The organism is Jejubacter calystegiae, assembly GCF_005671395.1.
Classification (GTDB): Bacteria; Pseudomonadota; Gammaproteobacteria; order Enterobacterales; family Enterobacteriaceae; genus Jejubacter; species Jejubacter calystegiae.
Window position 1 is genome coordinate 5,047,572 of record NZ_CP040428.1, and the last position, 57,325, is coordinate 5,104,896.

The following is a 57,325-nucleotide window of genomic DNA, read 5'->3' on the forward strand; positions in this document are numbered from 1 at the left end:
CGAGGCCCATGGATGGGCCGAATAGCTGAGCGCAGCCAACACACCTGCAGCTCGAAGAATGACGGGTATTAGTTTTCGATAATCACCGTCGCACAGGCATAACGACGCTCATCCGCCAGCGAAACGTGCACCGCCGTCACGCCCATCTGAATAGCCAGCGCCTGGGCCGCGCCGTGAAAGCGCAGCTGCGGTTTGCCCATCTCATCGTTAAAGACTTCGAACTGGGCAAAAGCCAGACCGTTGCGGATGCCGGTACCGAACGCCTTGGCCGCCGCCTCTTTTACCGCGAAGCGTTTGGCAAGATAGCGCACCGGCTGCTGATGGGCCTGATACTGCGCCCACTCGCCATCGCTGAGCACCCTTCTCGCCAGACGTTCGCCGGAACGCTCGATCACCGCCTCGATACGCGCGATTTCGACGATATCGGTACCAAGCCCCAGCACCGCCATTAGCCGCGTGCTTCCAGCATCAGGCGTTTCATTTCAGCCACCGCTTCGTTCAGGCCGCTCATGACCGCCCGCCCGATTATCGAATGACCGATATTCAGCTCGTGCATTTCCGGCAGCGCCGCAATGGGCTTCACGTTGTGATAGGTCAGACCGTGACCGGCGTTGACCCGGATGCCCTTGTGCGCCGCGTAGCGCGCGGCCTGAGCGATACGCGCCAGCTCCCGTTCCCGGGCAGCGTCATCCGGCGCATCGGCATAAGCGCCGGTGTGGATTTCAATGTAAGGGGCGCCCGCCGCAACGGCCGCATCAATCTGCTGCTCTTCGGGGTCGATAAACAGGGAAACCTGAATACCGGCATCCGCCAGACGCTTGCAGGCCGCACCCACTTTTTCCGCCTGACCGGCAACGTCCAGACCGCCTTCGGTGGTCACCTCCTGACGCTTTTCCGGCACCAGACAGCAGAAGTGGGGACGCAGTTCACAGGCGATAGCCACCATTTCATCGGTGACCGCCATCTCCAGATTCATACGGGTTTGAAGGGTTTGGCGCAGCAGACGCACGTCACGGTCGGTGATGTGGCGACGATCTTCACGCAGATGTACGGTGATCCCATCCGCCCCCGCCTGCTCAGCGATAAACGCCGCCTGAACCGGATCCGGATAGCAGGTACCACGTGCGTTACGCAGCGTGGCGATATGGTCGATATTGACCCCTAACAGTAATTCAGCCATGAACTTGCCTTACGTAGTCGCCTGACGGGACAGGCGTAAAATCGATTTTCAGTATCAGCAGTTTACACCGCGATATCGCCGCGGGCTACTGCGCCGCCGGAGTGCGCTTTTTCGGCACAAACTGGCGGAACAGCTCACGACTCTTGAGCGGGCGCCCGCCCAGATAGGGCTTCAGCGCGATGCGGGTAAAGCGTTTGGCGGCCCTGAGGCTGTCAAGGTCAGGAAATTCCCGGGTCGCCAGCGCCCGCAGATCCCGGCCAGTAAAGCTGCTGTTGTCGATAACCAGGCTGGCGATAAAGCCTTTCTCTTCGCGATAGCGGTAGGTCATGGTATCGCTGACCTCTTCACCACTGCCCGCACAGTGCATAAAATCCACGCCATAGCCCAGGTGGCCAAGCAGCGCCAGCTCGAAGCGGCGCAGCGCTGGCTCCGGTGAACCGCTACCCGCCGCCAGAGTCTGTATACAGTTAAGGTAGTCGAAGAAAAGTCCGGAGAAACGCGTCTCCTGCTCCAGCACGCGGGAGACCAGCTCATTGACGTAGAGCGCGCTGTAGAGATGAATTCCGGAGAGCGGCAGCGCCAGGGAGACCGCTTCGGCGTTGCGCAGGGTTTTGACATCCCCACGGCCGCCCCAGCGGACCAGCAGTGGGGTAAAGGGCTGAAGCGCCCCTTTCAGATTGGAACGGCGGGAGCGGGCGCCTTTGGCGATGGCCTTTACCCGCCCGGACTCTTCAGAGAAGAGATCGAGCATCAGGCTGGTTTCGCTCCAGGGGCGACTGTGCAAAACGAAAGCCCGCTGCCAGCCTTCCATCGCGATTTGCCTCAGAGATCGTCGATATAACCGAGACTGCGCAACGCGCGCTCGTCATCGGCCCAGCCGGATTTCACCTTCACCCAAAGTTCAAGGTGCACTTTGGCTTCGAACATCTCTTCCATATCTTTACGGGCTTCGATACCGATAGTTTTGATCTTGCTGCCTTTATTGCCGATCACCATCTTCTTCTGCCCTTCGCGTTCCACCAGGATCAGGCCGTTGATATCGTAGCCGCCGCGCTCATTGGTGATGAAGCGTTCGATCTCCACGGTCACCGAATATGGCAGTTCGGCCCCCAGGAAGCGCATCAGCTTCTCGCGGATAATCTCCGAAGCCATAAAACGCTGGGAACGGTCGGTGATGTAATCTTCCGGGAAGTGGTGAATCGCTTCCGGCAGATGTTTACGCACGATGCCGGCGATGGTATCCACGTTCATGCCGGTCTCTGCCGAGATAGGCACGATATCCAGGAAGTTCATCTGGCTGCCCAGGAACTGCAGGTGCGGCAGAAGCTCTGATTTCTCGGCAACGTTATCCACCTTATTGACCGCCAGGATCACCGGTGCCTTGCCGTCGCGCAGCTTATTCAGCACCATTTCGTCATCTGCGGTCCAGCGGGTGCCCTCCACCACGAAGATCACCAGTTCAACATCACCGATGGAGCTACTGGCGGCGCGGTTCATCAGCCGGTTGATAGCACGCTTCTCTTCCATATGCAGGCCCGGGGTATCAACGTAGATCGCCTGATACTCCCCTTCCGTATGGATGCCGACAATACGGTGACGGGTGGTCTGCGCCTTGCGTGAAGTGATGGAGATTTTCTGCCCCAGCAGCTTATTCAGCAGCGTCGATTTTCCCACATTGGGTCGACCGACGATGGCGACAAACCCACAATAACTTTTTTCGCTCATTCAAGCTCCAGCTTCTTCAGCGCCTGCTCAGCGGCTGCCTGCTCCGCTTTGCGGCGGCTGGAGCCGGTTCCGACAACCGGCTCGCTCAGGCCACTCACCTGACAATGGATGGTAAATTCCTGGTCGTGCGCTTCACCGCGCACCTGAACCACCAGGTAGGTGGGCAGCGGCAGATGGCGCCCCTGCAGGAACTCCTGCAGCCGCGTCTTGGGATCTTTCTGCTTATCCCCCGGGCTAATCTCGTCAAGGCGTTGACGGTACCACTCGAGGATCAGCCGCTCTACGGTCTGAATATCGCTATCCAGGAACACGCCGCCAATCAGCGCTTCCACGGTGTCCGCCAGGATCGATTCACGGCGGAAACCGCCGCTCTTCAGCTCACCCGGCCCCAGGCGCAGACACTCGCCCAGTTCGAATTCCCGGGCGATCTCGGCCAGCGTGTTACCGCGCACCAGAGTGGCGCGCATACGGCTCATATCACCTTCGTCAACGCGCGGAAAACGATGATACAGCGCATTGGCGATAACGAAACTCAGAATGGAGTCACCCAGAAACTCCAGACGTTCATTATGCTTGCTGCTGGCACTACGGTGGGTCAGCGCCTGCTGCAACAGCTCATAATGTTGAAAAGTGTAGCCCAGTTTACGCTGGAGCCTGTTTATTACGATGGGGTTCATGTGATACCAGTTTATGGATGCGTCAACAATTCAGCACACCAAACCGCGCTGAAGGAAACAGAACGTTTTGGTGTGCCGCGGCCCCCTTTCGGGGGCCGCACCTGAAAATCCGGGGAAATATTCTATACGTAACGATTGGGGATGTCGTTATTTGATTTTAATGAATTCCGCCAATACGGCTTAAGCGGACACCGGTTGGCCATTCGCCCTGCTGTTTTTCAAAGCTCATCCAGATAGCGACGGCTTTACCCACCAGATTCTTCTCGGGAACGAAACCCCAGTAACGGCTGTCTTCGCTGTTATCACGGTTGTCACCCATCATGAAGTACTGTCCCGGCGGAACGATCCAGGTCCCCGCGCTCTGGCCGGACTGACGATAGTATGCGCCAGGCTGATCCTGGGCGATAGGCACCATCAGGATACGGTGCGCAATCTCACCCAGTGACTCCTGACGCTCCAGAAGACGGGTAGCCCCCTCTTTGGTTTCATCTTTCGGCACCGGCCAGAAGCCGCTGCTGCGCTGGCCAAAGGTCTGCATAAAGTCAGCAGGTTCAATGCCGCTATAGACAATCGGCACCTGCCTGTCGCAGGCCTGACCAGAACTGCAGTTTGGCGCAACGCTCACCTCTTTCGCCAGCGGATCGTAGCTGACGCGATCGCCCGGCAGGCCCACCACGCGCTTGATATAGTCCACTGACGGGTTTCGGGGATATTTAAACACCACGATATCGCCGCGTTTGGGATGGCCGGTCTCGATCAGCGTCTTCTGGAACAGCGGATCCTTAATGCCGTAAGAGAATTTCTCGACCAGGATAAAATCGCCCACCAGCAATGTCGGCATCATTGAGCCGGACGGAATCTGGAAAGGCTCATAAATAAACGAGCGCACCACCAGCACCACCGCCAGCACCGGGAAGATAGACGCCCCGGTTTCCAGCCAGCCAGGCTTAGCCCCCACCTTTTTTAGCGATTTTTTATCCAGCGGCTCAGTGACCGCAGCCTGCGCCGCTTCCTGCTGTGCCCGACGCTTTGGTGCGAAGACAAATTTGTCCAGGCACCATAATAATCCCGTGATTAACGTGGCGACCACGAGGATCAGGGCAAACATATTCGCCATGCCAACTCCTTTAAAGGTTTATTTGCCGTCTTTGCCCACGTGCAGAATGGCGAGGAACGCTTCCTGCGGCAGTTCAACGTTACCGACCTGCTTCATGCGCTTCTTACCTTCTTTCTGCTTCTGCAGCAGTTTTTTCTTACGGCTGACGTCGCCGCCGTAACACTTCGCCAGTACGTTTTTACGCAGCTGTTTTACCGTTGAACGGGCAATAATATGGTTGCCGATGGCGGCCTGAATCGCGATATCGAACTGCTGGCGCGGAATCAGCTCTTTCATCTTTTCCACCAGATCGCGGCCGCGGTACGGCGCGTTATCGCGGTGGGTGATCATCGCCAGCGCATCGACACGCTCGCCGTTAATCAGCACATCGACACGCACCATATCGGACGCCTGGAAGCGCTTGAAGTTATAGTCCAGCGAGGCATAACCGCGGGAGGTGGACTTCAGGCGGTCGAAGAAGTCGAGCACCACTTCCGCCATCGGGATTTCATAGGTCAGCGCCACCTGGTTGCCGTGGTAGACCATATTGGTCTGCACGCCGCGCTTCTCGATACAGAGCGTGATTACGTTGCCCAGATAATCCTTCGGCATCAACATGTGGCACTCCGCGATAGGCTCGCGCAGCTCCTCAATATTGTTGATGGCCGGCAGCTTGGAGGGGCTGTCGACGTAAAGCGTTTCGCCCCCGGTGGTCTCCACCTCATACACGACCGTCGGCGCGGTGGTGATCAGATCCAGGTCATATTCGCGCTCAAGACGCTCCTGGATGATCTCCATATGCAACAGACCGAGGAAACCGCAGCGGAAACCAAAGCCCAGCGCAGTAGAACTTTCTGGTTCATAGAACAGGGATGCATCGTTCAGACTCAGTTTGCCCAGGGCATCACGGAAGGCTTCGTAATCGTCAGAGCTAACCGGGAACAGACCGGCGTAGACCTGAGGCTTCACCTTCTTAAAGCCCGGCAAAGCTTTATCCGCCGGGGCGCGCGCGCCGGTCAGGGTATCCCCCACCGGGGCGCCGAGAATATCTTTAATGGCGCAGACCAACCAACCCACCTCGCCGCACTTCAGTTCAGTGCGATCGACGCGTTTCGGAGTGAAGATACCCAGCCGGTCGGCGTTATACACCTGGCCTGTGCTCATCACCTTAATCTTGTCGCCCTTGCGCAGGGTGCCGTTTTTCACACGCACCAGCGAGACCACGCCCAGGTAGTTATCGAACCAGGAGTCGATGATCAATGCCTGTAACGGCGCTTCCGGGTCGCCTTCCGGCGGCGGAATATCGCGCACCAGACGCTCCAGCACTTCCGGAACGCCCACGCCGGTTTTGGCCGAGCAGCGCACCGCGTCGCTGGCGTCGATACCGACAATGTCTTCAATCTCTTCAGCGACTCGCTCAGGATCGGCGGCAGGCAGGTCGATTTTGTTCAGAACCGGCACTACTTCCAGATCCATCTCGATGGCGGTGTAGCAGTTCGCCAGGGTCTGGGCTTCTACCCCCTGCCCGGCATCCACCACCAGCAGCGCCCCTTCACAGGCAGCCAGCGAGCGGGAAACTTCATATGAGAAGTCTACGTGGCCCGGGGTATCGATAAAGTTAAGCTGGTAGGTTTCGCCGTCTGGGGCTTTATAGTCGAGCGTCACGCTCTGCGCTTTGATGGTAATGCCGCGCTCACGCTCCAGCTCCATGGAGTCGAGCACCTGAGCCGCCATTTCACGGTCGGTAAGACCACCGCAGATCTGGATGATACGGTCAGACAGCGTCGACTTGCCGTGGTCAATATGTGCGATGATCGAAAAGTTGCGTATATTCTTCATATTTGGAGATTTTATGCCTTACTTATGCCTCGGGGGCGCCGCGCTTCGCGCTATTCTGGGCCAGGGTGCCTGCAGTATCATTCTGCCGGAAATGCCGCATTCTACACTACAACCAGAAAGCGGGGAAACAGCATCTCCGGCTGGACACCCTGAGTATAAGGGAGGGATATAAAAGAAGAGCGGCGGCTATTTTTGTTCTGCGGCAGGAGAAGTATCAACGCGTAGCGCATCCGGAGCCAGTCCTACGCTCAGGATCACCGGCTGCCACGTCTGGCGGCGGCTAAGGCGTGGCGACAGACCGCGCGCGATCAGAAAACCGCCCACGCCGCCCAACAGGGCGCCGCACACCGCGGCCAGATCGGTACTAAACAGCCCCTGAAACAGCGCCGCCATCAGGAATAGCCCAGCCAATGGTGTCATATAGACCAGCACGGCGGAACCGAGCAGGCTGCTTTCCGCGATCCCCAGTTCCACCTTTTGCCCGACGGCCAGCGGCTCGCTGCTGGGAACGGCAATGGTATGCTCCGTCTGAGGACCCAGCTTATTCAGCACCCGGCTGCCACAACCGGCACGGGAAGCGCAGCTGCTGCAGGAGGATTTCACATCGCAGCTCACCAGTGCTTCACCGTTCTGCCATGACACCACTGTCGCCCACTCTTTAATCATTGCGCATTATCCAGCTTTACGTTGTCCAGGACCCGCTTTGCGGTCTGGGGCGGCAGTTCACCCACCACGGTGATCTCCATCCCGTTGCGCAGCTCAGTACTCACCGTACGACGCCCGGTGCGCAGTACCTGATCGCCGTTATTGCCCGAACCGCGGCTGACATTCACCGAAAAGCTAAACAGTCCATCCGAATAAAGACGCGATTCTACCGACATGCCAGCGCCCGGCAAAGGGCGATGGCTGCTGGAAACCTGGCGGAAGCCCTGAGGCAGCCAGGAGGGGGCCCAGTTAAAGGTCGATTTCTTGCTGTCCGGTATCGAAAGCAGCGGCGGCAGGTTCGCCTGCGCCAGCTCCGTCATCCCCTGTTCGACCTGGTCGTTCACGGTCATGGAGATCACCCGGAACTGCTCCAGGGTTTCTCCATCTCTGTCGAGCAGATCGACGCGCATCGGCAGTTTAGTTTCCGAATCAAGCCAGACAATGTAGCTATAGCGGGTACCGTCGCGCGCCACGACGCGAATCACCTCGCACAGGCGATCGGCAATACGGGTTTTACCAACGGAGATAAAATCGTAATACGCCGCCAGTTTGCGGAAATCGCTGTAGGCGATTGAAGGGAGCGAATCAACGATATAGTCCCCGGTCAGGGTAAAGGGCTCCAGCCCCGGTTCAAAATAGCTGATCTCGTCGCCGCGTTGCAGCACCTCCCGACGCGGGCCATCCAGTTGCAGCAATTGTGCAAGCGGTTTGTTATTCAGGCGGGCATGGCGATAGCGTAACGACTCTACGCCCTGGGCGTTGATACTGATAAACGAGAGCTCATAGTCAAGAGACTGGCTCGCAAGGTTCATCTGCTGCAACAACGCCCCGGACGATGTATCCGCCGAGGCGTTGGAGTAGAACAGACAGCCAGCGACCAGAGAAAGAGCACACCAAAGTTGCTTCATTACTGGGACTGGCTTCCTAATGATTGATTACCGGGAACCTGCAAGGCTGCCTGCTGGTTCTGCGACTGATCAAAGTGGAGCTGCTCGGCGTGTAAACGACGTTGCAGTTCATAGTCCTGCAGCATGGCGTTAATACGACGACGCTGCTCCTGGAGCTGCTGTTGCTGGCCGCCCTGATTGCTGACCTCGTTCCCGGAAGGAACGCCAAGGCTGACCGGGCTGGCCTTGCCCATCATCGGCAGCGTATTGAACGCCGGAGATTCAGGTTGACCATCGCCACTGGCTTCAGGCGAGTTATATTGTTGAACACCGACGATCACTGCCAGCGACACACAAGCAGCCACGCCGATCTGCGTGATATGGGACGCCCAGGGACGCATCTTTTTCCAGAACGGCATTTTCTGCCACTGATGCGGCGCAGGCTGCGACTCTTCAATGGCGGGAGCAGCGCGGCGAACAGGTTCATTGGCAATGGCAGCCATCACGCCAGCAGAAATATCGATGTTGAGGATATCTTTACTGGTATCACCGCGCATGGTATCGCGGATCAAGTGGTAGCTCTGCCAGGTTTCTTGCAGTCTTTCATCGCCGGAGATGTTGTTCAGCAGCTCGCTGTCCAGCGTCTCCCCATCCATCAAAGCGGAAAGTTGTTCTTTCTGCATGCCTAAATACCTTTTTCAGTATCCGCTATCGTTAGCGCCTGATAAGCGGTTGGACTTTGTTATCAATAGCTTCCCTCGCCCTGAATATTCGGGAACGCACTGTCCCAACAGGGCAATCCATGATGGCGGCTATCTCCTCGTAGCTCAGTCCATCCAACTCCCGTAGCGTGATAGCCATGCGTAAATCTTCCGGGAGTGACTCGATAGTACGAAAAACTATCTGCCGTAGCTCTTCAGACAACATTAAGTTCTCAGGGTTCGAAATTTCTTTCAGCGCACCGCCACTTTCGAAGTTTTCCGCCTCGTTAGCGTCTACATCGCTGGAAGGCGGGCGCCGCCCCTGAGCCACCAGGTAATTCTTAGCCGTGTTTACCGCAATGCGGTAAAGCCACGTATAAAACGCACTATCGCCCCGGAAAGAATCCAGGGCTCGCCATGCCTTGACGAATGACTCCTGCACCACGTCCGGCACGTCCCCCGACGGGACGTAACGGGAAACCAGATTCGCCACTTTATGCTGATAGCGTACCACCAGCAGGTTAAACGCCTGCTGATCGTTTTTCTGCGCTCTCCCGACCAGGACCTGATCCGTTAGCTGCTCGCTCATCCGAGGTAATGTCTCCTCAAACTAAATTCCCACGCATAATCGAAATTCCACCCGAACTCTGCACCGTGAGCAAGCAGAGGATTAGAGTGCCGGTTATCCAATTAGTTCCCTTTATACCATTGTAGTTCTGTGGTTTTCGCGAATCAGGGTTATCAATCGTTCTCATTTCGCGATGTTAAGCGTAACGCACCAAAATGAACCCGCGTTAAACAAACCCCAGCAGAGTATCGCATGCACCACCTTTTTTCATCCTTAAATCCTGGGATGCCTTTCTCAGAAAGCGTCAGACAATGCAGTGTTTATTCTACATAACTTCCAGGAAAAAAACCGTGGGCAGCTTCGACTTCCGGTGCTATTCTCGGGATTATCCTGTTTAGTAAATTAAACAAACCATCATGAACCACGCCAATGACCTCTCCTGTGACGTACTGATTATCGGCAGCGGCGCCGCCGGTCTTAGCCTTGCCTTACGCCTGGCGGAACATTCCCGGGTGATCGTACTGAGTAAGGGCCCCGTTAATGAAGGCTCAACCTTTTATGCTCAGGGTGGAATCGCTGCCGTGTTTGATGAAGACGACAGCATTGACGCCCACGTAGAGGATACGCTTATCGCCGGTGCCGGTATCTGCGATCCCGATGCGGTACGCTTCGTGGCCAGCCATGCCAGAGAGTGCGTGCAGTGGCTTATCGACAACGGCGTGGCCTTCGATACAGAGCCGCGCCCTAACGGCGAGCCGGGCTACCACCTGACCCGCGAAGGGGGCCACAGCCACCGGCGGATCCTGCATGCGGCGGACGCTACGGGTAAAGAGGTGGAAAATACCCTGGTTGGCAAAGCGCTTGCCCATCCCGGAATTGAGATCCTCGAACATTATCATGCCGTAGATATTATCCTGTCCGATAAGTGCGGCATCGCAGGCTCACGCCGGGCGATTGGCGCCTGGGTCTGGAATCAGCAGGCCGATCGGGTGGAAACCTGCCGGGCCAGAGGCGTGGTTTTAGCCACTGGCGGCGCGGCCAAAGTTTATCAGTACACCACCAACCCGGATGTTGCCTCCGGCGACGGTATCGCAATGGCCTGGCGCGCAGGCTGCCGGGTGGCGAATCTCGAATTTAATCAATTTCACCCCACCGCGCTCTACCATCCGCTGGCCCGCAATTTCCTGCTGACGGAGGCGCTGCGCGGTGAAGGCGCCTGGCTCACCCGGCCAGACGGCAGCCGCTTTATGCCAGAGGTGGATCCTCGTGCCGAGCTGGCGCCGCGCGATATCGTGGCCCGGGCCATTGACCATGAAATGAAGCGCTTAGGCGTGGACTGCATGCATCTGGATATCAGCCATAAACCGGCAGAATTTGTACGTCAGCACTTCCCGACCATTGCGGAAAAACTCAACGAGCTGGGCATCGACCTGACCCGTGACCCGGTACCGGTAGTGCCCGCGGCGCACTATACCTGCGGCGGCGTGATGGTAGATACCCATGGACGGACCGATGTCGACGGGCTGTGGGCTATCGGCGAGGTCAGCTACACCGGCCTGCATGGCGCCAATCGCATGGCGTCGAATTCCCTGCTGGAGTGTCTGGTCTATGGCTGGTCTGCGGCACAGGATATTGAGCGTCAGCTACCGCAGCGTGCCCAACTTGCCAGGCTACCCGCCTGGGATGAAAGCCAGGTCATTGATGCCGATGAACAGGTGGTGATTCAGCATAACTGGCACGAGCTGCGACTGTGCATGTGGGACTACGTGGGGATTGTGCGCACTACCAAACGGCTGGAGCGCGCCCTGCGCCGTATCCGGATGTTACAGCAGGAGATCGACGAATATTACGCCCACTTTCGGGTCTCCGGCGATCTCCTGGAGCTGCGTAATCTTACCCAGGTGGCGGAACTGATGGTGCGCTGCGCGCTGGCGCGTAAAGAGAGCCGCGGGCTGCACTATACGCTCGACTACCCTCAGCCACTGGCGGAATCCGGCCCAACGCTGCTCGTGCCGTCGGCTACATAAACAGATAAAAATCCTGGGTCAGTCCGCACCAGGCTTCTGAGTAATTGTGGTGGGCATCGCGAATAACGATACGCTCGCTAAAGCACTCCCCCGCTTTGGGGGAGAATCCCAGTAGCACCCGGTGCGGCAGCCGCATCTCATTTTCCGCCACATCGGTACGGAAACGGCAGTGCCAGCCCTGCTCTTTCGCAATGGCGGTAAAGCGCTCCCCCAACGATTCCGGTAATACTACGCAGAAAAAGCCCTCTTCGGTAATCAACTGAGCGGCGCAGGCCAGCAGCGTCTGGTGATCCAGTTCGCCGGTATAGCGCGCCCGCTCCCGGGCCTCGCTGGCGCAGGCCACGCCCTGGGGATAATAAGGCGGATTGCTGACGATCAGCGAATAGCGCCGGGTCTGTTGACGGGTCCAGGTCCGGATATCGTCCTGATACACCTGAATTCTGTCACGCCATGGCGACGCCACGACATTCTCCGTCGCCTGGCTCGCGGCATCGGGATCCAGCTCGACGGCATCAATCGTTACCTCCGGCCCGGTACGCTGGGCCAGCATCAGAGCCAGCAGGCCGCTGCCGGTACCGATATCCAGAATACTGTCGGCTCCGGCCACCGGCGCCCAGGCCCCCAGAAGAATGCCGTCCGTCCCCACTTTCATTGCACAGCGATCGTGAGCGACGAAAAATTGTTTGAAGGTAAATCCATTTTTTGGGAGCACCGTTTTATGTTGAGACATTTTCACCACCTGGAGGAAAGACCGCAGTAGCATAGGTGAAAGCCGCGGCGGGGAAAAGATAGCAGCGGCGGAAAGAGGTCGAACATCATCGCCATTACGTCTATAATCGGCGCCCCACACAGAGGTAGACCATGACCGTAACCACTTTTTCCGAACTCGAACTTGACGAAAGCCTGCTGGACGCGTTGGAGGAGAAGGGTTTTTCCCGCCCCACGGCAATTCAGGCAGCCGCTATTCCGCCGGCGCTGGACGGCCGCGATGTCCTGGGCTCCGCTCCGACGGGTACCGGTAAAACAGCGGCTTACCTGCTGCCCGTCCTGCAGCACCTGATCGACTTTCCGCGCAAGAAATCAGGCCCGCCACGGGTACTGATTCTTACACCGACCCGCGAACTGGCGATGCAGGTTGCCGACCAGGCCCGGGAGCTGGCCGCTCATACCCATCTGGATATCGCTACCATCACTGGCGGCGTTGCCTACATGAACCACGCCGAAGTGTTCAGCGAGAACCAGGATATCGTGGTCGCCACCACCGGCCGTCTGCTTCAGTATATAAAAGAAGAAAATTTTGACTGCCGCGCCGTCGAGATGCTGATTCTGGACGAGGCAGACCGGATGCTGGATATGGGCTTTGCCCAGGACATCGAACATATCTCCGGCGAAACCCGCTGGCGTAACCAGACCATGCTGTTTTCCGCGACCCTGGAAGGCGAAGCCATTGCCGATTTCTCACGCCGTCTGCTGAATGAGCCGGTCGAGGTCTCTGCCACCCCATCCACCCGCGAGCGTAAGAAGATTCATCAGTGGTACTATCGCGCCGATAATGTCGAACATAAAACGGCGCTGTTAACCCATATGCTGAAACAGCCGGATGCCAGCCGCTCCATCGTATTTGTTCGCAAGCGCGAACGCGTGCATGAGCTGGTGAAATGGCTGCATGAAGCGGGGATTCAGAGCTGCTGGCTGGAAGGGGAAATGCCCCAGGCCAAGCGCAATGAGGCGATCAAACGACTGACCGAAGGTCGGGTGGGCGTGCTGGTCGCGACTGATGTCGCTGCCCGCGGTATCGATATTCCGGACGTCAGTCACGTGTTTAACTTCGATCTGCCGCGCACCGCCGACACCTACCTGCACCGTATCGGCCGTACCGGGCGTGCGGGTCGTAAGGGCACTGCCATTTCACTGGTGGAGGCGCACGACCACCTGCTGCTGGGCAAAATCGGGCGCTATATCCAGGAGCAGATTAAAGTACGGGTGATCGATGAACTGCGCCCGACCACCCGCCCCCCCAGCGACAAGTTACAGGGCAAGCCGTCCAAAAAAGTGAAGCTGAAGCGGGAAGAGAAGAAAAAAGAACAGAGTAAGAATAAGCCCAGAGTGAAGCAGCGCCATCGCGATACTAAAAATGTCGGTAAACGCCGCAAGCCCAACACCGGTCATACGACTGAGCCCCAGGGCGAGAACGAATAATGCCCGACCCGCGCCGGCCAGCCCGGCGCTTTTTTCATTCGTCAGATAAAGAAAAACGCCGCCGGGTTGCCCCGACGGCGTTTGTACATTCAACCCTTCTTAATTACAGGCTTTCGGTGAAAGTACGGGTGATAACGTCGCGCTGCTGTTCCGGCGTCAGCGAGTTAAAACGCACGGCATAGCCGGATACGCGGATGGTCAGCTGCGGATATTTTTCCGGGTTGTTAACCGCGTCTTCCAGGGTTTCACGACGCAGAACGTTTACGTTCAGGTGCTGACCGCCTTCAACACGAACCTGCGGCTGAACTTCCATCGGTACTTCACGGTACTCGATTTCGCCCAGCTGACTTACCGGAACAACCTGATCTTCGGAAAAGCCCGCTTTCGCACATACGCAACGCGCTTCGCCTTTTTCGCTGTCCAGCAGCCAGAATGAGTTCATCAGTGAGTCATTAGCGGCTTTTGTAATCTGGATACCAGTAATCATTTTCGTCTCCCTATAGGCTTCATTATTCGGTGATGCCTGTGCCACAGACTGGCACATTGGTAAAACCTTTGTTGCTTTACTGTTCTGTATACCAGTCAGGATGGGGGCATTCTTTGACTTGGGTCAATAAAAACCACCTGTAATTTGTGGGCATAAAATCATTTATTTGTTTTACATCAACTTAGCCAAAAGGGAGTACGCAAATATTTTTGTAAATTTTCAACAATTTTTAAACTACTGACCTCATCTGTCCGGACATCATTTTGTGCTGAGGAAAGAAGAGGTTAATCTATGACGGACAATAATCGCAGGAGAGCGGAATGACAACGAACCTCACCTGGCACGACGTGCTGGCGGATGAAAAGCAACAGCCTTACTTTATTGAAACCCTTAAGACCGTCGCCATCAAGCGGGAACAGGGCGTGACCGTTTACCCACCGCAGAAAGACGTCTTTAACGCCTTTCGCTTTACCGAGCTGGGGGATATTAAGGTGGTTATCCTCGGTCAGGATCCCTACCACGGCCCGGGCCAGGCGCACGGCCTCTCATTTTCCGTTCGTCCCGGTATAGCAACGCCGCCCTCGCTGCAAAATATGTATAAAGAGCTGGAGCAATCCATACCCGGTTTTGTACGGCCGAATCACGGCTATCTGGAAAGTTGGGCGCGTCAGGGGGTGATGCTGCTAAATACGGTGCTGACCGTCGAAGCCGGAAGAGCGCATTCTCACGCAAGCCTGGGCTGGGAAACCTTTACCGATAAGGTCATCTCCATCATCAACGAACATCGGGAAGGCGTGGTGTTTCTGCTGTGGGGCGCGCATGCCCAGAAGAAGGGACGCATTATCGATCGTCAACGCCACTGTGTGCTGCAGGCGCCGCATCCTTCGCCGCTTTCGGCCCATCGGGGCTTCTTCGGCTGCGGTCACTTCGTGAAGACCAATGCGTATCTGGAATCGCGCAATGAGCAGCCGATCGACTGGACACCGCGCCTGCCGGAAGGCGAGACAGAATAATTTGTCGCGGCCCGGCGACCGCGACACCATTATTTAGTGGCTGTTCTGACGCCACCAGTTGGAAAGAATCACCCCGGCTGCCACGGAAACGTTCAGGCTCTCAACCTTGCCGGTGCCATCAATGCTAATGCTCAAATCGGCATTGGCAAAGATGGCATCGCTGATCCCGTCCTGCTCCTGCCCCAGCACCAGTACCATTTTTTCCGGCAGCTCCGCCTGGGAAAGCGGCGTGCCTTTATGGCTGGAGGTGGTCACAATGCGATACCCGGCCTGGCGGAACTGCTCCAGCGCGCCGTTAAAGCTCGGCCCGGTGATGGCCTGAACGTGCTCGGCACCACCTGCCGCAGTCCGCACTGCAGCGCCGGATTCCAGCAGCGCCGCATCCTGAACCAGCACTCCGCGCACGCCAAAGTGAGCGCAGCTACGCACGATCCCGCCCAGGTTATGGGGGTTGCCAATCTCTTCCAGCGCCAGTACGCACTCCTGGGCTGGCGCCTGTTCGATCCACTGCTCTACCGTAAGGCCGTTACGTTTTTTGATCAGGAAGCAGACGCCGCCATGATGTTCAGTACCGGAAGCCTTCGCCAGCTCGGCGTCATCCACCACGTGGTAGGCTTTACGGTTCGCCGCCATCCAGCGCAGCGCTTCTTTGAAGCGTGGGGTGACGCTCTGTACAAACCAGGCGCGAACGATGGATTCAGGACGATTCTGGAACAGAGCCTGACAGGCGTTTTCACCATAGACCCGGGTCTCTTCCGCTCGCTGGCGGCGCAGTACTTCAGGGTCGATAAAGCTCTTACCGCTGATACCGCCGTGATCCGGCATGGTCGGTGCATCATCGCCCGGAGCCCGGGAAACGGTACGCCACGGAGAACGATCGCGCTCGCCGCCGCGATCGTCACGCGCAGGGCGTCGCTTGCCACTGGTGGAGGCTTTGCTTTTCGCCCCACCCTTCCCGGTGCGGGGGTTACGGCCGCGTTTGTCATCGTCGTCACCGCCGCGAACATACATCACTTTGACCTTGCCGCTTTTACCTTTGAAATCGTCGTCGCTCATTTTTTTCTCCACCAGCTCTGCGCGAAGCGCGCAGATTACCCGAAGTGTCCCCGGTTAGCCATTGTCTTTCATCAAAAGCCGGCGGCTATTGTACTCATTGAACAAAACGAATTGTGCCGGACGGTTTTTTTACGAATACTGTTTAACATAATTGAAACATAACTGGCTCCGGGCCATTGACTGAACATCTGTACTCTGAGGTTACTATGAATACCGTTTGTACCGCCTGCCAGGCGATTAACCGCGTACCCGACGAACGTGCCGGCGATGCGGCGAAGTGCGGGCGCTGCGGCCATGCGCTGTTCGATGGCAAGGTTACCAATGCCACCAGCGCCACGCTGGATGCACTGCTGAAAGATTCCCTGCCGGTTGTGGTGGACTTCTGGGCTCCCTGGTGCGGTCCCTGCCACAATTTCGCGCCCGTCTTCGAAGAGGTTGCCGAAGAGCGTAGCGGACAGCTGCGTTTTGTGAAAGTGAATACCGAAGCCGAACCGGAGCTAAGCGCCCGATTCCGCATTCGCAGTATCCCTTCAATTATGATCTTTAAAGAGGGGAAACTGGTGGACATGCTGAGCGGCGCTATGCCAAAGACCCCTTTCGAAGAGTGGCTGGACGAGAATCTCTGAGCCCCGGGAGCTTGTTCCACTGACTTCACTCTGCAAGAATGACGTTTTTATTCTCTGCCAACGCCCCTGATGACTGAAAACGCCGTTCTTCGTCTGCGCGCCGAACGCCTGGCGCGCGCCACTCGCCCGTTTCACGCCCGCGGCAACCGGATACGCCGCTGCCAGCGCTGTCTGCTGCCACTAAAGCAGTGTCTGTGTAGCACCATTCAACCCGCCCCCGCCCGCAGCCGCTTCTGCCTGGTGATGTACGATACCGAGCCGATGAAACCCAGCAATACCGGGCGGCTGATCGCCGATATCCTGCCGGATACCCTCGCCTTTCAGTGGTCGCGCACCGAACCATCTCCGGCGCTGCTCGCGCTGCTGAGCGAGCCCCACTGGCAGCCGATGGTGGTCTTCCCGGCCTCGTTCGCTAACGCCGATCGCACAGTCATTAATGCCCCGCCGGATAACGGTAAGACGCCGCTGTTTATTATGCTGGACGGTACCTGGTCGGAAGCGCGCAAAATGTTTCGTAAAAGTCCGTGGCTGGATGGCTTTCCGGTGATCTCCGTTGAACTCGATCGCCTGAGCGACTATCTGTTACGCGAAGTACATGCCAGGGACCATTACTGCACTGCTGAAGTAGCCAGCGCCCTGCTCTCTCTGGCGGGTGACGACGTTGCCGCTTTGGGGCTCCAGCAGCATTTCTCGCTGTTCCGGGCGCGTTATCTTGCCGGAAAACCGCATCATCAGTACGCCATCACAGCAACGGAACGGGAAAGCGTTTAAACTCAGGGAATATTTCCAGGAGGAGAGCGCCATGAGTCAACGCGGGTTAGAGGCCCTGCTACGCCCCAAATCGATCGCCGTGATCGGGGCGTCGAATAAAACGCAGCGCACCGGCTATCTGATGATGCGCAACCTGCTGTCCGGCGGTTTTTCCGGACCGGTTCTGCCGGTAACCCCTTCCTGGAAGGCAGTATGCGGCGTGCTGGCCTGGCCAGATATCGATAGCCTGCCCTTCACGCCTGACCTGGCGGTGATCTGCACCCACGCCCGACGCAACCTGGAACTTCTGGAAGCGCTGGGCCGCAAGGGATGCAAAGCCTGCATCGTGCTCTCTTCCCCGCCGGAACAGCACACGGAACTGCTGGCCTGCGCCACCCGCTGGCAGATTCGCCTGCTTGGTCCTAACAGCCTGGGTCTGCTGGCCCCCTGGCAGGGGCTGAACGCCAGCTTCTCGCCGGTGCCCATTCATAAAGGTCGGCTGGCCTTCGTTTCCCAGTCCGCCGCGGTTTCCAATACCATTCTTGACTGGGCCCAACAGCGCCAACTGGGCTTTGCCTGGTTTATCGCCCTTGGCGACAGCGTCGATATCCATGTCGATGAGCTGCTCGATTTCCTGGCCAGAGACAGTAAAACCAGCGCTATTTTGCTACATCTGGAACATCTGAGCGATGCCCGGCGCTTTGTCTCAGCAGCGCGCAGCGCTTCACGCAATAAACCGATTCTGGTGATTAAGAGCGGACGTGGCCCCCGGGCCCAGGCGCTGCTAAAAAGCCAGCCAGGGCTGGATGCCGCCTGGGATGCCGCCATTCAGCGCGCTGGTCTGTTGCGGGTACAGGATACTCACGAGCTCTTTTCCGCAGTTGAAACCCTAAGCTATATGCGACCGCTACGCGGCGAGCGACTGATGATTGTCAGTAACGGGGCGGCTCCCGCCGCGCTGGCCCTGGACGAACTGGAGTCGCGCAACGGCAAACTGGCCCAGTTAGATGAAGAGACACTGAGTCGGTTAAGTGCCGTACTGCCCGCAGGTGAAACTCCCGGTAACCCGCTGGACCTGCGCGACGATGCCACAGCGGAGCGCTATCTACAGGTGCTGGAGATACTGCTCGATACCCGACTGGTCGATGCATTGATGGTCATCCATGCCCCAAGCGCTTCAGCGCCCGGCACAGAGAGCGCCCGGCAGATTATCGAGCTGGTCGCACGCCATCCGCGCGGTAAGCACGTAACGCTGCTGACCAACTGGTGCGGAGAGTTTTCATCCCAGGAAGCCCGCCGGTTATTCAGCGATGCCGGTATTCCCACCTACCGAACGCCGGAAGGAACCGTTACCTCATTTATGCATATGGTGGAGTACCGCCGTAACCAGAAACAGCTACGTGAAACGCCCGCCCTGCCCGCCAGCCTGACGGCCGATACCCGGGAAGCCCATAGCCTGATTCGCCAGGCGTTACAGGACGGCGCCACAACGCTGGATACCCACGAGGTACAGCCAATTATGCGCGCCTATGGTCTGGCAACGCTGCCAACCTGGATTGCCAGCGACAGCGTGGAGGCCGTGCATATTGCCGGGCAGATCGGCTACCCGGTCGCACTCAAGCTGCGTTCCCCGGATATTCCCCACAAATCGGAGGTTCAGGGGGTCATGCTCTATCTGCGTACCCCTGCAGAAGTCCAGCAGGCCGCCGATGCCATTCTCGAACGCGTGCGACAGACCTGGCCCCAGGCCCGGGTTCACGGGTTGCTGGTCCAGAGTATGGCCAACAGAGCCGGAGCCCAGGAGCTGCGAGTCGTCGTGGAGCAGGACCCGGTATTTGGCCCGCTGATTATGCTGGGCGAAGGCGGCGTCGCCTGGCGCCCTGATGAACAGGCCGCCGTAGCGCTACCGCCGCTGAATATGAATCTGGCGCGCTACCTGGTGATTCAGGCCATTAAGCGTCAGAAGATCCGCGGGCGCAGCGCGCTAAGGGCGCTGGATATTGACGGCCTGAGCCGCCTGCTGGTACAGGTCTCTAACCTGGTGGTGGACTGCCCACAGATCCAGCGCCTTGACATCCACCCCCTGCTCGCCTCCGGCAGTGAATTCACGCTGCTGGATGTAACGCTCCAACTGGCGGAGTTCCAGGGCGATACCGACAGTCGGCTGGCTATCCGCCCCTATCCTCAACAACTGGAAGAGCGGGTGGAGATGAAAAACGGTGAACGCTGCCTGTTCCGCCCCATCCTTCCGGAAGATGAACCGCTGTTGCAGCGCTTTATCGCCCTGGTGACCAAAGAGGATCTCTACTACCGCTACTTCAGTGAAATCAACGAATTTACCCATGATGATTTAGCCAACATGACCCAGATCGACTACGATCGGGAAATGGCGTTCGTTGCGGTGCGTCACCAGGGCGACAGCGCAGAGATCCTGGGGGTAACCCGGGCTATCTCCGATCCGGATAATATCGATGCCGAATTCGCGGTACTGATTCGTTCGGATCTCAAAGGGCTGGGCCTGGGTCGCAGACTGCTGGAAAAATTGATCGGCTATACCCGAGATCACGGTTTGCAGCAGTTGAATGGGATTACCATGCCAGGCAATCAGGGAATGATCGCCCTGGCGCGTAAACTCGGCTTTAAGCTCAAAACCGATCTTGAAGACGGGATCGTTAACCTGACGTTATCGCTATCTGACCCGGATGGATGATTCCTGAGCAAGCAGAAATCTTCCCCCACATCGGCGGACAGTAATGGTATTATCGTCAGCTTCTGTCATCTGCATGGAACAGAAGGCCATCTAATGAATAGAGAAGAAACGCACTGTGATGTTGTCTAAATTTAAACGTAATAAACATCAACAACACCTTGCTCAGCTACCAAAACTTTCTCAGTCTGTTGATGACGTGGAGTTCTTTTATACCCCCGCTGACTTCCGGCAGACTCTGCTCCAGAAGATAGCCAGCGCCACCCGGCGCATCTGCGTCGTCGCGCTCTACCTTGAGCAGGACGATGGCGGAAAAGGGGTACTCTCCGCCCTGTATGAGGCTAAACGCCGCCGTCCCGAGTTGGAGGTGAGCGTACTGGTGGACTGGCACCGCGCCCAGCGTGGACGCATCGGCGATGCCGCTTCGCAAACCAATGCCGACTGGTACTGTAGCATGGCGCAGGAGAATCCTGACGTCAGCATTCCGGTGTACGGCGTGCCGATCAATACTCGTGAAGCACTGGGCGTACTCCACTTTAAAGGCTTTATCATCGACGACAGCGTACTGTACAGCGGCGCCAGTCTGAATGATGTCTATCTGCATCAGCACGATAAATACCGCTACGATCGCTACCATCTGATTCGCAACTCCCGGCTGGCGGATTTGATGTACGACTGGGTACAGACTCAGTTGGCGAACGGCAGCGCGGTTAACCGCCTGGACAGCAAGGTGCGCCCCAAAAGCCCGGAGATCAAAAACGAGATTCGCCTCTATCGCCAGACCCTGCGCGACGCGCCGTTGCGTTTTAAAGGCGATGCCAGCGACGACGAACTATCGGTCACCCCGCTGGTAGGGCTCGGCAAATCCAGCCAGTTGAATAAGGCTATCTATCATCTTATGCCCTGTACCGAGCATAAGCTGACCATCTGTACGCCCTACTTCAACTTACCGGCCGTGCTGGTACGCAGCATTATTCATCTGCTACGTACCGGAAAGCAGGTAGAGATTATCGTCGGCGACAAAACCGCCAACGACTTCTATATTCCTGAAGACCAGCCTTTTAAAATCATCGGCGCACTGCCTTATCTCTACGAAATCAATCTACGCCGTTTCCTCAGCCGTCTGCAATACTATGTGAATAACGGGCAACTGACCGTCCGGCTCTGGAAGGACGAGGATAACAGCTATCACCTGAAAGGGATGTGGGTGGACGATGAATGGATGCTGCTTACGGGCAACAACCTGAATCCCCGCGCCTGGCGACTGGATCTGGAAAACGCCATTCTGATCCACGATCCGCAGCATCAACTGGCAGCACAGCGCGATCACGAGCTGTCGCTGATCCGCACCCACACCACCGTTGTGCATCATTATCGGGATCTGCAGAGCATTGCTGATTACCCGGTAAAGGTACGCAAACTGATACGACGCCTGCGCCGTATCCGTATCGACAGGTTGATCAGCCGTATCCTCTGATAACTACCCGCCCCGCACTGTGGGGCATTCACTCTCAGGGATAAGCTATGCGTCGCACCGCCGTCGTCATCGCCACCCTGCTTCTGTCCGGCTGCGGCCACCATATGGCCAATGACAGTTGGGGAGGAGAGGATAAGGCACAGCACTTTATCGCATCCGCCATGCTGGCCGCCGCCGGTACTGAATATGGCCTGCATCAGGGCTACAGTCGGGACCGCAGCGCCTCTATCGGCTTTATGTTTTCTGTCTCTGTCGGAGCGGGTAAAGAGCTGTGGGATAGTCGCCCGGCCGGAACCGGCTGGAGCTGGCATGACTTTGCGTGGGACGTAGCCGGTGCAACCACCGGCTACGCCATCTGGCAACTGGCGGGGCGTTAGAGTTTCATCCCCTTCCCTTTACGGTGCAACATCAGGGAGACCAGGAAAGAAACGGCTCCCATAACAGAAACATACCAGAAGAAGCTGCTCTCGGAGCCCAGAGACTTCAGGGACAGCGCCACATATTCTGCAGATCCGCCAAACAGTGCGTTAGCCACCGCATAGGAAAGACCAACCCCCAGTGCCCGGACCTGCGCCGGGAACATCTCGGCCTTCAGAATGCCGCTAATGGAGGTGTAGAAGCTGGCAATCAACAGCGCCAGCATCACCAGACCGAAAGCCGCAAACGGCGAGCTGACGTTCTGTAGCGCCGTCAGAATCGGTACGGTGCCAATTGCCGCCAGCGAGCCGAAGCAGAGCATAGAGTTACGGCGACCAATCTTATCGGAAAGCGCGCCGAATAGCGGCTGAACCAGCATGTAGATGAACAGCGCCGCCGTCATTACCACGCTGGCGACGGAAGTCGACATTCCTGCGGTATTCACCAGATATTTCTGCATATAGGTGGTAAAGGTGTAGAACACCAGAGAGCCACCGGCGGTAAAGCCCAGAACCATAACGAAAGCGCGCCGGTTGCGCCACAGCCCTTTCAGCGAACCGGCCTCTTTCAATGCCCGGGTGCTTTTTTCTGATGTCTCATTCAGGGAACGACGCAGCCACAGAGCGACCAGCGCCAGTACGGCCCCCAGTGCGAAAGGTATACGCCATCCCCACTGGTGCAGCTGAGCATCGGTCAGAATTTGCTGTAGCACCACCACAACCAGCAGCGCCATCAGCTGACCACCGATCAGCGTGACATACTGGAAAGAGGCATAGAACCCCTTACGGCCTTCAATGGCGACCTCACTCATATAGGTGGCGCTGGTGCCATACTCACCGCCCACGGAAAGTCCCTGAAATAAGCGAGCCAGCAGCAGCAGCGCCGGCGCCCAGGTCCCAATCGTCGCATAACCTGGCAGACAGGCGATAACCAGCGAGCCAAAGCACATCATGCAAACCGAGATTAGCATGGAGGTTTTACGACCATGTTTGTCGGCGATCCAGCCAAATAACCAACCGCCGATAGGGCGCATCAGGAAGCCTGCGGCAAAGATACCGGCGGTCTGTAGCAGCTGTGTGGTGGGGTTTCCCGTGGGAAAAAAGATATGAGCAAAATAGAGTGAACAGAATGAGTAGACATAAAAATCAAACCACTCGACCAGGTTGCCGGATGAGGCACCGACTATCGCCCAGATCCGCTTTCGGGTATCGCTGGCGGCTAATTCCGTCTTTTGTGTTTCGACGGTTGCTTCAGTCATTATTTATTTCTCCTGTCTTCCGGTACGGCTTTGGAGCCGGTAAAACGCAAAGCATCAGATTGCGCTTAGCGACAGAGTAAATAAAGTGTTAATTATTTGTTGTTTTGTGTTTTTGTGAAGCAGCCTGGAATTTTGAAATAACGCAAGAACCAGACCACTTTCAGTCGTAACCCGGAGAGGAAAGATAGTGAGGCGTACTACGGGCTGATGCCTTCCAACCGCGGAGACAGGACAATTTTTCCCCGTGCCCTGAACGCAAAAAACCCCGGTCAATGACCGGGGTTCTTCACTGGTTTGATGCCTGGCAGTTCCCTACTCTCGCATGGGGAGACCCCACACTACCATCGGCGCTACGGCGTTTCACTTCTGAGTTCGGCATGGGGTCAGGTGGGACCACCGCGCTGTCGCCGCCAGGCAAATTCTGTTCCGCTTACCGCCATACAGGCCATAAGCGTTTATCCGTCACAAGCTGAATATCGTTCGTTCTCTCATCACCAAAACATCTTTGGCGTTGTAAGGTTAAGCCTCTCGGGTCATTAGTACCGGTTAGCTCAACGCATCGCTGCGCTTACACACCCGGCCTATCAACGTCGTCGTCTTCAACGTCCCTTCAGGAGACTCAAAGGTCTCAGGGAAGACTCATCTCGGGGCAAGTTTCGTGCTTAGATGCTTTCAGCACTTATCTTTTCCGCACTTAGCTACCGGGCAATGCAATTGGCATCACAACCCGAACACCAGTGGTGCGTCCACTCCGGTCCTCTCGTACTAGGAGCAGCCCCCCTCAGTCTTCCAGCGCCCACGGCAGATAGGGACCGAACTGTCTCACGACGTTCTAAACCCAGCTCGCGTACCACTTTAAATGGCGAACAGCCATACCCTTGGGACCTACTTCAGCCCCAGGATGTGATGAGCCGACATCGAGGTGCCAAACACCGCCGTCGATATGAACTCTTGGGCGGTATCAGCCTGTTATCCCCGGAGTACCTTTTATCCGTTGAGCGATGGCCCTTCCATTCAGAACCACCGGATCACTATGACCTGCTTTCGCACCTGCTCGCGCCGTCACGCTCGCAGTCAAGCTGGCTTATGCCATTGCACTAACCTCCTGATGTCCGACCAGGATTAGCCAACCTTCGTGCTCCTCCGTTACTCTTTGGGAGGAGACCGCCCCAGTCAAACTACCCACCAGACACTGTCCCCACGCCAGATAATGGCGCCAGGTTAGAACATCAAACATTAAAGGGTGGTATTTCAAGGTTGGCTCCACGCAGACTTGCGTCCACGCTTCAAAGCCTCCCACCTATCCTACACATCAAGGCTCAATGTTCAGTGTCAAGCTATAGTAAAGGTTCACGGGGTCTTTCCGTCTTGCCGCGGGTACACTGCATCTTCACAGCGAGTTCAATTTCACTGAGTCCCGGGTGGAGACAGCCTGGCCATCATTACGCCATTCGTGCAGGTCGGAACTTACCCGACAAGGAATTTCGCTACCTTAGGACCGTTATAGTTACGGCCGCCGTTTACCGGGGCTTCGATCAGGAGCTTCTGGTTACCCATAACCCCATCAATTAACCTTCCGGCACCGGGCAGGCGTCACACCCTATACGTCCACTTTCGTGTTTGCAGAGTGCTGTGTTTTTAATAAACAGTTGCAGCCAGCTGGTATCTTCGACTGACTTCAGCTCCACCCGCAGGGGCTTCACCTACATGTCAGCGTGCCTTCTCCCGAAGTTACGGCACCATTTTGCCTAGTTCCTTCACCCGGGTTCTCTCAAGCGCCTTGGTATTCTCTACCTGACCACCTGTGTCGGTTTCGGGTACGATTCGTTGTTACCTGAAGCTTAGAGGCTTTTCCTGGAAGCAGGGCATTTGTCACTTCAGCACCGTGGTGCCTCGTCATCACGCCTCAGCCTTAACTTTCCGGATTTGCCTGGAAAGTCAGCCTACACGCTTAAACCGGGACGACCGTCGCCCGGATGACATAGCCTTCTCCGTTCCCCCATCGCAGTAACACCGAGTACGGGAATATTAACCCGTTTCCCATCGACTACGCCTTTCGGCCTCGCCTTAGGGGTCGACTCACCCTGCCCCGATTAACGTTGGACAGGAACCCTTGGTCTTCCGGCGAGCGGGCTTTTCACCCGCTTTATCGTTACTCATGTCAGCATTCGCACTTCTGATACCTCCAGCATGCCTCACAGCACACCTTCGCAGGCTTACAGAACGCTCCCCTACCCAACGGACGTATCCTTAAGCCGCCTCGACTTTAATGAACGCATTGACGTCGCAAAAAACGCTCCGTCAATCATTAAGCCTCTGTAAGACGTCTTAAGTGATACGTCCGCTGCCGCAGCTTCGGTGCATGGTTTAGCCCCGTTACATCTTCCGCGCAGGCCGACTCGACCAGTGAGCTATTACGCTTTCTTTAAATGATGGCTGCTTCTAAGCCAACATCCTGGCTGTCTGGGCCTTCCCACATCGTTTCCCACTTAACCATGACTTTGGGACCTTAGCTGGCGGTCTGGGTTGTTTCCCTCTTCACGACGGACGTTAGCACCCGCCGTGTGTCTCCCGTGATAACATTCTCCGGTATTCGTAGTTTGCATCGGGTTGGTAAGCCGGGATGGCCCCCTAGCCGAAACAGTGCTCTACCCCCGGAGATGAATTCACGAGGCGCTACCTAAATAGCTTTCGGGGAGAACCAGCTATCTCCCGGTTTGATTGGCCTTTCACCCCCAGCCACAGGTCATCCGCTAATTTTTCAACATTAGTCGGTTCGGTCCTCCAGTTAGTGTTACCCAACCTTCAACCTGCCCATGGCTAGATCACCGGGTTTCGGGTCTATACCCTGCAACTTAACGCCCGGTTAAGACTCGGTTTCCCTTCGGCTCCCCTATTCGGTTAACCTTGCTACAGAATATAAGTCGCTGACCCATTATACAAAAGGTACGCAGTCACACCCCAAAGGGTGCTCCCACTGCTTGTACGTACACGGTTTCAGGTTCTGTTTCACTCCCCTCGCCGGGGTTCTTTTCGCCTTTCCCTCACGGTACTGGTTCACTATCGGTCAGTCAGGAGTATTTAGCCTTGGAGGATGGTCCCCCCATATTCAGACAGGATAACACGTGTCCCGCCCTACTCATCGAGCTCACAGCATGTGCATTTTCGTGTACGGGGCTGTCACCCTGTATCGCCGGACTTTCCAGACCGTTCCACTAATACACACGCTGATTCAGACTCTGGGCTCTTCCCCGTTCGCTCGCCGCTACTCAGGGAATCTCGGTTGATTTCTTTTCCTCGGGGTACTTAGATGTTTCAGTTCTCCCGGTTCGCCTCATTAACCTATGGATTCAGTTAATGATAGTGTGACGAATCACACTGGGTTTCCCCATTCGGACATCGTCGGTTATAACGCCTCATATCAGCTTACCGACGCTTTTCGCAGATTAGCACGTCCTTCATCGCCTCTGACTGCCAGGGCATCCACCGTGTACGCTTATTCGCTTAACCTCACAACCCGAAGATGTCTTCGCGTTGTAAGCTTGAGAGACCCATTAAACGGTTTTCCCGTTTATGGATTATCAATTTTCAGCTTGTTCCGGATTGTTAAAGAGCAGATACTTCACAATGCACGATTAAGTACATTCTGAAGTAGTGTTATGGTGGAGCTATGCGGGATCGAACCGCAGACCTCCTGCGTGCAAAGCAGGCGCTCTCCCAGCTGAGCTATAGCCCCAAAGTCGTTAGTTAACCTCGATACCAAATGCAATTCTTTTCCGGACAAGGCGCGAGTCCACGAAGTTTATTGAAATAAACGAGTGGGCGAACAACGCAGTACGGGGAAGAATTTGGTAGGCCTGAGTGGACTTGAACCACCGACCTCACCCTTATCAGGGGTGCGCTCTAACCACCTGAGCTACAAGCCTGTAGAGGTTTTCACTGCTTCTTTGTTTTTCATCAGACAATCTATGTGGACACTGCGAATACTGTATCCAAAGGTAAGGAGGTGATCCAACCGCAGGTTCCCCTACGGTTACCTTGTTACGACTTCACCCCAGTCATGAATCACAAAGTGGTAAGCGCCCTCCCGAAGGTTAAGCTACCTACTTCTTTTGCAACCCACTCCCATGGTGTGACGGGCGGTGTGTACAAGGCCCGGGAACGTATTCACCGTGACATTCTGATTCACGATTACTAGCGATTCCGACTTCATGGAGTCGAGTTGCAGACTCCAATCCGGACTACGACGCACTTTATGAGGTCCGCTTGCTCTCGCGAGGTCGCTTCTCTTTGTATGCGCCATTGTAGCACGTGTGTAGCCCTGGTCGTAAGGGCCATGATGACTTGACGTCATCCCCACCTTCCTCCGGTTTATCACCGGCAGTCTCCTTTGAGTTCCCGACCGAATCGCTGGCAACAAAGGATAAGGGTTGCGCTCGTTGCGGGACTTAACCCAACATTTCACAACACGAGCTGACGACAGCCATGCAGCACCTGTCTCACGGCTCCCGAAGGCACAGTCTCATCTCTGAGACCTTCCGTGGATGTCAAGACCAGGTAAGGTTCTTCGCGTTGCATCGAATTAAACCACATGCTCCACCGCTTGTGCGGGCCCCCGTCAATTCATTTGAGTTTTAACCTTGCGGCCGTACTCCCCAGGCGGTCGACTTAACGCGTTAGCTCCGGAAGCCACGAGTCAAGCTCACAGCCTCCAAGTCGACATCGTTTACGGCGTGGACTACCAGGGTATCTAATCCTGTTTGCTCCCCACGCTTTCGCACCTGAGCGTCAGTCTTCGTCCAGGAGGCCGCCTTCGCCACCGGTATTCCTCCAGATCTCTACGCATTTCACCGCTACACCTGGAATTCTACCTCCCTCTACGAGACTCCAGCTGGCCAGTTTCAAATGCAGTTCCCGGGTTGAGCCCGGGGATTTCACATCTGACTTAACCAACCGCCTGCGTGCGCTTTACGCCCAGTAATTCCGATTAACGCTTGCACCCTCCGTATTACCGCGGCTGCTGGCACGGAGTTAGCCGGTGCTTCTTCTGTCAGTAACGTCAATGCATGAGCGTATTAAGCTCACACCCTTCCTCCTGACTGAAAGTACTTTACAACCCGAAGGCCTTCTTCATACACGCGGCATGGCTGCATCAGGCTTGCGCCCATTGTGCAATATTCCCCACTGCTGCCTCCCGTAGGAGTCTGGACCGTGTCTCAGTTCCAGTGTGGCTGGTCATCCTCTCAGACCAGCTAGGGATCGTCGCCCAGGTAGGCCATTACCCTACCTGCTAGCTAATCCCATCTGGGTTCATCTGATGGCGTGAGGCCCGAAGGTCCCCCACTTTGCTCTTTCGAGATTATGCGGTATTAGCCACCGTTTCCAGTGGTTATCCCCCTCCATCAGGCAGATCCCCAGACATTACTCACCCGTCCGCCGCTCGCCGGCAAGGAAGCAAGCTTCCTTCCGCTGCCGCTCGACTTGCATGTGTTAGGCCTGCCGCCAGCGTTCAATCTGAGCCATGATCAAACTCTTCAATTAAAGTTTGATGCTCAAAGAATTAAACTTCGTAATGAATTACGTGTTCACTCTTGAGACTTGATATTCATTTAGCGTCTTTCGACGTTCAGGATATCAGTGCTTTCGAGTGCCCACACAGATTGTCTGATAAATTGTTAAAGAGCAGTTGCGCGCTGTTTTGTCAGCGACGCGGGCTGCGTATATTACGCTTTCCCGCTTGAGAGTCAAGCGTTTATTTTCGCTTTCGTCCCGCTGACCCGGTGTGCCGTAAGGCGTTGTTCCGTGTCAGTGGTGGCGCATTATAGGGCCTAAATTCGTGCTGGCAAGGGAATATCTTAAAAAAAATGCCAAATGAACACTTTTCAAGCGACATGAGTAAAAATATAGCAGAACCGGCGAAAAAGAAGACAAAAACGGGCCCGAAAGGCCCGTTTTTCCATTACGACTGAACAGCAACGATTTGGTCGTCTTTCACCTTCAGCTCGACAGGCTTACCCGGCAGCAGTTCACCCGACAGGATCTGCTGCGCCAACGGGTTCTCTATCTGTTGCTGAATAGCGCGTTTTAACGGACGCGCCCCGTAAACCGGGTCGTAGCCGTTTTCACCCAGCCGTTTCAGCGCCTCATCTGAAATGTGAACGGTATAACCGCGCTCTTCAAGACGCTGATAGAGTCGCTGCAGCTGAATCTGGGCAATCGATGCAATATGCTGTTCGCCCAGTGGGTGGAAGACCACCACTTCATCAATACGGTTGATGAACTCAGGGCGGAAGCTATGGCTTACGACGTCTAACACCAGCTCTTTCATATGGGCATAATCCAGTTCGCCAAAGCGCTCCTGGATCAGATCGGACCCCAGGTTGGAGGTCATGATCACCACGGTATTCCGGAAATCTACCGTTCTGCCCTGCCCGTCCGTCAGACGACCGTCATCCAGAACCTGAAGCAGGATGTTAAACACATCCGGGTGCGCCTTTTCCACTTCATCCAGCAGGATGACGGAATATGGGCGACGCCGTACCGCTTCGGTCAGATAACCGCCCTCTTCGTAACCGACATATCCCGGAGGCGCCCCGACCAGACGGGAAACCGAATGTTTCTCCATAAACTCGGACATATCGATACGCACCATGGCATCGTCGCTGTCGAACATAAAGTTGGCCAGCGTTTTACAGAGTTCGGTTTTACCCACCCCGGTCGGTCCCAGGAACAGGAACGAACCGATCGGTCGATTAGGATCTGACAACCCGGCGCGGCTACGGCGAATCGCATTCGAAACGGCTTCTACCGCTTCATCCTGACCAATCACGCGCTGATGCAGATCCTGCTCCATACGCAGCAGTTTTTCACGCTCGCTCTCCATCATTCTGGCAACCGGAATACCGGTCCAACGCGCCAGCACTTCGGCGATCTCGGCATCGGTCACCTTGTTACGCAGCAGACGCATAGTTTTGCCTTCTGACTGCGTGGCGGATGCCAGCTGTTTTTCCAGCTCGGGAATCTGCCCGTATTGCAGTTCGGACATCCGTCCCAGGTCACCGACGCGACGCGCCTGCTCCATGGCGATTTTCGCCTGTTCCAGCTCGGCTTTAATAGTCTGGGTACCGGAAAGCGACGCTTTCTCTGCCTTCCACTCCTCTTCCAGGGTCGAATATTCACGCTCTTTATCCGACAGTTCGTCGTTGAGCATCTCCAGCCGTTTTTGACTGGCCTCATCAGACTCTTTCAACAGGGCCTGCTGCTCCAGCTTCAACTGGATAATCCGACGGTCGAGGCGGTCCAGCTCTTCCGGCTTAGAGTCTATCTGCATGCGAATGCTGGAAGCCGCTTCATCGATCAGGTCGATAGCTTTATCCGGCAGCTGGCGATCGGAAATGTAGCGGTGCGACAGCGTTGCGGCAGCGACGATGGCCGGGTCAGTAATCTGCACGTGATGATGCAGTTCATAACGCTCTTTCAGCCCGCGCAGAATGGCGATGGTATCCTCAACCGACGGTTCAGCAACAAATACCTTCTGGAAGCGACGCTCCAGCGCGGCATCTTTCTCTATATACTGGCGGTATTCGTCGAGCGTCGTGGCGCCCACGCAGTGCAGTTCACCACGGGCCAGCGCCGGTTTCAGCATATTACCGGCATCCATGGCGCCATCAGCCTTACCGGCACCAACCATGGTGTGCAACTCATCGATAAACAGGATGACGTTACCTTCCTGTTTGGAGAGATCGTTCAGCACCCCTTTCAGGCGCTCTTCGAATTCACCGCGATATTTTGCGCCCGCCACCAGCGCCCCCATATCCAGTGCCAACACCCGGCGGCCTTTCAGCCCTTCCGGCACTTCGCCGTTGACAATTCGCTGGGCCAGCCCCTCGACGATGGCGGTTTTACCCACCCCAGGTTCCCCGATCAGTACCGGGTTATTTTTAGTACGGCGCTGCAACACCTGGATGGTGCGGCGAATCTCTTCATCACGACCGATGACCGGGTCCAGCTTGCCGCTTTCCGCCCGTTCGGTCAGATCGATGGTAAATTTCTTCAGTGCCTGACGCTGATCTTCAGCGCTCTGGTCGTTCACGCTTTCTCCTCCGCGTATCTGCTCAATCGCCTGTGTCACGCCAGCCGTCGTGGCACCCGCGGTTTTTAACAGATCCGCCAAAGTGCCGCGGGACTCCAGCGCCGCAAGGACGAAAAGCTCCGACGAAATAAAGTTGTCATTACGTTTCTGCGCCAGTTTGTCGCAAAGATTTAAGGCGCGAACCAGGTCCTGTGAAGGCTGTACATCACCGCCGGTGCCCTCCACCTGCGGTAGCCGGCTTAACGCCTGCTCAATAGATGTACGTAGCTGGCCGACGTTAACGCCCGCAGACGTTAATAACGGCGCAACGGAACCGCCTTCCTGCTTCAGCAGGGCGCTCATCAGATGAAGGGGTTCAATAAATTGGTTGTCGTGCCCGAGTGCAAGGGATTGGGCATCGGCGAGGGCAAGCTGGAATTTATTAGTAAGACGATCCAGACGCATAACTCCTCCCATAACAGGTCAAAATTGCTACTGGAGATTAAATGAGGTCATCCCTCAATTATTCAAGGTTAATGACCATAATTATGTGAAGGAATAGCTACCCGTACTGGATCGTCTTGATTTTATAGGTTATATCAGCCAGATGAAACTTGCCATACGACCAGTCGTTCTATCGCGGCGATAAGAGAAAAAATCGCCACTCTCGCTAAATGTGCAGCGTTCTCCACCAAAGACCTGATGAACGCCCACATTCGCCAGGCGCTGACGTGCAATCTGATATATATCGGCGAAAAATTTTTCACCGACCGGACGAAAAGCGCTTTCAGCCTGGGAGTCTTTCGCCACAAAGGCCTCACGCACTTCACCTCCGACTTCAAAGGCTGCGGGACCAATGGCGGGTCCCAGCCATGCCATAAGATTCTCCGGGCGGTCACGGAAACAGGAGACGGTCTCTTCCAGTACACCTTCACACAGGCCGCGCCATCCAGCGTGAGCAGCAGCCACTTCATTTCCCGCCGTATTACAGAATAGCACCGGCAGACAGTCCGCCGTCATTACCGCACAAACGGTTGACCGGCGATCGCTCCAGGAGGCATCGGCACGCTTCGAAGCTGGCACAGTACCGTCCAGCTTCAGCACCGCACGACCGTGTACCTGCTCCAACCAGACCGGCGCAGAAGGGAATGCCGCCGCCTCATAGAAAAGGCGTCGGTTTTCCTCCACCAGCCGGGGATCGTCACCACAGTGAGCCCCAAGGTTCATGGAGTCCCAGGGGGCATGACTAACGCCTCCCACCCGGGTGGAGCTACAGGCCGCCACGCCCGCAGGCATCGGCCACTCTGGAACGATCAGTTTGGTCATAGCCAGTCAACCCGGTCCTTATGTTCTTCAAAGTCATCGCGCAGCGCGGCGATCAAATCCACCATGTCCTGAGGAATGGGCGCATGCCACTCCATCTCGATACCGGTGATGGGATGATACAGCCTCAGCATGGTAGCGTGCAGCGCCTGCCTGTCGAATTTGCGTAGCGCATCGATAAAGGCTTCTGACGCCCCCTTCGGCGGGCGAGGACGACCGCCGTAAAGCGGGTCACCCACCAGAGGATGAGTAATGTGCGCCATATGAACGCGGATCTGGTGAGTACGCCCCGTCTCCAGCCGCAGCCGCAGCCGGGTGTGGATACGAAAGTGCTCCATAATACGGTAGTGGGTTACCGCCGGTTTGCCCATCGGATGTACCGACATATGGGTGCGTTTCGTGGGATGGCGGCTGATAGGCTCATTTACCGTTCCCCCTGCCGTCATATGACCGATAGCGATGGCCTCGTATTCGCGGGTGATCTCACGACGTTGCAGCGCATCCACCAGGTGAGTCTGCGCCGGAATGGTCTTTGCCACCACCATCAACCCGGTGGTGTCCTTGTCCAGTCGATGAACAATACCGGCGCGCGGTACATCGACGATCGGCGGGTAGTAGTGCAACAACGCGTTCAGTATCGTGCCGTCCGGGTTACCTGCGCCGGGATGGACCACCAGGTCGCGTGGCTTATTGATAACGATGATGTCATCGTCTTCATAAACGATATCCAGCGGGATATCCTGCGGTTCGAAGCGGGCTTCCTCTTCGATCTCTGCATCGATATCAACGCTCTCGCCGCCCAACACTTTCTCTTTTGGTTTTTCGCAAATGTTGCCATTGACCCGCACCCGCCGGTCAAGAATCCATTCTTTTATTCGCGAACGGGAATAATCCGGGAACAATTCGGCCAAAGCCTGATCTAAGCGTTGGCCGAGTTGTGACTCGGACACCGTTGCGGTGAGTTTTACTGGTTGTGCCATATACAGCTTCTTCGTTAACCTTGGGTTTTTACGGCTTCGCCGTTTAATATAGTGTGCTATTGTAGCTGGTCTTCAACGGGAGCTTAACGGAGAGTCTCCCTGAATAACATTCTGAGGAAAGTCAAAACGTCATGACGCGCATGAAATATCTGGTGGCTGCCGCCACGCTGAGCCTGGCCCTGGTCGGTTGCTCCAGCACCAAAGATGAGGTGCCCGACAGTTCACCCTCCGACATCTACTCGACTGCTCAGCAAAAGCTGCAGGACGGTAACTGGAAAGCGGCGATAACGCAACTGGAAGCGCTGGATAACCGCTATCCGTTTGGACCTTACTCGCAGCAGGTGCAGCTCGATCTGATCTACGCCTATTACAAAAATGCCGATCTTCCGCTGGCGCAGGCCGCCATCGATCGCTTTATGCGCCTGAACCCGACCCACCCCAATATCGACTACGTACTTTATATGCGCGGATTAACCGATATGGCGATGGATGACAGCGCGCTTCAGGGCTTCTTTGGGGTCGATCGCTCGGATCGCGATCCGCGCCATGCCCGCGACGCCTTCAATGACTTTTCAAAGCTGGTGCGCGGCTACCCCAACAGTCAGTACGCAACCGATGCCGCCCGTCGTATGACGTTCCTGAAAAATCGTCTGTCGAAATATGAGCTTTCCGTCGCTCAGTACTACACCCGTCGCGGCGCATGGGTAGCGGTGGTAAACCGTGTTGAAGGCATGCTGCGTGATTATCCGGATACTCAGGCCACGCGCGATGCTCTGCCGCTGATGGAAAATGCTTACCGTCAGCTGCAGCTGAATGCCGAAGCGGAAAAGGTCGCAAAAATCATTGCCGCCAACCGCTGATTCAGCGTCCCACAAAAAACGGCAGCCCGTGCGCTGCCGTTTTTTTATACATTTTTTCGCCTGCTGACGCGTATCAACCTGCAAGACATCTCATCAAATATGGCCCCTGGCGCCGGAAAGCTCAAGTGAAAAATCGCCTCTTCCTGTCCTGACTCACAAAAAGGTTTTGTTGACAAAACGTGACATATCTCCGTGATTTGGATCACACATTTTGACATTAGAAGCGGTATGCTGAAATCACCAAGACGGGAAAGACAAGAGGTAAATTTATGACAATGAACATTACCAGCAAACAGATGGAAATCACCCCGGCAATCCGCCAGCATGTCGCAGACCGTCTCACCAAACTGGACAAATGGCAAACTCATTTGATTAACCCCCACATCATCTTGTCCAAAGAGCCGCAGGGATTTGTGGCCGATGCCACCATTAACACCCCCAACGGCCAGCTGGTCGCCAGCGCGAAACATAACGATATGTATACCGCCATTAACGACCTGATCGCCAAGCTGGAGCGCCAGCTGAACAAAGTACAGCACAAGGGAGAAGCCCGCCGCGCCACCGCTTCAGTGAAGGATGCGGCGCCGGTAGCCGACCCGGGGGTCTGAGTTTTATCGACACAGTTTCATATAAGGAGCGCGCCTTCGGGCGCGTTTTTTATTGACAGAGTGAAACGAGTGTAGTTACTTTAAAAACCGGTCCCCAATGGAACAGATATCGTGAAACTTCAGCCGTTCTTCTTCGCATTCTTCTTTTTTACCTTCCCCTGAATGGGAGGCATTTCGTCATGTAAAAAGAATGCGAAGACGAACTGACAGGCCTCCCAAACGGGAGGCCTTTTTTATGATAACGACAAAAAAGGTAGCACTATGAGCGACAACCCCCTGCTGGCCCTGCGTAACAGAATCAGCGCCCTGGACGAAAAATTACTGGCCCTGCTGGCCGAACGCCGCCAGCTGGCGGTAGAAGTCGGTCAGGCCAAGCTCAGGTCCCATCGCCCGGTGCGTGATATCGACCGCGAGCGCGACCTGCTGGAACGGCTTATCGCCCTGGGCAAACCCCATCACCTGGATGCTCACTACATTACCCGTCTGTTCCAGTTGATTATCGAAGATTCGGTTCTGACCCAGCAGGCGCTGCTCCAGAAGCACCTGAACAAGATTAATCCCCGCTCCGCCCGTGTCGCCTTCCTGGGGCCAAAAGGCTCATACTCCCATCTGGCGGCACGTCGCTATGCCGCCCGCCACTTCGACGAGTTTATCGAAAGCGGTTGCCCTAAATTCCAGGATATTTTCCAGCAGGTGGAAACCGGCCAGGCCGATTACGCCGTGGTGCCCGTGGAAAACACCAGCTCAGGCTCCATCAATGACGTCTACGATCTGCTACAGCACACCAGCCTTTCCATCGTTGGCGAGCTAACCCTGCCCATCGATCACTGCGTGCTGGTCGCGACCACCACTGACCTGGATCAGATCGAAACCGTCTACAGCCATCCTCAGCCGTTCCAGCAGTGCAGCCAGTTTATTAATCGCCATCCGAACTGGAAGATCGAGTACTGTGAAAGTACTGCCGCCGCCATGGAGAAAGTCGCCCAATCCGGCTCACCGAAGGTCGCCGCCCTGGGTAGCGAAGACGGCGGAGCGCTCTATGGGCTGCAGGTATTGGATCGCCATCTCGCTAACCAGACCCAGAACATCACCCGGTTCCTGGTACTGGCCCGTAAAGCCATCGGCGTTTCCGACCAGGTTCCAGCTAAGACGACACTGCTGATGGCTACCGGCCAGCAGGCGGGCGCGCTGGTGGAGGCGCTGCTGGTGCTGCGTAACCACAACCTGATTATGGTGAAGCTGGAATCACGGCCCATTCACGGTAATCCGTGGGAAGAGATGTTTTATCTTGATATTCAGGCCAACCTTGAGTCGGCAGACATGCGGCAGGCGCTGCGTGAGTTGGGCGAGATCACCCGTTCGATGAAAGTGCTGGGCTGCTACCCCAGCGAGAATGTGGTGCCGGTGAATCCGGCATAGCAAAAAAGCCCGCGCTGCGGGCTTTTTACCGGCTGAGGGTTACTTGCGGCTGTCGTTAGCCTGGCGCAGTAGCGCCCGGCTCTCGCTCTGAAAGCGCGGCGCATAATCGCCAAACCAGTGCTTCACGCGGTTAAAGCTGTCGATAAACGCCTGCTTATCGCCATTTTCCAGCAAGGCGATCGCCTCGCCGAAGCGCCGGTAGTAGCGCCCCACCAGCGCCAGGTTCTCCTGAGAAGCCATAATAATGTCGGCGTACAGCTGCGGATCCTGGGCGAACAGGCGCCCTACCATCGCCAGCTCCAGCCGGTAAATAGGCGAAGAGAGCGCCAGTAGCTGTTCCAGGTCCACATTCTCTTCCGCCAGATGCAGGCCGTAAGCGAAGGTCGCGAAATGGCGCAGCGCCTGAATAAAGGCCATATTCTGATCGTGCTCCACCGCGCTGATGCGGTGCAGTCGCGCTCCCCAGATCTGGATCTGTTCCAGAAACCACTGATAAGCTTCGGGCTGACGACCATCGCACCAGACCACCACCTGCTTGGCAAGGCTGCCGCTGTCAGGCCCAAACATCGGGTGCAGCCCCAGCACCGGCCCGGAGTGTGCCGCCAGCATCGCCTGTAGCGGCGCATTCTTCACCGATGCCAGATCCACCAGAATACAGTCACGCGGCAGCACTGGCAGGCGGGCGATGACCGCCTCGGTCAGATGGATAGGCACGCTGACAATCACCATACCGGCGTCCTGCAGCAGTTCGCCGGCACGGGGCCAGTCTTCCTGCTCCAGAATACGCACCTGATAACCGGACAGGGTCAGCATCTTCGCAAACAGCTGTCCCATCTGGCCGCCGCCGCCGACGATAGTTACCGGACGCAGCGTCGGGCACAGGGTCTTAAAGCCCTTGTCGTTTTCGCTGGAGTAGGATTCACGCATAACCCTGCGCAGCACATCCTCGATAAGATCGGGCGGCACGCCAAGCTTTTCCGCCTCGGCGCGACGCGACGCCAGCATCGATGCCTCGCGCTCGGGTACGTAGACCGGCAATCCGTAGCGGCTTTTAACTTCGCCCACCTCGGCCACCAGCTCCAGCCTGCGGGCCAGTAACGCCAGCAGTGATTTATCGACTTCATCGATTTGATCGCGTAACGCGGTCAGTTCTGCAACCATGAATAACCTCTTAACCCAGACGCGGCGTCAGCGATTTCGCCAGATCGGAATGCAGCTCTCGCAGCAGCGCTTCCGTGGTTTCCCAATTGATGCAAGCGTCGGTGACTGATACTCCGTACTGCATCGCACTGCGCGGCTGCTCCGACGACTGATTGCCTTCATGCAGATGGCTTTCCAGCATCAGACCGATTATCGAACGGTTCCCATCTTTGATCTGTGCGACGGCAGATTCCGCCACCGCCGGCTGACGACGGTAATCTTTATTTGAATTACCATGGCTGCAATCTATCATCAGCGCCGGACGCAGTCCCGCCTGTTCCATCTCTTTTTCGCACTGGGACACGGCATCTGGTCCGTAATTAGGTGACTTACCGCCGCGCAGGATCACATGACCGTCCGGATTGCCGCGGGTTTGCAGCAGGCACACCTGCCCCGCCTGATTAATACCGACGAAACGGTGCGGCATGGCGGCGGCGCGCATGGCGTTAACCGCCGTCGCCAGACTACCATCAGTGCCATTCTTAAAGCCCACCGGCATCGACAGGCCCGAAGCCATCTCGCGGTGAGTCTGGGATTCCGTGGTACGGGCGCCAATGGCAGACCAGCTAAAGAGATCGCCCAGGTACTGCGGACTGTTAGGATCGAGCGCTTCGGTCGCCAGCGGCAGCCCCATGCCCACCAGATCGACCAGCAAACGACGCGCAATTTTCAGCCCCTCTTCCACATCGAATGAGCCATCCATATGCGGATCGTTAATCAGCCCCTTCCAGCCCACGGTGGTACGGGGTTTTTCAAAATAGACGCGCATGACCAGATAGAGGCTATCGCCAACCTCTTTCGCCAGGGCCTGGAAGCGACGCGCATACTCCAGGGCCGATTCGGGGTCATGAATGGAACAGGGACCACATACCACCAGCAGACGCGGATCGCGCCCGGCAATGATATCGCTGATCGTCTGGCGAGAACGGGCAATCTGCTCCGTTTGCGCGGCCGTCAGCGGGAAAGCGGTTTTCAATTGATCGGGGGTGATCATGACCTGTTCTTCTACGATATGGACATTATTCAGCGCGTCTTTTTGCATGATGGCGATCCTTAATAAACGTTGGCGATAAAAGTCTCCCCTGCGGGAGCAATTACCATAACCGCAAGAGGTAAACTTTTCAATCCATAATTCGTAAATAATACTTTACGACATGCTATTTAATCGGCTTTTCAACCATTAAGTGTAACGAATAAGTTACACTTGTTTTTTAGCCTGGCGCGCACGCTGAAGGAAAAAAGCACCGCCTGAGGAGTTTTTTCCTTTATGCATCATAGATATCCGAAAGGCATGAATAGTTATTTATCTGTGATTAAAAAAACCGTGTTTTATATATTTCAGTAACATGGGATAATTCACAGTAAAGATGTAAATAATGACGCAATAAATACTAAATGTTATTATCACGAAATAATAACAGCAGGTGTTCCAACAGAACCCGATCATCTGGCGAAATCACCATCAATGAAATCATGGAACCCTTTTGGATGACTCCTGGCAGTAACGGCTATCGCCGCACATCCCGCGGCATCGTCGGTGCGCACCATCGTCACCGGCATGCCCAGCCATATCCGCAGGTTGTATTTCGGTAGCGGTAGAAAATAATAATGAGGCGTTAACCGCAGAGTGTTATGCCATTTATTTTGGCAATGAAAGTGAATAACAACAGATGCAATTAATAGCGGGTTATCAATCTCATTCTTTATTGCTAATGGCCGGGCAGGATCTTCAATGCTTAATGAGCCGCGATTTCTGCCTGACTATTCACGATAAACAGTTTTTTTTTCCGTTTACCTGGACACGCTGGTACGTAGCGGCGTACGCGTTAGTCCGGATGCTTTATTGCTGGCACGCTCACGGACCCCGCACTATGAGTAACATCCTTATTTCTTCCGGACGCCCCACTTTCCGGCGTATCCTGCAACGCATCAGCATTCTTAGCGTTGCGACCGCCATGATCGCCTGCTGGCTGTTTCTGAGCATCGCATCCGTACTAACGCTTAAACAGTATGCTCAACAAAATATGCAGCTGTTAGGGGTAACGGTCAGCCATAGCCTGGAAGCGGCAGTTGCCTTCCGGGATGTCGGCGAAATTCATGAGACCCTTACCGCTCTGGGCCGGCAGCAGCAGTTTTCTTCTGCTCTGGTCCGCGACAGTGAAGGCCGCCCGATCGCCCGCTGGCCGGCAACACCGCGTCCGCGCCCCAAAACGCCCGATGCCCTGATCCAACGCTGGCTGCTGCCGGATCCGGTGGTACAGACCGTCTGGTATGATGGCGTGCCCGTCGGCGAAGTACAGCTGACGGCGAAAGGCCGGCTCATCACCCACTTTATCTGGCTGTCGCTGGCGCTGCTGACCGGTTTTCTCATTCTTGCATCTGCCCTGTCGCTGGCCATCAGCCACTATTTTCATCGTGGACTGGTTCAGGCATTACAGAACATCACCGAAGTGGTGCATGACGTCCGCCAGAATCGTCACTTTTCCCGGCGCGTCAAACCCGAGCCTATCGAGGAGTTCCAGCGTTTCGCCCATGATTTTAACTGCCTGTTGGATGAAATGGAGCAGTGGCAGAAGCAGCAGCAGCGCCACAGCGCCTCACTGCGTAAAAGCGCGTTACACGATCCGTTAACCGGGCTGGCAAACCGAGCCGCCTTTCGGGAAGCCCTAGAAAAGGTGCTTACCGATCCGCTGCAGCGCACCCATCATGCGCTGCTGTTTATGGATAGCGATAACTTTAAGCAGATTAACGACAATTGGGGACACGCCGCAGGCGATCGGGCACTCAGGGAGATCGCCGGCCGCCTGCTGCGCTTTTCCGCCCGCCGCTATCCCACCTTTCGACTGGGCGGCGACGAATTCGCCATGCTCATCTCAGATGTCACCACCGATGAGCAGATCCAGCGGCTAATCTCCCGGCTCGGCTATCTGTTTGTTCCCCCTATGCCGCTACGCAACGGCGAGGCCATTAGCCTCTCTCTGAGCGTCGGCTATGCCCTGGTAGAACCGGACTCAACCTCTGAGAGCCTACTGGAGATCGCCGACAGCAGCATGTACCACAATAAGAAACTGCGTCGGGGACGCTGAAAACCACCGGTTGAGGTGGATCATCAGCGCCCCCTGACCATCAGGCGCCGACCGGTGCCTGACTCCTTGTCCGATGCCAACGGGCAAGGTCCGCCGCCAGAAACAGCGCCAGACTCACGCCCATCACCGGCAGCGTCAGGCCCAACAGCAACGCGGTGACAAAGGTCACGCCACGGCCTACAGAGCTCAACCCCAGCCAGGCATTCACCAGAGTCAGCGCCGGATTCACCTGTCCCGGCGCCGGGCGTCGGCGCCACCACATCCGGTAACCCAACAGGATCAGCACGCACAGCGCAGTGCCAAAGGCCATTAACGCCAGTTGGTTAGCCAGACCGAACAGAATCCCCATATGGAAATCGACACCCCAGCGCGTCAGCTTAGCCATGAGCGGAAATTCACTGAAGCGCGTCCGATCAATAACGGTCAGGGTATGGGGATTCACCGCCGCCGCATCCACCTGCGTAGGCCAGCGACGGTCGATCTCATTGACCGTCCACGCCCGATCCGTCGTCTTCGCCGGTCGAATCTCCACCCTGGCTGCCTGAATACCCGCCTGACGCGCCGCGGACAGCACTGCGTCAAACAGTCCGTTATCCAGTCCGGGCTCCGCCATCGTCATTCCATGGTGACCACTGTGATGCCCGGCATGGGGATCGTTATCCGCAGGCTCTCCTCTCAGCGATGCATTGACCTGGGGCGTCATCCAGTCCATCGCGGCCCGTAGCTGGTTAACATTATCGCCCGCCCAGCGCGACCAGGTCAGCCCGGTGGCGGAAAAGAGCAGCAATCCAACCAGCAGTAACCACCCCAGAGCCACGTGCCAGCGACGCTGATTGACAAACGCATTATGGCGGGTCGGTTTACGCTGGCGCGGTGGCCGGGTCAGAAACCAGAGCGCGATCCCTCCCAGCGCGGCGATCCACATCCAGGATGCCGCCAGTTCACTGTAGTTACGCCCGATATCCCCCAGCCACAGCGAGCGGTGCAGATTATCGATCCACAAACGCAGCGGCAGAATCCCGCTGGTACCGTAGACCGTCATATCGCCTTTCACCTCCAGAGTGACGGGATCGATAAACAGGCTGCGGGTTTCCGATGCGCCGAGTTGCGGATCGCTGAACATGACCCGGGTGGTTTCCCCCGTCTGCGATGCCGGACGCACCGCCTGCACCGGCAATGGAGCACCAGCAGCCTGGCGGGCGACCGCCACCTGGTCCGCCAGCGGGTGAGGCGAGCCTTTAACACTTGTCGTCAGCGCATCGCGAAACAGCCACGCCTCAAGCTGGGGCGTGGCGACATAGAGCGTTCCCGAAAGAGCCGCGATAAATATGAAGGGCCCGACAAACAGGCCAATATAGAAGTGGAGCCGCCGCAACAGGTTTACCCATGCCTGGCGGGATGCACGTTGAGTCATTAGCTTTCCTTTATGCAAATCATAACGGGCCACAGCCCGAAGGCAGCAGCCAAAACAAAGGGTTAATGCAAAGCACTCAACGCAGGTGGGGCACGGCAAGGCGGTCGGGACCAGAGAAAACGGGAAAACGCCCGGCGCCGCGCCGGGCTGGCGACCTCGCGCCAGCGGCCGCCTCGGGCTACCAGCAATGCCAGCAGCGGCCAGAGAATGCCGGGAACGTGACTCAGAAGCACGCAGTAGCCGCAGGCTTCGGCGTGATCGATATGCAGGCCGGAAGAGTCTGGCATCATCATGCCAGGATGCATGACGTGGCCTGCGTGGGACATATCGGCGGCAGTATGGTGACGTAGCGCGATCGAGATCTGCGGCGCCACCACGATAAGCATCATGGCGAACAGCGCAAGTCGCGCCGCGTAGCGCATCATCCTGCCCGAACGTCTCCGCACCCGTTAACCACCCGTCTGCCTGTGAAAGGCGGCTATTGTAATGGATTTATTGCTTCGTAGTTAAATAATGTGTGACTACTGTTACTCTCCCCCCAGGGTCGCCAGACCCGGTACACCGCGGGCGCTATGGGCAGAGCTGACACCATCGATCACCGCGCTGGCGACCGCCTGGGCGGCCAGCATACCGACAATGGTCACCGATGCCGCCACGCCGTCGGTAGTGGCGGCAAACAGCGTGTCGCCATCGCTCATGGTATGTACCGGCCAGATGGTACGAGCCAGGCCGTCGTGAGCCATCTGCGCCACTTTCGTCATTGCGGTTTTATCCAGACGGGCATTGCAGCAGACCACGCCAATTGTGGTATTGGCGCCCGAAGAGAATTCCGCGCCTCCTTCAGCCCTCAGCGCCAGGGAAGGCAAATCCAGCAACTGGCCCTGTTCATCACAGGCGCCTGCCAGCCGCTGACCGTTATCCGGATCCCGCACTTCTCCCAGCGCATTCACGACCACCATAGCCGCCACCCGTAGCCCACCGGGCCCGGCCACGCAGGCGCTGCCGATACCGCCTTTCATCGCCCGCGATATACCGATCATTTTGCCCAGCGTGGCACCCACGCCAGCGCCAGTATTACCGGAAGCAAAAGGCGCACGAGAAGCCAGCTGCGCCGCCCGATAGCCCATGGCGGCATCGGGCCGCACCCGGGGATCGCCAAAATTGAGGTCGAAGATCACCGCAGCCGGGACGATCGGCACCCGCCCATAGCCAGTCTCGAAGCCTCTGCCCTGCTCTTCCAGCCAGCGCATAACGCCACTGGCGGCATCCAGCCCAAAGGCGCTACCGCCGCTTAGCACCAGCGCATCGACCTTCTGAACGGCATTAACGGGATTCAGTAGATCCGTTTCCCGGGTTCCCGGCGCCGCGCCCCGAACATCCACACCGCATACCGCCCCCTGCCCGAATAGCACCACGCTACAACCGGTCTGGGCTTCTGCATCCTGAGCGTGGCCAACGCTGACGTCTGGAATATCACAAAGCGATCCCGCCATGGTTTCTGCCTTCTGTTGGTGAACTTATGCTGAGTATGGCCGCTACCAATAAAAACGGCTGACGATCCCGTTCGATCGTCAGCCGAGTGTGAGCGGGTCGGAAAATCAGAACTGATACTTCAGCCCCAGGGTTCCCTGTGTATCGCTATAGCCTTTATCGCCCAGCTGCTGAGCCACATTGCCCCACAGATTCAAACGCTGAGTCAGTTGCCCTTCAACGCCCACTTTCAGCTCGCCGATGTTTTTCGCGCCGCGCATCTCGTTCGATGCATTGCCCATCTTCACGCTGTAGTTCTGGGTGTTATGGATCCAGTTGGCCTCAACGAACGGCTGGAAGGTGCGATCTTTACCGTCATCGACCTGGCTGTGGCCGCTGATATAACCTCGCACGCCCACGCGGGTCAGCCAGTTATCGTCGGTTCTGTCAGAGACCCGGGTACCATTATGCTCACGGTGATTTCTGGCATTAACATCCATCCAGACAACCTGCGCTTTCGGCTGGACCCAGTAGCTGGCGCGCGCGCTTTCACCCAGCTTAATGCTATAGCCCCCTTCCAGCGAGGCGGTAAAGCCGCGGGATTTATACTTCTCGGTGGCCAAATGGTCGCCCATCACCTTATTGTCGAACCAGTTATAGAGTACCCAGCTATCCAGGTAAGCGCCGCTCTTATCGACCTGGTTGGCGTACCAGGTGCCATAAAGACCCACGCTATAGCCAGTCACCTGACCGCGGGAGCCATAGTCGGTAATACTGGAGCGAGTGCGGCTGCGGCTATTGCCGTAACCGGCCATGGCACCGAGATGCCAGCGATCCAGACCATCACTGCTCCACTGCGCCAGATCGCCGCCTATCTGCATCACGTAAGTGCTGCTCTGGGTGTGTAACTGACCGCTGCGATCTTTAAAGCGAGTATGCCCCCCAACGTGACGCATCCACAGGCTGGTGACTCGCTGTTCGCCGGTCAGCGCATCGGTGTACTGCGTTTCGCCCAGTCGATCGTGCAGACGGGTGATAAACATGGTGTTAGCCGCATAGTTGTTGGCGATATAGCTGGCGGACTCCGGACGGAACTGATGTACCGGTTCGGGCTGCGGATTATGCGGTTCCGGGATCGGCTCTGGTGTGGGTTCCGGCATCGGCTCTGGCGTTGGCTCTGGCGTTGGCTCCGGGACAGGCTCTGGCGTCGGTTCCGGATCGGGCGTCGGTTCCGGATCGGGCTTCGGCTCAGGTTCTGGTTTCGGTTCAGGCTCCGGCTTCGGTTCAGGCTCCGGCTCGGGTCCAGGCTCAACCGGCGTCACGTAACTGGTCAGATACCAGTTTTTCTCTTTCTTCACCACATTATAGTCGTAAGCCCCCGCCACGATACGACCCTGTTTGGTAAAGGTGCCGTCTGAATTCCCGGCGACGTTAACGATCTCAATACCTTCCACCGTTTGTTCACCGGTACCACCCACATTATTGACCGACACCTGGGTATTCCCCGCAGTGTTGCCCTGAACGATCAATTTATCCGTGGGTGAACCATCGCCATTCAGGACGGTATTGAATGCGATCGTACCACCAGCCCCTGTGTAGTCGCCGACCACGGTCAGCGTCTGGAAATTCCCATCCTGATGTTGGAAATTAACCGCTGCGCCACTATTAAGCGTAAGCCGGGTTAGCGTCGAGTCAGCACGCAGATTCCAGGAAGCGTCGTTCATGACCAGGTCGAAATTTCCGGTATCACCAAGAAATGAGGCTCCATTCCAGACCGAGCCAGCGGTCATGTTGAGTTTAATATGGCTGTCTCCCAATGAGGCATCGGTTCCGGAAGAGAGGATATCGCCATTAATGTTATACCGCCCCCCGGCGGAACCATCGATAACGCCGCCCGAATTCGCGTATATCGCGTAGCTAGTGGCATCATGATTACCCGCCATCGTAATAGTGCTACCATCAGACAGCGTTATTTTTCCTTTATTGGCATAAAGGCCATGGGGAGATAACGCTGTCGCACTGGTTTTTTCGGTGCCTGAGACAGTGATAACGTTATTTGCCCCCAGGGTTACTGCCCCGGTATTATTGGCATAGACTGCCGATGCGCTTTTACCCGTGGTAGAAATTTCGGCATTATCACCAGTGGTTACCTTAGCCTCTTTGGAATACGCATAAATACCATGTGACGTATCTCCTTCTGTGAATATTTTCAGCCCATCGCCGGTATTAACATACGCGCCATTATATGAATAAATACCATGAGCGCTATTTCCTTTGGTGGTCAGCGTTGCGGCATCGCCCAATACAACCCCAGCCCCACCATGACTGTAGACCGCCGAGCCTGAAAGCCCTGACGTCTCAACAATAGCCCTGTCACCAAGCTGTATATAGGAACCATCACTACCAGAGCGCAGACCATAACCCGAACTGCCTTCTGTCACAATACGAGCATCATGACCAACGATAATATTATTTTTCGCCAGTGTAGAGTCTTTCATGGCATTCGCGGTTATGCCATAGCCACCGGTTCCTGTAACCTTAATATTTAATCCATCACCAACGTGAATATTCGCAGAACCCAGCCAACCATTTCCTCCACTATAAGAAGAATAACCGGCATTTATTCCATCGCCACTGCTTCCATTGACAACAATCGAGGCATCATCACCAACAATAACCACCACCGGATTACCAGGGGTATTAGTGCCGTGAGTGCGGATGCCATCCACATCTTTTCCTGCGTTAGCCGAATTTTTCGATTGTGTAGTAATGGATAGCCCATCACCAAAAACCAGGACCGGACTTCCAGATTTATTATTCTGGATTGCAGTCACGGTATGTTCAAATGCCTCCATACCTGGCCCATTTAGCGAAACATTATCGCCATATACGGCTATGGTTCCCGCATCCCATTTGTAAACATAGTTTCCTGGCGACAGTTTCTGGTAATTCGACGATGCTGAAGCCGGAAGTAAATCACGAATAGACTGGGGGAGCAGAGATGAATCTCCATTCGCCGGTAAAGATTCCAGCCCAGATGAGGCGTAAGCATTAAAAACAAATGAGGATATTGCTGCGGATACTGCAATTGCCAACGGGGAATAACGTCTGTGTCTTTTCATCTGCCACTTTCCTTGATCTGCAACGTTGGTAAAAACTCTCAACCCACATCGTTACGATTATTTCCAACCATAACTATTTATAAAGGCAGCCGGTCTTACTCTCCTCATACATTTAATTAAAGAAAGAACTTATCTAAAAATTTGTTTACCTTCCTGATGATTGACGTTTACGCTACAACCCTTGCTGCTTTAAAATAGCAACTCACGATCATGTGGTTTTCTCATCTCGTTCGCCATCACATGGATATCTACAGCACCAGGATCCAATAACTGAAACAACATCTCTACAAAAAAAGTAAAAATCAACAATCTGATGTTAATCTAGCATCACAATTGTCGATTTTCCCCTCAGTTATGATCACTTAATAAAAAATCAAAACAATATATACAACCACATGTTTTACAACGATTTTTGTTATTTCTTAGGTTTCCTTATATCGCAAATTTACATTAAGCCTATTCTTATTTTGTTAGTTACGTGTAAAGTCTATAGAATAGTCCTAAACGGAAGGAAATTGTTGTGCTCAGGTTAATGCATTCAGAAAAAGGATATCTGATTAACCACAGCGTTGAATTCAGACCTAACGAGAGATCGCTTTATAATCGACTCACTGAGAATGAGGTTCATCTGCAACTTCCGGCTACGCTATGCTTTCTGTATTTAATTAAAAATACAGGGAAAGTGTCGCCACAAAGAGAGTTGATTGCCGCTGGCTGGGGGGATAATAATGGAGGAACCTCACCGAATACCTTCTATCAAACCATACTGACACTACGTAACTCACTGCAAAACGTCGGCTTACCGCGCGACACCATTAAAACCATTTCACGACGCGGCATGATGCTGTCTGAAACGACGGCGATCGCGCGACTGACTGCCTGTGAAGCAGAGGAAGATGATGCTCCCCCGCTTATCACGCCATTAAGCATACCGGATGAGCCCATACCACAGCCTGTAGAATCCAGCGCTCTCCCGGCCATCGGTGCAGCACAATCACCGGACAAAGCGCCGATCAGAGCCGCCGGCAAAGCGCGAATGCTGCTGATAAGCTATCTGATGGCCGGGCTGTTTCTGTTCTTTATTCTGTTTAATACCGAACCTGCCCCCATTTTCAGCCACTATCTGCCACTCTCCATGCAGTTGCAGAAGGAGCAATCCTGCCGCATTTTTTACGAGCCGAATGAGGTGTTCGTTGATTACTACCTCAGCTATATGCTCGCACACCGGGAGCTGTGCAAAAACCAGGCAACGCTCTATCTTTCCGGCCTGAGCAGCAGTAATAAAATCACCGCGTTTGTCTGCAGTAGCGACTTGCGCACCAATCCCCACGCCGTGTGTTCCACCTGGTTGAGCGTCTATCATGAAAAGTAGATCAATACTTCTGCTTGCGGTTCCGGTACTGATTATCGTGGCGGCGATCGTTCGCTGGTACGCCTGGAGCAACCCCACCATTCACTGTAGCGGCCAGGTCACCTGGGAAATCGGCAGGGAGACCTTTTCGGGTAATCTGAGCTACCAGTTAAAAGATGGAGAGGGACTGGCAATACTTTCCGGCGTGCTTAAAAGTGCCAACCGTAGCTGGAGCCTGGGCCGCAGTATCTATTTTAGCTATACCCACCGCCATAACGCTTATCTGCTGAGCTCAGGAAAGGTCGTTCCTTCACTGGTAGATAACCTGGATGCCCGCTATACCGGCATTACCGTACCCGGTTTTTATCTGCAGCCGGGAAAAGAGCTCAACCTGATTATTGAGCGTTACGATAACCGTTGGATATTTTCCACGCCGGATGTCCCTTCGCTATTGTGCACAAAGGAGCCTTAATAACGCCCAAAATTCAGCAATAATAGAGGGAGTTATTTCACCATGCGCCCATGGGCGCATGCCTCAAGGAGAGATTGTGTGAGGAACTTCCAGTACGGCTATTTCGCACTGATTATGGCCACCGGTATCGTCAGCATTGCCTGCCATCTGGCCGGAATACATTTTGCCGCCCGGGTGCTGTTTATTCTGAATAATATCCAGTATGCCACCTGCCTGACGCTGGCGGTGGGAAAGCTTATCCTTACCCCGGGCAGCGTCTGGCGCGATCTGACCCACCACGAAAAAGGGCCGGGTTATCTGACGCTGGTGGCCGCCACCAACGTGCTGGGGGTTCAGTATGTGCAAATGACGGCGTTACCGGCGATACCGATGGCGCTGTTCTGGCTGGGCTGCGGACTCTATGTAGTGCTGGTAAATACCATGCTCACCGGCGTGACCATGGCGAAATCCAAACCCGCGCTGGTGCAGGGGATGAACGGTAGCTGGCTGCTGTGCACCGTTTCAGGATGCTCAGTTGCCGTACTGGGAAGCAGCCTGTCGGCTCCCGCGACCGCCAGCGCAGGCTTCTTTCTGTTCTGCGTCGGTATCTGGGCCATCGGTATCATGCTGTACCTGATGGTGATCGCGCTGGCATTTCTGCGCTGGCTGTTTGTGCCAATGGACGATAAAAGCTTTTCGCCGACCTGGTGGATTAATATGGGCGCGCTGGCCATCTCGACCCTGGCGGGTAGCCATCTGTATACCATGGCGCTTTCATTGCCACGGCTCGATGTTCTGGCCCCCATCATCCTGGGCATCAGCCTGTTCCTGTGGTCGGCATCCTGCTGGTGGCTGGTACTGCTAGTGTTTATTCTGATCTGGCGTATTGCCAGCCGCGCCTTCACGCCCGGCTACAGTATGCAGAACTGGTCCGCCATTTTCCCAATGGGGATGTTTTGCGTCGCCTCAATGAGCTTTCTGCCTCAGGTCGGGGTGAGTTACTGGATACCGCTGCTCCATTACCTTTTTACGCCCGTGGTACTGGTGCTATGGACGTGGGTGTTTCTCGGACTGCTCGGCATGCTATACCGGCGCCTGAAGCCATAAAAAAGGGCCGGCAAATGCCGGCCCTCTTCTGGGATGTCGCTTACGCGAACATTACTTGGACAGACGCTCTTTGATACGAGCAGACTTACCAGTACGCTCACGCAGGTAGTACAGTTTAGCTTTACGAACGGCACCACGACGTTTAACAGCAATGCTGTCAACAACCGGAGAGTGAGTCTGGAATACACGCTCAACGCCTTCGCCGTTAGAAATCTTACGAACAGTGAATGCAGAATGCAGACCGCGGTTACGAATAGCGATAACCACGCCCTCGAATGCCTGCAGACGCTTCTTGGAACCTTCAACAACCCATACTTTCACTTCCACGGTATCGCCCGGACGGAAGGAAGGTACGTCCTGCTTCATCTGCTCTTGTTCAAGCTGCTTGATAATATTGCTCATAATTTAATCTCTTATCCTGGGTAAACTGATATTTTGAGTGGTCGGCGTTATACCGCCCCATCATCGTTCTGTTGCTCTTGCGTCTGTTCCAGTTGGAACTCCGCCAGCAACCTTGCTTGCTCTTCAGTCAGAGCCAGGTTTTCCAGAAGTTCAGGTCTTCTAAGCCAGGTGCGCCCTAACGACTGCTTCAAACGCCAGCGCCGGATTTCAGCATGGTTTCCCGACAGTAATACCGGCGGTACTTCCATTCCTTCCAGCACTTCAGGACGCGTATAGTGCGGGCAATCCAGCAATCCATCGGCAAACGAATCTTCGATTGCCGAAGCTTCATGGCCCAGTACTCCCGGAACAAACCGGGAAACCGAATCAATCAGCGTCATTGCCGGTAACTCTCCCCCACTCAGTACGTAATCGCCGATTGACCATTCTTCGTCAATTTCGGTCTGGATTACGCGCTCGTCAACCCCTTCGTAACGGCCGCACACCAGAATCAGTTTCTGATTGGTGGCCAGCTCGCTAACGCCGGTCTGATCGAGCTTACGCCCCTGAGGTGACAAATAAATCACCTTAGCGCCTTCGCCTGCCGCGGCTCTGGCTGCATTGATGGCATCCTTTAACGGTTGCACCATCATAAGCATTCCCGGTCCGCCTCCGTATGGACGATCGTCCACGGTGCGATGCCTGTCGTGCGTAAAGTCACGCGGACTCCAGCACTGAATGCTCAGCAGGCCATTTTTTACCGCCCGGCCAGTTACCCCGTAATCAGTAATTGCGCGGAACATCTCTGGAAACAGGCTGACTATACCAATAAACACAAGCCAATCCCCATAGCGCCACTCTGTTACCGTTTATCCGGAGGTTTAAAAACCAGGATCCCATTCGACTTCGATAGTTCGGGTCGTGAGATCGACTTTCTTGATAACCTGCCCATCGAGGAACGGAACCAGCCGCTCCTTGACCCCGAATGCATCCTTCAGGTTTGCCTGAATGACGAGAACGTCATTCGACCCGGTCTCCATCAGCTCGCTGACTTTGCCCAGGTTGTACCCTGCGGTAGTGACGACCTGGCAACCAATAAGGTCTTTCCAGTAGTAGTCACCCTCCTCAAGGGACGGCAGTTGCGAAGCGTCAACCATAATCTCACTGTTAGTGAGCTGGTTTGCCGTATCGCGATCGTCAACGCCTTTCAGCTTGATGATCATATCCTGATTGTGATGGCGCCAGCTTTCAATCTCCAGCTGCTGCCACTGACCTGCCTGCTTAATAAACCAGGGCTGATAGTCAAAAATGCCGTCGGACTCTTCGGTGGAGGAAAACACTCTGAGCCAACCACGAATGCCATAGGAAGAGCCCAACTTACCCAGAACAATGGGATCAACGGGCGCCGCCGCGGCGTGTTGCTTGCTCATCATGACCACCGTGACAGATTAAGCTGCTTTTTTCGCGGCTTTAATCAGCTGCGCAACGCGGTCAGAAACAGTAGCGCCCTGGCCAACCCAGTGCTCGATACGATCCAGGTTCAGGCGGGTGCCTTCTTCTTTTTCGTTGGCGATCGGGTTGAAGAAACCAACGCGCTCAATGAAGCGACCGTTGCGAGCATTACGGCTGTCAGTAACGACAACCTGGTAGAACGGACGCTTTTTAGCGCCGTGACGTGCTAAACGAATAGTTACCATAACATCCTCTTGTGTGAATAAAACAACCGGGCTCCATCGAGGAACGGAGCCCGGTGTCATATTAAAGCCCGAAAATTTTACTCATTTTCGCGCAAAAATCAATTGAAGAAGTGAACAATGGCCTGGAAGCGCAGCCCAATCAGCGTCCCGGGAAGCCAGGGGGCATCATCCCCTTCATCCCGCGCATCATCTTGGCCATGCCGCCTTTCTTCATCTTCTTCATCATACGCTGCATATCGTCAAACTGCTTCAGCAGGCGGTTAACGTCCTGAACCTGCATGCCACAGCCAGTCGCGATACGGCGCTTGCGTGAACCTTTGATGATCTCCGGTCGCTCACGCTCCTTGCGGGTCATGGAGCTGATGATCGCCTCCATGCGCACCAGAACTTTATCGTCCATCTGCGACTTCACGTTGTCCGGCAACTGCCCCATGCCCGGCAGCTTGCCCATCAGGCTTGCCATACCGCCCATGTTTTTCATCTGCTTAAGCTGGTCCAGGAAGTCGTTGAGATCGAAACCGTCCCCCTTCTTCAGCTTATTCGCCAGTTTTTCAGCCTGGTCGCGATCGACCTTGCTTTCAATATCCTCAATCAGCGACAGCACATCGCCCATGCCGAGAATACGTGACGCGATACGATCCGGGTGGAACGGCTCCAGGGCTTCGGTCTTTTCACCGACCCCAAGGAACTTAATGGGCTTACCGGTAATATGGCGGATAGAGAGCGCAGCACCGCCGCGGGCGTCACCGTCCACTTTGGTCAGCACTACGCCGGTCAGCGGCAGCGCTTCGTTAAACGCCTTCGCGGTATTCGCAGCATCCTGACCGGTCATGGCATCCACCACGAACAGGGTCTCTACCGGATTGATTGCGGCGTGGACCTGCTTGATCTCGTCCATCATCGCTTCATCAACGTGCAGACGACCGGCGGTATCCACCAGCAGCACGTCGTAGAACTTAAGCTTCGCCTCTTTCAGCGCGGCATTGACGATGTCGACCGGCTTTTGCTGAACGTCGGAGGGGAAAAAGTCGACCCCCACCTGCTGAGCCAGGGTTTCCAGCTGTTTAATGGCCGCAGGACGGTAAACGTCCGCCGACACCACCAGTACCTTCTTCTTACGCTTTTCGCGCAGGAACTTACCCAGCTTACCGACGCTGGTGGTTTTACCGGCGCCCTGCAGGCCCGCCATCAGAACCACCGCCGGCGGCTGCGCGGCCAGATTCAGCTCATTGTTCTCTTCGCCCATGGCGGCGACCAGCTCGCCGCGCACGATTTTGACGAACTCCTGCCCTGGGGTCAGGCTCTTGTTCACCTCGTGACCAACCGCTTTCTCTTTTACGCGGCTGATAAAATCACGAACTACCGGAAGAGCCACATCGGCTTCCAGTAACGCCATGCGCACTTCACGCAGGGTATCTTTAATGTTCTCTTCTGTAAGGCGCCCGCGGCCGCTGATATTGCGCAGCGTGCGCGACAATCGGTCAGTTAAATTATCAAACATTGTCTCTTGCCTGGGGTGGTGACTTTAGGTCGCTCACGCGACTGCAACGTAACATTTGGGGGCGAGTATATCACGAAGCCGCCCATGTGCGATGCAAGCAACGGTTGGAGCGGAAGCCGGGTAACGCTATACTGCCTTATCGACTCTCTGGCTCATAACCGACACCTGTATATGCCTGTTTTTGCACTGCTTGCGCTTGTCGCCTACTCTTTCAGTCTGGCGCTGATCGTCCCTGGCCTGTTAAAGAAAAACAGCGGATGGCGCCGTTTCGCCCTGATCTCCGCCATTATCGCGCTAATCTGCCACGGCCTGGCGCTACAGGCTCGCATCTTCGCGGGCGACAGCGGCCAGAACCTGAGCCTGCTTAACGTCGGCTCACTGGTCAGTCTGATGATCTGCACCGTCATGACCATCGTCGCCTCACGCAATCGCGGCTGGCTGTTGCTGCCCATCGTCTATGCGTTCGCGCTGATCAACCTGGCCCTGGCGACCTTTATGCCTAATGAATTTATTACGCATCTGGAAGCCACGCCGGGAGTGATGGTGCACATCGGACTGTCGCTGTTCGCCTACGCCACGCTGATTATCGCCGCGCTCTATGCGCTACAGCTTGCCTGGATCGACTATCAGTTGAAAAATAAGCGGCTGGCCTTTAGCGCCGATATGCCACCGCTGATGACCATCGAACGCAAGATGTTTCACATCACCCAGGTCGGCGTCGTGCTGCTGACCCTGACCCTGTGCTCCGGCCTGTTCTATATGAACAACCTGTTCAGCTCGGAAAATATCGACAAGGCCGTCCTGTCTATTATGGCATGGTTCGTCTATATCATCCTGCTATGGGGCCACTATCATGGCGGCTGGCGCGGACGGCGCGTAGTCTGGTTCAACGTGGCTGGCGCCGCCCTGCTGACGCTGGCCTACTTCGGAAGCCGGATACTGCAACAAATCTCCGGCTAAGTTTGTCACTGTAAAGGAAACCCTCTTGGAACACATCTCAACCACCACGCTGATCGTCAGTTTGATCGTGATGGTGGTGATTTCTGCTTACTTTTCCGGCTCTGAAACCGGAATGATGACCCTTAACCGCTACCGCCTGCGCCACCTGTCACGGCAGGGGAACCGCGCCGCAAAGCGGGTTGAGAAGCTACTGCAGAAACCCGACCGCCTGATAAGTCTGGTACTTATTGGTAATAACCTCGTCAATATTCTGGCCTCGGCGCTGGGCACTATTGTTGGTATGCGTCTGTATGGCGACGCCGGGGTGGCCATTGCCACCGGTATACTCACCTTTGTGGTGCTGGTGTTTGCCGAAGTGCTGCCAAAGACCATTGCCGCGCTCTACCCGGAAAAGGTCGCCTTCCCCAGCAGCGTTCTGCTGGCGCCGCTGCAAATCATCATGATGCCGCTGGTGTGGTTGCTCAATATGATCACCCGCCTTCTGATGCGTCTGGTGGGTATCAGGGCCGATGGCGCCGTTAGCGCCGCCCTGAGCAAAGATGAACTACGTACCATCGTTAACGAGTCCCACTCCCAGATTTCGCGCCGCAATCAGGATATGCTGCTGTCGGTGCTCGACCTTGAGAAAGTGACCGTCGACGACATTATGGTGCCGCGCAATGAGATTGTCGGTATCGACATCAACGGCGACTGGAAGTCCATTCAGCGCCAGCTCACCCATTCACCCCACGGGCGTATCGTGCTCTACCGCGAGTCGCTGGACGATTCCATCAGCATGCTGCGGGTGCGTGAAGCCTGGCGGCTGATGACCGAGAAAAAAGAGTTCACCAAAGAGAGTGTCCTGCGCGCCGCCGATGAGATCTACTACATCCCCGAAGGCACGCCCTTGAATGTGCAACTGGTGAAATTCCAGCGTAACAAGAAGAAGGTCGGCCTGGTGGTGGACGAATATGGCGATATTCAGGGGCTGGTCTCGGTAGAGGATATTCTGGAAGAGATCGTCGGCGACTTTACCACTTCGATGTCCCCGACCCTTGCCGAAGAGGTCCGCCCGCAGAATGACGGCTCGGTACTGATTGAAGGCAGCGCCAACGTGCGTGACCTGAATAAGGCCTTTAACTGGAAGATGCCGGAAGACGAAGCCCGCACCATCAACGGCATGATTCTGGAAGCTCTGGAAGAGATTCCGGCGCCGGGCACCCGGGTACGCATCGAACAATATGATATCGACATCCTGGACGTTCAGGACAATATGATTAAGCAGGTGAGAGTGATGCCGGTGAAGCCGCTACGCGAAAGCGTGGAGGGATAATCGATACCGCCCTCTCCCGGAGAGAGGGCGGCACTCTTCGGGCTATCAGGCCTTCGCCTTCGCCACGGAAACCATCGCGGCGCGGATGGTACGGCCATTCAGGGTGTAACCCTTCTGCATCACCATCAGCACGTGGTTCGGTTGAACCTCTTCGGATTCCACCATCGCGATCGCCTGGTGAACATCCGGGTTGAAGGGAACCTGGGTATCTCCCACCACTTCAACACCAAACTTACGGACCACGTCGAGCATCGATTTACGGGTCAGCTCGATCCCTTCAATCATCGCGGCCATATCGCCATTCTCTTTGTCGGCCACTTCCAGAGCGCGATCCAGGCTGTCGAGCACCGGCAGCAGTTCGTTAACGAACTTCTCCAGCGCGAACTTGTGCGCTTTTTCCACATCCTGTTCGGTACGGCGACGCAGGTTTTCCATCTCTGCCCTGGTGCGCAGTTGAATATCGCGCTCCTGCTGCTGAGCCGCGGCTAACTGCGCTTCCAGATTAGCGATACGTTCGTCGCGCGGATCCACCTGTTCAGCACCTTCAGTCACTTCCACCTCTTCATGCTGCTGTTCCGTGGTGTTCTCTTCAGAGACTTGCTCGTCTGGTCGATTCTGTTCTTTACTACTCATGAAATTCTCCGCGTTTCTTTAGCATTCATCTGGCTGGTTCGCTTATTATGGGGATCAGTTTCCCGGTTTCAAGGGACGCTGGCAGATTGTGGAACGCACGCCTTGTTTAAGGACCTGACTGGAAAATGAATAAACATTTCAACTGCATCGGTATTGTCGGGCATCCACGCCACCCCACCGCGCTGACCACCCACGAAATGCTCTGGCGCTGGCTGCACGAAGCGGGCTATGACGTCATTGTCGAACAGCAGATCGCCCAGGAGCTTCAGCTCACTCAGGTACGCACCGGCACCCTGGCGGAAATTGGCCAGCAGGCGGATCTCGCCGTGGTGGTCGGTGGCGACGGTAATATGCTTGGCGCCGCACGGGTGCTGGCGCGCTACGATATTAAAGTGATCGGCATCAACCGCGGTAATCTGGGTTTTCTGACCGACCTCGATCCTGACAACGCCCAGCAGCAGCTTGCCGACGTCCTTGAGGGGCACTATATCACCGAACAGCGCTTTTTGCTGGAAGCCCAGGTATGCCGCCGCGATCGCCAGAGCCGCCTGAGCACCGCCATCAATGAAGTGGTGCTGCACCCCGGCAAGGTGGCGCATATGATCGAATTTGAAGTCTATATCGACGAGAAATTCGCTTTTTCCCAGCGTTCAGACGGGCTGATTATCTCTACCCCAACGGGGTCCACCGCCTATTCGCTTTCCGCCGGCGGCCCCATTCTGACGCCTTCGCTAAACGCCATTACCCTGGTGCCGATGTTCCCCCATACCCTGTCGGCGCGCCCGCTGGTCATTGACAGTTGCAGCACCATCCGACTGCGTTTTTCCCATATGCGCAGCGACCTGGAAATTAGCTGCGACAGCCAGATCGCTCTGCCTATTCAGGAAGGCGAAGATGTGGTGATCCGCCGCTGTAACTATCACCTGAACCTGATCCACCCTAAAGATTACAGCTATTTCAATACATTAAGCTCAAAGCTGGGCT

50 protein-coding genes, 2 tRNA genes, 3 rRNA genes and 1 other annotated feature (1 of these 56 running past the window's edge) are annotated in these 57,325 nt (G+C 55.8%); of the genes, 19 read left to right on the forward strand and 36 right to left on the reverse strand.

Annotated elements, in window-relative coordinates; translation table 11 throughout:
• Nucleotides 1-68 precede the first annotated feature (68 nt).
• The 12 genes from acpS to rseD all read right to left on the reverse strand — a co-directional run bounded on the left by acpS (nt 69) and on the right by rseD (nt 9,500).
• Complete coding sequence (acpS, locus tag FEM41_RS23705) at nt 69-449, reverse strand: holo-ACP synthase (protein WP_138098946.1); 381 nt, start codon at nt 447-449, stop codon at nt 69-71.
• A complete protein-coding gene (pdxJ, locus tag FEM41_RS23710; RefSeq protein WP_138098947.1) occupies nt 449-1,180 on the reverse strand; it encodes a pyridoxine 5'-phosphate synthase in 732 nt (243 codons plus the stop codon). The genes acpS and pdxJ overlap by 1 nt, the downstream gene beginning before the upstream one ends.
• 85 nt (nt 1,181-1,265) lie before the next feature.
• Entirely contained in the window at nt 1,266-1,991 is a 726-nt protein-coding gene (recO, locus tag FEM41_RS23715) for a DNA repair protein RecO (RefSeq protein ID WP_138098948.1), read from the reverse strand.
• Between the two features lie 11 nt (nt 1,992-2,002).
• Complete coding sequence (gene era / locus FEM41_RS23720) at nt 2,003-2,905, reverse strand: GTPase Era (RefSeq protein WP_138098949.1); 903 nt, start codon at nt 2,903-2,905, stop codon at nt 2,003-2,005.
• Nucleotides 2,902-3,582 carry a ribonuclease III gene (gene rnc, locus FEM41_RS23725; protein ID WP_138098950.1) on the reverse strand — a complete coding sequence of 227 codons (681 nt, stop codon included), beginning with the start codon at nt 3,580-3,582 and terminating at the stop codon, nt 2,902-2,904. The genes era and rnc overlap by 4 nt, the downstream gene beginning before the upstream one ends.
• A 157-nt stretch (nt 3,583-3,739) precedes the next feature.
• Entirely contained in the window at nt 3,740-4,699 is a 960-nt protein-coding gene (lepB, locus tag FEM41_RS23730) for a signal peptidase I (RefSeq protein ID WP_138098951.1), read from the reverse strand.
• 18 nt (nt 4,700-4,717) lie between these two features.
• Nucleotides 4,718-6,517, reverse strand: a complete 1,800-nt coding sequence (gene lepA / locus FEM41_RS23735; protein ID WP_138098952.1) for a translation elongation factor 4 — start codon at nt 6,515-6,517, stop codon at nt 4,718-4,720.
• Nucleotides 6,518-6,703: 186 nt separating this feature from the next.
• The gene (rseC, locus tag FEM41_RS23745) at nt 6,704-7,183 is read right to left on the reverse strand and encodes a SoxR-reducing system protein RseC (protein ID WP_138098953.1); all 480 of its coding nucleotides are present in this window, start codon (nt 7,181-7,183) and stop codon (nt 6,704-6,706) included.
• Nucleotides 7,180-8,130: a sigma-E factor regulatory protein RseB gene (gene rseB, locus FEM41_RS23750; protein ID WP_138098954.1), complete on the reverse strand. Its 951-nt coding sequence runs from the start codon at nt 8,128-8,130 to the stop codon at nt 7,180-7,182. The genes rseC and rseB overlap by 4 nt, the downstream gene beginning before the upstream one ends.
• The gene (gene rseA / locus FEM41_RS23755; protein WP_138098955.1) at nt 8,130-8,792 is read right to left on the reverse strand and encodes an anti-sigma-E factor RseA; all 663 of its coding nucleotides are present in this window, start codon (nt 8,790-8,792) and stop codon (nt 8,130-8,132) included. The genes rseB and rseA overlap by 1 nt, the downstream gene beginning before the upstream one ends.
• 31 nt (nt 8,793-8,823) lie before the next feature.
• Nucleotides 8,824-9,399 carry an RNA polymerase sigma factor RpoE gene (gene rpoE / locus FEM41_RS23760; protein WP_138098956.1) on the reverse strand — a complete coding sequence of 192 codons (576 nt, stop codon included), beginning with the start codon at nt 9,397-9,399 and terminating at the stop codon, nt 8,824-8,826.
• Complete coding sequence (gene rseD, locus FEM41_RS25250) at nt 9,396-9,500, reverse strand: rpoE leader peptide RseD (RefSeq protein WP_138098957.1); 105 nt, start codon at nt 9,498-9,500, stop codon at nt 9,396-9,398. Before rseD ends, rpoE begins: the two co-directional genes overlap by 4 nt.
• A 294-nt stretch (nt 9,501-9,794) precedes the next feature.
• On the opposite strand from rseD, the gene nadB reads away from it, so the two are divergent.
• The gene (nadB, locus tag FEM41_RS23770; RefSeq protein ID WP_138098958.1) at nt 9,795-11,405 is read left to right on the forward strand and encodes an L-aspartate oxidase; all 1,611 of its coding nucleotides are present in this window, start codon (nt 9,795-9,797) and stop codon (nt 11,403-11,405) included.
• Here nadB and trmN read toward each other — a convergent pair.
• On the reverse strand, nt 11,398-12,135 hold the full coding sequence (gene trmN / locus FEM41_RS23775) for a tRNA(1)(Val) (adenine(37)-N(6))-methyltransferase TrmN (RefSeq protein ID WP_138098959.1): 738 nt from the start codon (nt 12,133-12,135) through the stop codon (nt 11,398-11,400). The genes nadB and trmN overlap by 8 nt on opposite strands.
• Before the next feature lie 131 nt (nt 12,136-12,266).
• On the opposite strand from trmN, the gene srmB reads away from it, so the two are divergent.
• Nucleotides 12,267-13,604 (forward strand): ATP-dependent RNA helicase SrmB, encoded by a 1,338-nt coding sequence (srmB, locus tag FEM41_RS23780; RefSeq protein WP_138098960.1) that lies wholly within the window; start codon nt 12,267-12,269, stop codon nt 13,602-13,604.
• 103 nt (nt 13,605-13,707) lie between these two features.
• Here srmB and grcA read toward each other — a convergent pair whose 3' ends face one another.
• Entirely contained in the window at nt 13,708-14,091 is a 384-nt protein-coding gene (gene grcA / locus FEM41_RS23785) for an autonomous glycyl radical cofactor GrcA (protein WP_138098961.1), read from the reverse strand.
• Nucleotides 14,092-14,411: 320 nt separating this feature from the next.
• Between grcA and ung the strand changes: the two genes are divergently transcribed.
• Nucleotides 14,412-15,104 (forward strand): uracil-DNA glycosylase, encoded by a 693-nt coding sequence (gene ung / locus FEM41_RS23790; RefSeq protein WP_138098962.1) that lies wholly within the window; start codon nt 14,412-14,414, stop codon nt 15,102-15,104.
• Nucleotides 15,105-15,137: 33 nt separating this feature from the next.
• On the opposite strand, the gene FEM41_RS23795 is transcribed toward ung, so the two are convergent.
• Complete coding sequence (locus FEM41_RS23795; protein WP_138098963.1) at nt 15,138-16,160, reverse strand: tRNA/rRNA methyltransferase; 1,023 nt, start codon at nt 16,158-16,160, stop codon at nt 15,138-15,140.
• A gap of 206 nt (nt 16,161-16,366) precedes the next feature.
• Here FEM41_RS23795 and trxC point away from each other — a divergent pair, with 206 nt between their 5' ends.
• The 5 genes from trxC to FEM41_RS23820 all read left to right on the forward strand — a co-directional run bounded on the left by trxC (nt 16,367) and on the right by FEM41_RS23820 (nt 22,097).
• On the forward strand, nt 16,367-16,786 hold the full coding sequence (trxC, locus tag FEM41_RS23800; protein WP_138098964.1) for a thioredoxin TrxC: 420 nt from the start codon (nt 16,367-16,369) through the stop codon (nt 16,784-16,786).
• A 69-nt stretch (nt 16,787-16,855) separates the two neighbouring features.
• A complete protein-coding gene (locus FEM41_RS23805; protein WP_138098965.1) occupies nt 16,856-17,557 on the forward strand; it encodes a tRNA-uridine aminocarboxypropyltransferase in 702 nt (233 codons plus the stop codon).
• 31 nt (nt 17,558-17,588) lie between these two features.
• On the forward strand, nt 17,589-20,246 hold the full coding sequence (locus FEM41_RS23810; protein WP_138098966.1) for a bifunctional acetate--CoA ligase family protein/GNAT family N-acetyltransferase: 2,658 nt from the start codon (nt 17,589-17,591) through the stop codon (nt 20,244-20,246).
• A gap of 118 nt (nt 20,247-20,364) precedes the next feature.
• On the forward strand, nt 20,365-21,720 hold the full coding sequence (gene pssA, locus FEM41_RS23815) for a CDP-diacylglycerol--serine O-phosphatidyltransferase (protein ID WP_138099315.1): 1,356 nt from the start codon (nt 20,365-20,367) through the stop codon (nt 21,718-21,720).
• Nucleotides 21,721-21,767: 47 nt separating this feature from the next.
• Nucleotides 21,768-22,097, forward strand: coding sequence for a YfiM family lipoprotein (locus tag FEM41_RS23820; protein ID WP_138098967.1), 330 nt, complete (start codon nt 21,768-21,770; stop codon nt 22,095-22,097).
• On the opposite strand, the gene FEM41_RS23825 is transcribed toward FEM41_RS23820, so the two are convergent.
• The 9 genes from FEM41_RS23825 to rluD form a co-directional block, all read right to left on the reverse strand.
• Nucleotides 22,094-23,395, reverse strand: coding sequence for an MFS family transporter (locus FEM41_RS23825; protein WP_138098968.1), 1,302 nt, complete (start codon nt 23,393-23,395; stop codon nt 22,094-22,096). The genes FEM41_RS23820 and FEM41_RS23825 overlap by 4 nt on opposite strands.
• A 299-nt stretch (nt 23,396-23,694) precedes the next feature.
• A 5S ribosomal RNA gene (gene rrf, locus FEM41_RS23830) occupies nt 23,695-23,810 on the reverse strand.
• A 100-nt stretch (nt 23,811-23,910) separates the two neighbouring features.
• A 23S ribosomal RNA gene (locus FEM41_RS23835) occupies nt 23,911-26,905 on the reverse strand.
• Between the two features lie 150 nt (nt 26,906-27,055).
• A tRNA-Ala gene (locus FEM41_RS23840) sits at nt 27,056-27,131 on the reverse strand.
• Nucleotides 27,132-27,244: 113 nt separating this feature from the next.
• Nucleotides 27,245-27,321 (reverse strand) — tRNA-Ile (locus FEM41_RS23845).
• Between the two features lie 73 nt (nt 27,322-27,394).
• Nucleotides 27,395-28,936 (reverse strand): 16S ribosomal RNA (locus FEM41_RS23850).
• The 16S, 23S and 5S rRNA genes sit together here with 2 tRNA genes alongside, the layout of an rRNA operon.
• A gap of 418 nt (nt 28,937-29,354) precedes the next feature.
• On the reverse strand, nt 29,355-31,931 hold the full coding sequence (clpB, locus tag FEM41_RS23855; protein ID WP_138098969.1) for an ATP-dependent chaperone ClpB: 2,577 nt from the start codon (nt 31,929-31,931) through the stop codon (nt 29,355-29,357).
• Between the two features lie 129 nt (nt 31,932-32,060).
• Entirely contained in the window at nt 32,061-32,792 is a 732-nt protein-coding gene (gene yfiH, locus FEM41_RS23860; RefSeq protein WP_138098970.1) for a purine nucleoside phosphorylase YfiH, read from the reverse strand.
• Complete coding sequence (rluD, locus tag FEM41_RS23865) at nt 32,789-33,769, reverse strand: 23S rRNA pseudouridine(1911/1915/1917) synthase RluD (RefSeq protein WP_138098971.1); 981 nt, start codon at nt 33,767-33,769, stop codon at nt 32,789-32,791. Before rluD ends, yfiH begins: the two co-directional genes overlap by 4 nt.
• A gap of 131 nt (nt 33,770-33,900) precedes the next feature.
• Here rluD and bamD point away from each other — a divergent pair, with 131 nt between their 5' ends.
• From bamD to pheA, 4 genes are all read left to right on the forward strand, one after another.
• Nucleotides 33,901-34,629, forward strand: coding sequence for an outer membrane protein assembly factor BamD (bamD, locus tag FEM41_RS23875; RefSeq protein ID WP_138098972.1), 729 nt, complete (start codon nt 33,901-33,903; stop codon nt 34,627-34,629).
• 269 nt (nt 34,630-34,898) lie between these two features.
• Nucleotides 34,899-35,237: a ribosome-associated translation inhibitor RaiA gene (gene raiA, locus FEM41_RS23880; protein ID WP_138098973.1), complete on the forward strand. Its 339-nt coding sequence runs from the start codon at nt 34,899-34,901 to the stop codon at nt 35,235-35,237.
• Between the two features lie 110 nt (nt 35,238-35,347).
• Nucleotides 35,348-35,474, forward strand: a sequence feature (Phe leader region).
• Nucleotides 35,349-35,399: a hypothetical protein gene (locus FEM41_RS24730; protein WP_196240491.1), complete on the forward strand. Its 51-nt coding sequence runs from the start codon at nt 35,349-35,351 to the stop codon at nt 35,397-35,399. It overlaps the preceding feature by 51 nt.
• Before the next feature lie 24 nt (nt 35,475-35,498).
• Nucleotides 35,499-36,656, forward strand: coding sequence for a bifunctional chorismate mutase/prephenate dehydratase (pheA, locus tag FEM41_RS23885; protein WP_138098974.1), 1,158 nt, complete (start codon nt 35,499-35,501; stop codon nt 36,654-36,656).
• Nucleotides 36,657-36,695: 39 nt separating this feature from the next.
• On the opposite strand, the gene tyrA is transcribed toward pheA, so the two are convergent.
• Nucleotides 36,696-37,817 (reverse strand): bifunctional chorismate mutase/prephenate dehydrogenase, encoded by a 1,122-nt coding sequence (gene tyrA / locus FEM41_RS23890; RefSeq protein ID WP_138098975.1) that lies wholly within the window; start codon nt 37,815-37,817, stop codon nt 36,696-36,698.
• A 10-nt stretch (nt 37,818-37,827) separates the two neighbouring features.
• On the reverse strand, nt 37,828-38,898 hold the full coding sequence (aroF, locus tag FEM41_RS23895; protein WP_138098976.1) for a 3-deoxy-7-phosphoheptulonate synthase AroF: 1,071 nt from the start codon (nt 38,896-38,898) through the stop codon (nt 37,828-37,830).
• An 829-nt stretch (nt 38,899-39,727) separates the two neighbouring features.
• On the opposite strand from aroF, the gene dgcN reads away from it, so the two are divergent.
• Nucleotides 39,728-40,942, forward strand: coding sequence for a diguanylate cyclase DgcN/YfiN (gene dgcN, locus FEM41_RS23900; protein ID WP_138098977.1), 1,215 nt, complete (start codon nt 39,728-39,730; stop codon nt 40,940-40,942).
• Nucleotides 40,943-40,982: 40 nt separating this feature from the next.
• Here the strand turns inward: dgcN and FEM41_RS23905 are convergent, their stop codons facing one another.
• The 4 genes from FEM41_RS23905 to FEM41_RS23920 form a co-directional block, all read right to left on the reverse strand.
• Nucleotides 40,983-42,356 (reverse strand): PepSY-associated TM helix domain-containing protein, encoded by a 1,374-nt coding sequence (locus FEM41_RS23905; protein WP_138098978.1) that lies wholly within the window; start codon nt 42,354-42,356, stop codon nt 40,983-40,985.
• 62 nt (nt 42,357-42,418) lie between these two features.
• A complete protein-coding gene (locus FEM41_RS23910) occupies nt 42,419-42,802 on the reverse strand; it encodes a DUF2946 domain-containing protein (protein ID WP_241666551.1) in 384 nt (127 codons plus the stop codon).
• A gap of 81 nt (nt 42,803-42,883) precedes the next feature.
• The gene (locus FEM41_RS23915; RefSeq protein ID WP_138098979.1) at nt 42,884-43,849 is read right to left on the reverse strand and encodes a P1 family peptidase; all 966 of its coding nucleotides are present in this window, start codon (nt 43,847-43,849) and stop codon (nt 42,884-42,886) included.
• A 105-nt stretch (nt 43,850-43,954) separates the two neighbouring features.
• A complete protein-coding gene (locus tag FEM41_RS23920) occupies nt 43,955-46,948 on the reverse strand; it encodes an autotransporter outer membrane beta-barrel domain-containing protein (RefSeq protein WP_138098980.1) in 2,994 nt (997 codons plus the stop codon).
• A 682-nt stretch (nt 46,949-47,630) separates the two neighbouring features.
• Between FEM41_RS23920 and FEM41_RS23925 the strand changes: the two genes are divergently transcribed.
• The 3 genes from FEM41_RS23925 to FEM41_RS23935 all read left to right on the forward strand — a co-directional run bounded on the left by FEM41_RS23925 (nt 47,631) and on the right by FEM41_RS23935 (nt 49,857).
• On the forward strand, nt 47,631-48,320 hold the full coding sequence (locus tag FEM41_RS23925; protein ID WP_241666552.1) for a winged helix-turn-helix domain-containing protein: 690 nt from the start codon (nt 47,631-47,633) through the stop codon (nt 48,318-48,320).
• A complete protein-coding gene (locus FEM41_RS23930; RefSeq protein WP_138098982.1) occupies nt 48,310-48,771 on the forward strand; it encodes a hypothetical protein in 462 nt (153 codons plus the stop codon). The genes FEM41_RS23925 and FEM41_RS23930 overlap by 11 nt, the downstream gene beginning before the upstream one ends.
• A gap of 78 nt (nt 48,772-48,849) precedes the next feature.
• Entirely contained in the window at nt 48,850-49,857 is a 1,008-nt protein-coding gene (locus tag FEM41_RS23935; RefSeq protein ID WP_168198856.1) for a tellurite resistance/C4-dicarboxylate transporter family protein, read from the forward strand.
• A 51-nt stretch (nt 49,858-49,908) separates the two neighbouring features.
• On the opposite strand, the gene rplS is transcribed toward FEM41_RS23935, so the two are convergent.
• The 5 genes from rplS to ffh all read right to left on the reverse strand — a co-directional run bounded on the left by rplS (nt 49,909) and on the right by ffh (nt 53,436).
• The gene (gene rplS / locus FEM41_RS23940) at nt 49,909-50,259 is read right to left on the reverse strand and encodes a 50S ribosomal protein L19 (RefSeq protein WP_138098984.1); all 351 of its coding nucleotides are present in this window, start codon (nt 50,257-50,259) and stop codon (nt 49,909-49,911) included.
• A gap of 47 nt (nt 50,260-50,306) precedes the next feature.
• Complete coding sequence (gene trmD, locus FEM41_RS23945) at nt 50,307-51,074, reverse strand: tRNA (guanosine(37)-N1)-methyltransferase TrmD (RefSeq protein ID WP_138098985.1); 768 nt, start codon at nt 51,072-51,074, stop codon at nt 50,307-50,309.
• A gap of 45 nt (nt 51,075-51,119) precedes the next feature.
• Nucleotides 51,120-51,668, reverse strand: coding sequence for a ribosome maturation factor RimM (gene rimM, locus FEM41_RS23950; RefSeq protein ID WP_138098986.1), 549 nt, complete (start codon nt 51,666-51,668; stop codon nt 51,120-51,122).
• Nucleotides 51,669-51,686: 18 nt separating this feature from the next.
• On the reverse strand, nt 51,687-51,935 hold the full coding sequence (rpsP, locus tag FEM41_RS23955; RefSeq protein ID WP_138098987.1) for a 30S ribosomal protein S16: 249 nt from the start codon (nt 51,933-51,935) through the stop codon (nt 51,687-51,689).
• A gap of 139 nt (nt 51,936-52,074) precedes the next feature.
• On the reverse strand, nt 52,075-53,436 hold the full coding sequence (ffh, locus tag FEM41_RS23960) for a signal recognition particle protein (protein WP_138098988.1): 1,362 nt from the start codon (nt 53,434-53,436) through the stop codon (nt 52,075-52,077).
• A gap of 171 nt (nt 53,437-53,607) precedes the next feature.
• On the opposite strand from ffh, the gene FEM41_RS23965 reads away from it, so the two are divergent.
• Complete coding sequence (locus FEM41_RS23965; RefSeq protein ID WP_138099317.1) at nt 53,608-54,396, forward strand: cytochrome C assembly family protein; 789 nt, start codon at nt 53,608-53,610, stop codon at nt 54,394-54,396.
• A gap of 25 nt (nt 54,397-54,421) precedes the next feature.
• A complete protein-coding gene (locus FEM41_RS23970; RefSeq protein WP_138098989.1) occupies nt 54,422-55,708 on the forward strand; it encodes an HlyC/CorC family transporter in 1,287 nt (428 codons plus the stop codon).
• Between the two features lie 45 nt (nt 55,709-55,753).
• Here FEM41_RS23970 and grpE read toward each other — a convergent pair whose 3' ends face one another.
• Entirely contained in the window at nt 55,754-56,341 is a 588-nt protein-coding gene (gene grpE, locus FEM41_RS23975; protein ID WP_138098990.1) for a nucleotide exchange factor GrpE, read from the reverse strand.
• A gap of 125 nt (nt 56,342-56,466) precedes the next feature.
• Here grpE and nadK point away from each other — a divergent pair, with 125 nt between their 5' ends.
• Nucleotides 56,467-57,325 carry the 5' portion of an NAD(+) kinase gene (gene nadK, locus FEM41_RS23980; protein WP_138098991.1) on the forward strand. 20 nt of this gene lie beyond the right edge of the window, so 859 of the gene's 879 nt are visible here — the first part of the coding sequence; the start codon lies at nt 56,467-56,469; the stop codon falls past the right edge of the window.

What these genes read in the sequence shown, in the direction of transcription:
- acpS (WP_138098946.1), bottom strand. Translation starts at nt 449, where the DNA reads ATGGCGGTGCTGGGGCTTGGTACCGATATCGTCGAAATCGCGCGTATC.
- pdxJ (WP_138098947.1), bottom strand. Translation starts at nt 1,180, where the DNA reads ATGGCTGAATTACTGTTAGGGGTCAATATCGACCATATCGCCACGCTG.
- recO (WP_138098948.1), bottom strand. Translation starts at nt 1,991, where the DNA reads ATGGAAGGCTGGCAGCGGGCTTTCGTTTTGCACAGTCGCCCCTGGAGC.
- era (WP_138098949.1), bottom strand. Translation starts at nt 2,905, where the DNA reads ATGAGCGAAAAAAGTTATTGTGGGTTTGTCGCCATCGTCGGTCGACCC.
- rnc (WP_138098950.1), bottom strand. Translation starts at nt 3,582, where the DNA reads ATGAACCCCATCGTAATAAACAGGCTCCAGCGTAAACTGGGCTACACT.
- lepB (WP_138098951.1), bottom strand. Translation starts at nt 4,699, where the DNA reads ATGGCGAATATGTTTGCCCTGATCCTCGTGGTCGCCACGTTAATCACG.
- lepA (WP_138098952.1), bottom strand. Translation starts at nt 6,517, where the DNA reads ATGAAGAATATACGCAACTTTTCGATCATCGCACATATTGACCACGGC.
- rseC (WP_138098953.1), bottom strand. Translation starts at nt 7,183, where the DNA reads ATGATTAAAGAGTGGGCGACAGTGGTGTCATGGCAGAACGGTGAAGCA.
- rseB (WP_138098954.1), bottom strand. Translation starts at nt 8,130, where the DNA reads ATGAAGCAACTTTGGTGTGCTCTTTCTCTGGTCGCTGGCTGTCTGTTC.
- rseA (WP_138098955.1), bottom strand. Translation starts at nt 8,792, where the DNA reads ATGCAGAAAGAACAACTTTCCGCTTTGATGGATGGGGAGACGCTGGAC.
- rpoE (WP_138098956.1), bottom strand. Translation starts at nt 9,399, where the DNA reads ATGAGCGAGCAGCTAACGGATCAGGTCCTGGTCGGGAGAGCGCAGAAA.
- nadB (WP_138098958.1), top strand. Translation starts at nt 9,795, where the DNA reads ATGAACCACGCCAATGACCTCTCCTGTGACGTACTGATTATCGGCAGC.
- trmN (WP_138098959.1), bottom strand. Translation starts at nt 12,135, where the DNA reads ATGTCTCAACATAAAACGGTGCTCCCAAAAAATGGATTTACCTTCAAA.
- srmB (WP_138098960.1), top strand. Translation starts at nt 12,267, where the DNA reads ATGACCGTAACCACTTTTTCCGAACTCGAACTTGACGAAAGCCTGCTG.
- grcA (WP_138098961.1), bottom strand. Translation starts at nt 14,091, where the DNA reads ATGATTACTGGTATCCAGATTACAAAAGCCGCTAATGACTCACTGATG.
- ung (WP_138098962.1), top strand. Translation starts at nt 14,412, where the DNA reads ATGACAACGAACCTCACCTGGCACGACGTGCTGGCGGATGAAAAGCAA.
- FEM41_RS23795 (WP_138098963.1), bottom strand. Translation starts at nt 16,160, where the DNA reads ATGAGCGACGACGATTTCAAAGGTAAAAGCGGCAAGGTCAAAGTGATG.
- trxC (WP_138098964.1), top strand. Translation starts at nt 16,367, where the DNA reads ATGAATACCGTTTGTACCGCCTGCCAGGCGATTAACCGCGTACCCGAC.
- FEM41_RS23805 (WP_138098965.1), top strand. Translation starts at nt 16,856, where the DNA reads ATGACTGAAAACGCCGTTCTTCGTCTGCGCGCCGAACGCCTGGCGCGC.
- FEM41_RS23810 (WP_138098966.1), top strand. Translation starts at nt 17,589, where the DNA reads ATGAGTCAACGCGGGTTAGAGGCCCTGCTACGCCCCAAATCGATCGCC.
- pssA (WP_138099315.1), top strand. Translation starts at nt 20,365, where the DNA reads ATGTTGTCTAAATTTAAACGTAATAAACATCAACAACACCTTGCTCAG.
- FEM41_RS23820 (WP_138098967.1), top strand. Translation starts at nt 21,768, where the DNA reads ATGCGTCGCACCGCCGTCGTCATCGCCACCCTGCTTCTGTCCGGCTGC.
- FEM41_RS23825 (WP_138098968.1), bottom strand. Translation starts at nt 23,395, where the DNA reads ATGACTGAAGCAACCGTCGAAACACAAAAGACGGAATTAGCCGCCAGC.
- clpB (WP_138098969.1), bottom strand. Translation starts at nt 31,931, where the DNA reads ATGCGTCTGGATCGTCTTACTAATAAATTCCAGCTTGCCCTCGCCGAT.
- yfiH (WP_138098970.1), bottom strand. Translation starts at nt 32,792, where the DNA reads ATGACCAAACTGATCGTTCCAGAGTGGCCGATGCCTGCGGGCGTGGCG.
- rluD (WP_138098971.1), bottom strand. Translation starts at nt 33,769, where the DNA reads ATGGCACAACCAGTAAAACTCACCGCAACGGTGTCCGAGTCACAACTC.
- bamD (WP_138098972.1), top strand. Translation starts at nt 33,901, where the DNA reads ATGACGCGCATGAAATATCTGGTGGCTGCCGCCACGCTGAGCCTGGCC.
- raiA (WP_138098973.1), top strand. Translation starts at nt 34,899, where the DNA reads ATGACAATGAACATTACCAGCAAACAGATGGAAATCACCCCGGCAATC.
- pheA (WP_138098974.1), top strand. Translation starts at nt 35,499, where the DNA reads ATGAGCGACAACCCCCTGCTGGCCCTGCGTAACAGAATCAGCGCCCTG.
- tyrA (WP_138098975.1), bottom strand. Translation starts at nt 37,817, where the DNA reads ATGGTTGCAGAACTGACCGCGTTACGCGATCAAATCGATGAAGTCGAT.
- aroF (WP_138098976.1), bottom strand. Translation starts at nt 38,898, where the DNA reads ATGCAAAAAGACGCGCTGAATAATGTCCATATCGTAGAAGAACAGGTC.
- dgcN (WP_138098977.1), top strand. Translation starts at nt 39,728, where the DNA reads ATGAGTAACATCCTTATTTCTTCCGGACGCCCCACTTTCCGGCGTATC.
- FEM41_RS23905 (WP_138098978.1), bottom strand. Translation starts at nt 42,356, where the DNA reads ATGACTCAACGTGCATCCCGCCAGGCATGGGTAAACCTGTTGCGGCGG.
- FEM41_RS23915 (WP_138098979.1), bottom strand. Translation starts at nt 43,849, where the DNA reads ATGGCGGGATCGCTTTGTGATATTCCAGACGTCAGCGTTGGCCACGCT.
- FEM41_RS23920 (WP_138098980.1), bottom strand. Translation starts at nt 46,948, where the DNA reads ATGAAAAGACACAGACGTTATTCCCCGTTGGCAATTGCAGTATCCGCA.
- FEM41_RS23930 (WP_138098982.1), top strand. Translation starts at nt 48,310, where the DNA reads ATGAAAAGTAGATCAATACTTCTGCTTGCGGTTCCGGTACTGATTATC.
- rplS (WP_138098984.1), bottom strand. Translation starts at nt 50,259, where the DNA reads ATGAGCAATATTATCAAGCAGCTTGAACAAGAGCAGATGAAGCAGGAC.
- rimM (WP_138098986.1), bottom strand. Translation starts at nt 51,668, where the DNA reads ATGAGCAAGCAACACGCCGCGGCGGCGCCCGTTGATCCCATTGTTCTG.
- rpsP (WP_138098987.1), bottom strand. Translation starts at nt 51,935, where the DNA reads ATGGTAACTATTCGTTTAGCACGTCACGGCGCTAAAAAGCGTCCGTTC.
- ffh (WP_138098988.1), bottom strand. Translation starts at nt 53,436, where the DNA reads ATGTTTGATAATTTAACTGACCGATTGTCGCGCACGCTGCGCAATATC.
- FEM41_RS23965 (WP_138099317.1), top strand. Translation starts at nt 53,608, where the DNA reads ATGCCTGTTTTTGCACTGCTTGCGCTTGTCGCCTACTCTTTCAGTCTG.
- grpE (WP_138098990.1), bottom strand. Translation starts at nt 56,341, where the DNA reads ATGAGTAGTAAAGAACAGAATCGACCAGACGAGCAAGTCTCTGAAGAG.